The organism is Amycolatopsis silviterrae, assembly GCF_042684085.1.
Classification (GTDB): domain Bacteria; phylum Actinomycetota; class Actinomycetes; order Mycobacteriales; family Pseudonocardiaceae; genus Amycolatopsis; species Amycolatopsis silviterrae.
In genome coordinates this window covers 114,900-171,582 of record NZ_JBHUKS010000023.1, presented here as the reverse complement: position 1 = coordinate 171,582, position 56,683 = coordinate 114,900, and the positions used below count along the sequence as shown (strand labels likewise).

54 protein-coding genes and 2 tRNA genes (1 of these 56 running past the window's edge) are annotated in these 56,683 nt (G+C 68.5%); 26 read left to right on the top strand and 30 right to left on the bottom strand.

The annotated features are described in order from the left end of the window. Both ACFSVL_RS29135 and ACFSVL_RS29130 read right to left on the bottom strand, forming a co-directional pair. Positions 1–183 carry the start of a rhomboid family intramembrane serine protease gene (locus tag ACFSVL_RS29135; protein ID WP_378308752.1) on the bottom strand. It extends 780 nt beyond the left edge of the window, so only the first 183 of its 963 coding nucleotides appear in the window; the start codon lies at positions 181–183; the stop codon falls past the left edge of the window. Positions 184–226: 43 nt separating this feature from the next. Beyond that, a complete protein-coding gene (locus tag ACFSVL_RS29130) occupies positions 227–751 on the bottom strand; it encodes a peptidylprolyl isomerase (RefSeq protein ID WP_378308751.1) in 525 nt (174 codons plus the stop codon). 206 nt (positions 752–957) lie between these two features. On the opposite strand from ACFSVL_RS29130, the gene ACFSVL_RS29125 reads away from it, so the two are divergent. Next, on the top strand, positions 958–1,581 hold the full coding sequence (locus ACFSVL_RS29125; protein ID WP_378308750.1) for a hypothetical protein: 624 nt from the start codon (positions 958–960) through the stop codon (positions 1,579–1,581). Between the two features lie 64 nt (positions 1,582–1,645). Here ACFSVL_RS29125 and ACFSVL_RS29120 read toward each other — a convergent pair whose 3' ends face one another. After that, the gene (locus ACFSVL_RS29120; RefSeq protein WP_116206128.1) at positions 1,646–2,098 is read right to left on the bottom strand and encodes a DUF6918 family protein; all 453 of its coding nucleotides are present in this window, start codon (positions 2,096–2,098) and stop codon (positions 1,646–1,648) included. A 139-nt stretch (positions 2,099–2,237) separates the two neighbouring features. Further along, positions 2,238–2,765, bottom strand: coding sequence for a DUF2020 domain-containing protein (locus tag ACFSVL_RS29115; RefSeq protein WP_378308749.1), 528 nt, complete (start codon positions 2,763–2,765; stop codon positions 2,238–2,240). 96 nt (positions 2,766–2,861) lie between these two features. On the opposite strand from ACFSVL_RS29115, the gene ACFSVL_RS29110 reads away from it, so the two are divergent. Beyond that, positions 2,862–3,533: a hypothetical protein gene (locus ACFSVL_RS29110; protein ID WP_378308961.1), complete on the top strand. Its 672-nt coding sequence runs from the start codon at positions 2,862–2,864 to the stop codon at positions 3,531–3,533. Between the two features lies 1 nt (position 3,534). Beyond that, positions 3,535–4,173 carry a pyridoxine/pyridoxamine 5'-phosphate oxidase gene (locus ACFSVL_RS29105; protein WP_378308748.1) on the top strand — a complete coding sequence of 213 codons (639 nt, stop codon included), beginning with the start codon at positions 3,535–3,537 and terminating at the stop codon, positions 4,171–4,173. Here the strand turns inward: ACFSVL_RS29105 and ACFSVL_RS29100 are convergent. After that, positions 4,170–5,054, bottom strand: coding sequence for a hypothetical protein (locus ACFSVL_RS29100; protein WP_378308747.1), 885 nt, complete (start codon positions 5,052–5,054; stop codon positions 4,170–4,172). The genes ACFSVL_RS29105 and ACFSVL_RS29100 overlap by 4 nt on opposite strands. A 108-nt stretch (positions 5,055–5,162) precedes the next feature. Between ACFSVL_RS29100 and ACFSVL_RS29095 the strand changes: the two genes are divergently transcribed. From ACFSVL_RS29095 to ACFSVL_RS29080, 4 genes are all read left to right on the top strand, one after another. Further along, positions 5,163–5,606, top strand: coding sequence for a helix-turn-helix transcriptional regulator (locus ACFSVL_RS29095; RefSeq protein WP_378308746.1), 444 nt, complete (start codon positions 5,163–5,165; stop codon positions 5,604–5,606). 10 nt (positions 5,607–5,616) lie between these two features. Next, the gene (locus tag ACFSVL_RS29090) at positions 5,617–6,027 is read left to right on the top strand and encodes a VOC family protein (RefSeq protein ID WP_378308745.1); all 411 of its coding nucleotides are present in this window, start codon (positions 5,617–5,619) and stop codon (positions 6,025–6,027) included. Positions 6,028–6,071: 44 nt separating this feature from the next. Continuing rightward, complete coding sequence (locus ACFSVL_RS29085; protein ID WP_378308744.1) at positions 6,072–8,450, top strand: ATP-binding cassette domain-containing protein; 2,379 nt, start codon at positions 6,072–6,074, stop codon at positions 8,448–8,450. Positions 8,451–8,539: 89 nt separating this feature from the next. Beyond that, positions 8,540–9,739, top strand: a complete 1,200-nt coding sequence (locus ACFSVL_RS29080) for a glycosyltransferase 87 family protein (RefSeq protein ID WP_378308743.1) — start codon at positions 8,540–8,542, stop codon at positions 9,737–9,739. On the opposite strand, the gene ACFSVL_RS29075 is transcribed toward ACFSVL_RS29080, so the two are convergent. Continuing rightward, on the bottom strand, positions 9,721–11,781 hold the full coding sequence (locus ACFSVL_RS29075; protein WP_378308742.1) for a HelD family protein: 2,061 nt from the start codon (positions 11,779–11,781) through the stop codon (positions 9,721–9,723). The genes ACFSVL_RS29080 and ACFSVL_RS29075 overlap by 19 nt on opposite strands. Positions 11,782–11,866: 85 nt before the next feature. Here ACFSVL_RS29075 and ACFSVL_RS29070 point away from each other — a divergent pair, with 85 nt between their 5' ends. After that, the gene (locus ACFSVL_RS29070; protein WP_378308741.1) at positions 11,867–12,490 is read left to right on the top strand and encodes a TetR/AcrR family transcriptional regulator; all 624 of its coding nucleotides are present in this window, start codon (positions 11,867–11,869) and stop codon (positions 12,488–12,490) included. A 393-nt stretch (positions 12,491–12,883) separates the two neighbouring features. Here ACFSVL_RS29070 and ACFSVL_RS29065 read toward each other — a convergent pair whose 3' ends face one another. Together ACFSVL_RS29065 and ACFSVL_RS29060 are read right to left on the bottom strand one after the other, a co-directional pair. Further along, positions 12,884–14,125 carry an MFS transporter gene (locus ACFSVL_RS29065; RefSeq protein ID WP_378308740.1) on the bottom strand — a complete coding sequence of 414 codons (1,242 nt, stop codon included), beginning with the start codon at positions 14,123–14,125 and terminating at the stop codon, positions 12,884–12,886. A 25-nt stretch (positions 14,126–14,150) separates the two neighbouring features. Next, entirely contained in the window at positions 14,151–14,918 is a 768-nt protein-coding gene (locus ACFSVL_RS29060; RefSeq protein ID WP_378308739.1) for an SDR family NAD(P)-dependent oxidoreductase, read from the bottom strand. 137 nt (positions 14,919–15,055) lie between these two features. Between ACFSVL_RS29060 and ACFSVL_RS29055 the strand changes: the two genes are divergently transcribed. From ACFSVL_RS29055 to ACFSVL_RS29040, 4 genes are read left to right on the top strand one after another with little or no spacing between them, the layout of a single operon-like run. After that, positions 15,056–15,844, top strand: a complete 789-nt coding sequence (locus ACFSVL_RS29055; protein WP_378308738.1) for a DeoR/GlpR family DNA-binding transcription regulator — start codon at positions 15,056–15,058, stop codon at positions 15,842–15,844. Between the two features lie 56 nt (positions 15,845–15,900). Then, positions 15,901–16,716: a BtpA/SgcQ family protein gene (locus ACFSVL_RS29050; RefSeq protein ID WP_378308737.1), complete on the top strand. Its 816-nt coding sequence runs from the start codon at positions 15,901–15,903 to the stop codon at positions 16,714–16,716. Positions 16,717–16,735: 19 nt separating this feature from the next. Next, positions 16,736–18,235 carry an FGGY-family carbohydrate kinase gene (locus tag ACFSVL_RS29045; RefSeq protein ID WP_378308736.1) on the top strand — a complete coding sequence of 500 codons (1,500 nt, stop codon included), beginning with the start codon at positions 16,736–16,738 and terminating at the stop codon, positions 18,233–18,235. Further along, positions 18,232–19,335: an aminopeptidase gene (locus ACFSVL_RS29040; RefSeq protein ID WP_378308735.1), complete on the top strand. Its 1,104-nt coding sequence runs from the start codon at positions 18,232–18,234 to the stop codon at positions 19,333–19,335. Before ACFSVL_RS29045 ends, ACFSVL_RS29040 begins: the two co-directional genes overlap by 4 nt. Here the strand turns inward: ACFSVL_RS29040 and ACFSVL_RS29035 are convergent. The 3 genes from ACFSVL_RS29035 to ACFSVL_RS29025 form a co-directional block, all read right to left on the bottom strand. Further along, entirely contained in the window at positions 19,332–19,871 is a 540-nt protein-coding gene (locus ACFSVL_RS29035; RefSeq protein ID WP_378308734.1) for a hypothetical protein, read from the bottom strand. The genes ACFSVL_RS29040 and ACFSVL_RS29035 overlap by 4 nt on opposite strands. Positions 19,872–20,094: 223 nt before the next feature. Continuing rightward, entirely contained in the window at positions 20,095–21,189 is a 1,095-nt protein-coding gene (locus tag ACFSVL_RS29030; protein WP_378308733.1) for an alpha/beta hydrolase family protein, read from the bottom strand. A 63-nt stretch (positions 21,190–21,252) separates the two neighbouring features. Further along, positions 21,253–22,095, bottom strand: coding sequence for an LLM class flavin-dependent oxidoreductase (locus ACFSVL_RS29025; RefSeq protein ID WP_378308732.1), 843 nt, complete (start codon positions 22,093–22,095; stop codon positions 21,253–21,255). Positions 22,096–22,151: 56 nt separating this feature from the next. On the opposite strand from ACFSVL_RS29025, the gene ACFSVL_RS29020 reads away from it, so the two are divergent. Next, a complete protein-coding gene (locus tag ACFSVL_RS29020; protein WP_378308731.1) occupies positions 22,152–22,625 on the top strand; it encodes a MarR family winged helix-turn-helix transcriptional regulator in 474 nt (157 codons plus the stop codon). A 10-nt stretch (positions 22,626–22,635) separates the two neighbouring features. Then, a complete protein-coding gene (locus ACFSVL_RS29015) occupies positions 22,636–23,682 on the top strand; it encodes an ankyrin repeat domain-containing protein (protein ID WP_378308730.1) in 1,047 nt (348 codons plus the stop codon). Here the strand turns inward: ACFSVL_RS29015 and ACFSVL_RS29010 are convergent. Next, a complete protein-coding gene (locus tag ACFSVL_RS29010; protein ID WP_378308729.1) occupies positions 23,679–24,311 on the bottom strand; it encodes a TetR/AcrR family transcriptional regulator in 633 nt (210 codons plus the stop codon). The two genes, ACFSVL_RS29015 and ACFSVL_RS29010, sit on opposite strands and share 4 nt — an antisense overlap. A gap of 72 nt (positions 24,312–24,383) precedes the next feature. On the opposite strand from ACFSVL_RS29010, the gene ACFSVL_RS29005 reads away from it, so the two are divergent. Beyond that, entirely contained in the window at positions 24,384–24,824 is a 441-nt protein-coding gene (locus ACFSVL_RS29005; RefSeq protein WP_378308728.1) for an ester cyclase, read from the top strand. On the opposite strand, the gene ACFSVL_RS29000 is transcribed toward ACFSVL_RS29005, so the two are convergent. From ACFSVL_RS29000 to ACFSVL_RS28990, 3 genes are read right to left on the bottom strand one after another with little or no spacing between them, the layout of a single operon-like run. Next, complete coding sequence (locus ACFSVL_RS29000) at positions 24,821–25,450, bottom strand: hypothetical protein (RefSeq protein WP_378308727.1); 630 nt, start codon at positions 25,448–25,450, stop codon at positions 24,821–24,823. The genes ACFSVL_RS29005 and ACFSVL_RS29000 overlap by 4 nt on opposite strands. Before the next feature lie 38 nt (positions 25,451–25,488). Continuing rightward, complete coding sequence (locus tag ACFSVL_RS28995) at positions 25,489–27,639, bottom strand: putative bifunctional diguanylate cyclase/phosphodiesterase (RefSeq protein ID WP_378308726.1); 2,151 nt, start codon at positions 27,637–27,639, stop codon at positions 25,489–25,491. A 4-nt stretch (positions 27,640–27,643) separates the two neighbouring features. Next, the gene (locus ACFSVL_RS28990; protein ID WP_378308725.1) at positions 27,644–28,459 is read right to left on the bottom strand and encodes an SAM-dependent methyltransferase; all 816 of its coding nucleotides are present in this window, start codon (positions 28,457–28,459) and stop codon (positions 27,644–27,646) included. 167 nt (positions 28,460–28,626) lie between these two features. On the opposite strand from ACFSVL_RS28990, the gene ACFSVL_RS28985 reads away from it, so the two are divergent. Next, positions 28,627–29,934: a cytochrome P450 gene (locus tag ACFSVL_RS28985; protein ID WP_378308724.1), complete on the top strand. Its 1,308-nt coding sequence runs from the start codon at positions 28,627–28,629 to the stop codon at positions 29,932–29,934. A gap of 31 nt (positions 29,935–29,965) precedes the next feature. Then, positions 29,966–31,018, top strand: a complete 1,053-nt coding sequence (locus ACFSVL_RS28980) for an alpha/beta hydrolase (protein ID WP_378308723.1) — start codon at positions 29,966–29,968, stop codon at positions 31,016–31,018. A gap of 79 nt (positions 31,019–31,097) precedes the next feature. Here ACFSVL_RS28980 and ACFSVL_RS28975 read toward each other — a convergent pair. From ACFSVL_RS28975 to dnaA, 13 genes are all read right to left on the bottom strand, one after another. Continuing rightward, positions 31,098–31,170, bottom strand: a tRNA-Ala gene (locus ACFSVL_RS28975). 29 nt (positions 31,171–31,199) lie between these two features. After that, positions 31,200–31,370: a DLW-39 family protein gene (locus ACFSVL_RS28970; protein WP_020663676.1), complete on the bottom strand. Its 171-nt coding sequence runs from the start codon at positions 31,368–31,370 to the stop codon at positions 31,200–31,202. Between the two features lie 154 nt (positions 31,371–31,524). Next, positions 31,525–32,295, bottom strand: a complete 771-nt coding sequence (locus ACFSVL_RS28965) for a phosphotransferase (protein ID WP_378308722.1) — start codon at positions 32,293–32,295, stop codon at positions 31,525–31,527. Next, entirely contained in the window at positions 32,292–33,689 is a 1,398-nt protein-coding gene (locus ACFSVL_RS28960; RefSeq protein WP_378308721.1) for a hypothetical protein, read from the bottom strand. The genes ACFSVL_RS28965 and ACFSVL_RS28960 overlap by 4 nt, the downstream gene beginning before the upstream one ends. Before the next feature lie 91 nt (positions 33,690–33,780). Then, positions 33,781–33,854 (bottom strand) — tRNA-Ile (locus tag ACFSVL_RS28955). Between the two features lie 50 nt (positions 33,855–33,904). Beyond that, positions 33,905–34,552, bottom strand: a complete 648-nt coding sequence (locus tag ACFSVL_RS28950; RefSeq protein ID WP_378308720.1) for a DUF3566 domain-containing protein — start codon at positions 34,550–34,552, stop codon at positions 33,905–33,907. 35 nt (positions 34,553–34,587) lie between these two features. Beyond that, a complete protein-coding gene (gene gyrA / locus ACFSVL_RS28945; RefSeq protein ID WP_378308719.1) occupies positions 34,588–37,194 on the bottom strand; it encodes a DNA gyrase subunit A in 2,607 nt (868 codons plus the stop codon). A 50-nt stretch (positions 37,195–37,244) separates the two neighbouring features. Continuing rightward, positions 37,245–39,212 (bottom strand): DNA topoisomerase (ATP-hydrolyzing) subunit B, encoded by a 1,968-nt coding sequence (gene gyrB, locus ACFSVL_RS28940; protein WP_378308718.1) that lies wholly within the window; start codon positions 39,210–39,212, stop codon positions 37,245–37,247. A 197-nt stretch (positions 39,213–39,409) separates the two neighbouring features. Beyond that, positions 39,410–40,045, bottom strand: coding sequence for a DciA family protein (locus ACFSVL_RS28935; protein WP_378308960.1), 636 nt, complete (start codon positions 40,043–40,045; stop codon positions 39,410–39,412). Positions 40,046–40,154: 109 nt separating this feature from the next. Beyond that, positions 40,155–41,309 (bottom strand): DNA replication/repair protein RecF, encoded by a 1,155-nt coding sequence (recF, locus tag ACFSVL_RS28930; RefSeq protein WP_378308717.1) that lies wholly within the window; start codon positions 41,307–41,309, stop codon positions 40,155–40,157. Between the two features lie 19 nt (positions 41,310–41,328). Further along, positions 41,329–42,219: a phosphogluconate dehydrogenase (NAD(+)-dependent, decarboxylating) gene (gnd, locus tag ACFSVL_RS28925; RefSeq protein WP_378308716.1), complete on the bottom strand. Its 891-nt coding sequence runs from the start codon at positions 42,217–42,219 to the stop codon at positions 41,329–41,331. 49 nt (positions 42,220–42,268) lie between these two features. Beyond that, the gene (gene dnaN, locus ACFSVL_RS28920) at positions 42,269–43,402 is read right to left on the bottom strand and encodes a DNA polymerase III subunit beta (protein WP_037809143.1); all 1,134 of its coding nucleotides are present in this window, start codon (positions 43,400–43,402) and stop codon (positions 42,269–42,271) included. Between the two features lie 909 nt (positions 43,403–44,311). Beyond that, positions 44,312–45,991, bottom strand: coding sequence for a chromosomal replication initiator protein DnaA (dnaA, locus tag ACFSVL_RS28915; RefSeq protein ID WP_378308715.1), 1,680 nt, complete (start codon positions 45,989–45,991; stop codon positions 44,312–44,314). 600 nt (positions 45,992–46,591) lie between these two features. Here dnaA and rpmH point away from each other — a divergent pair. From rpmH to ACFSVL_RS28875, 8 genes are all read left to right on the top strand, one after another. After that, positions 46,592–46,735 (top strand): 50S ribosomal protein L34, encoded by a 144-nt coding sequence (gene rpmH / locus ACFSVL_RS28910; RefSeq protein ID WP_116205226.1) that lies wholly within the window; start codon positions 46,592–46,594, stop codon positions 46,733–46,735. A 22-nt stretch (positions 46,736–46,757) separates the two neighbouring features. After that, entirely contained in the window at positions 46,758–47,189 is a 432-nt protein-coding gene (gene rnpA, locus ACFSVL_RS28905; RefSeq protein ID WP_378308714.1) for a ribonuclease P protein component, read from the top strand. A 6-nt stretch (positions 47,190–47,195) separates the two neighbouring features. After that, positions 47,196–47,522 (top strand): membrane protein insertion efficiency factor YidD, encoded by a 327-nt coding sequence (gene yidD / locus ACFSVL_RS28900; protein WP_378308713.1) that lies wholly within the window; start codon positions 47,196–47,198, stop codon positions 47,520–47,522. Between the two features lie 4 nt (positions 47,523–47,526). Next, complete coding sequence (gene yidC / locus ACFSVL_RS28895) at positions 47,527–48,675, top strand: membrane protein insertase YidC (protein WP_378308712.1); 1,149 nt, start codon at positions 47,527–47,529, stop codon at positions 48,673–48,675. Positions 48,676–48,703: 28 nt separating this feature from the next. Continuing rightward, positions 48,704–49,243 carry a Jag family protein gene (locus tag ACFSVL_RS28890; RefSeq protein ID WP_067578310.1) on the top strand — a complete coding sequence of 180 codons (540 nt, stop codon included), beginning with the start codon at positions 48,704–48,706 and terminating at the stop codon, positions 49,241–49,243. Between the two features lie 495 nt (positions 49,244–49,738). Then, a complete protein-coding gene (rsmG, locus tag ACFSVL_RS28885; RefSeq protein ID WP_378308711.1) occupies positions 49,739–50,419 on the top strand; it encodes a 16S rRNA (guanine(527)-N(7))-methyltransferase RsmG in 681 nt (226 codons plus the stop codon). An 86-nt stretch (positions 50,420–50,505) separates the two neighbouring features. Then, positions 50,506–51,429, top strand: coding sequence for a ParA family protein (locus ACFSVL_RS28880; RefSeq protein WP_378308710.1), 924 nt, complete (start codon positions 50,506–50,508; stop codon positions 51,427–51,429). Then, positions 51,426–52,442 (top strand): ParB/RepB/Spo0J family partition protein, encoded by a 1,017-nt coding sequence (locus ACFSVL_RS28875; protein WP_378308709.1) that lies wholly within the window; start codon positions 51,426–51,428, stop codon positions 52,440–52,442. Before ACFSVL_RS28880 ends, ACFSVL_RS28875 begins: the two co-directional genes overlap by 4 nt. Before the next feature lie 130 nt (positions 52,443–52,572). Here ACFSVL_RS28875 and ACFSVL_RS28870 read toward each other — a convergent pair whose 3' ends face one another. Together ACFSVL_RS28870 and ACFSVL_RS28865 are read right to left on the bottom strand one after the other, a co-directional pair. Then, a complete protein-coding gene (locus ACFSVL_RS28870) occupies positions 52,573–53,523 on the bottom strand; it encodes a D-alanine--D-alanine ligase family protein (protein ID WP_378308708.1) in 951 nt (316 codons plus the stop codon). A gap of 30 nt (positions 53,524–53,553) precedes the next feature. Beyond that, positions 53,554–54,873, bottom strand: coding sequence for an aminotransferase-like domain-containing protein (locus ACFSVL_RS28865; RefSeq protein ID WP_378308707.1), 1,320 nt, complete (start codon positions 54,871–54,873; stop codon positions 53,554–53,556). A 182-nt stretch (positions 54,874–55,055) separates the two neighbouring features. On the opposite strand from ACFSVL_RS28865, the gene ACFSVL_RS28860 reads away from it, so the two are divergent. Further along, positions 55,056–55,700, top strand: coding sequence for a GNAT family N-acetyltransferase (locus ACFSVL_RS28860; RefSeq protein ID WP_378308706.1), 645 nt, complete (start codon positions 55,056–55,058; stop codon positions 55,698–55,700). The last annotated feature ends 983 nt before the right edge of the window (positions 55,701–56,683 follow it).

Below are 56,683 nucleotides of genomic sequence, written 5' to 3'. Positions count from 1 at the left end.
TTGTTTCTGCTGTTGCGCACCGGTCTGGACGCAGTCGGTGCACTGGAAGCCCACCGGGGCCTCGCGCAGGCAGTCCGGGCAGGCCGGACGTCCGCAGCGGGCGCAGCTGAGGCCGGTCGGGCGGTTCGGATGCCACCAGCAACCGGGAAGGGACGGCGCGGACGGGTTCGGTGGTTGGCTCACGATGCCTCCAACCTACCGAAACCCCATCCCTGCCTGCGGCGCGTCAGTCTTCGACGGTGATCTTCTCGATGACCACGTCGGACAGCGGGCGGTCCGCCGGGCCGGTCGCGGTGGTCGCGATGGCGTCGACGACGGTGCGGGACTCCTGGTCCGCGACCTCGCCGAAGATCGTGTGCCGGAAGTTCAGGTGCGAGGTCGGCGCGACGGTGATGAAGAACTGCGAGCCGTTGGTGCCCGGCCCGGCGTTCGCCATGGCCAGCAGGTACGGCTTGGAGAACTGCAGCTCGGGGTGGAACTCGTCGCCGAACTTGTAGCCGGGGCCGCCGCGGCCGGTGCCCGTCGGGTCACCGCCCTGGATCATGAAGCCGTCGATGACCCGGTGGAAGATCGAGCCGTCGTAGAACGGACCGGAGTCGCCGCCCTTCGCGTTCGGCTGGGTGTACTCCTTGGAGCCGGTGGCCAGCCCCACGAAGTTCGCCACGGTCTTCGGCGCGTGGTCGGGCAGCAGGTTCACGTGGATGTCACCCTGGTTGGTGTGCAGGGTGGCCTTGCGGGCGCTTTCAGTCACGCCGCCATCGTGCCACCCCTTCGCACAAATGGGGGGTTCAGGGGGCGTTCCCGGCCCGTCGCGCTGGACATCGGCCCAGGAAGAAGGCACTTTCCCGAGGTTTCCGGGACGGCGGGAGCGGGAAGCCGCAGCGGTGCGGGCGGAAAAAGGGCAGGATAGATGTCAAGCAACAGATCTGTTTCACAACGATTGATGAGGTGAAGACCATGACCCGGGCCGTGGAATCGGTCGGTGAGTCGGCCAAGTCCGGCTCGGCGGACCTGCGGAAGCTGGTCGTCGAGGCGGGCAAGGCGGGCGCGAAGGCCGCCGAGGCCGGCGCGGAGGAGCTGGGCAAGCAGAGCCGCCGGGCCCGGCGCAAGCTGGCGAAGAAGACGGAGCTGACCCGCAAGGAGCTGAAGAAGAGCTCCGCCGCGGCACGCAAGGAGGCGCTCGCCCGCATCGCCGAGCTGAAGAAGCCGGGCCGCAAGGCCAAGAAGGCCGCGATCAAGGCCGCCGCCTCGGCAGGCGAGTCGAAGCGCCGCGGCAAGAAGGACTTCAAGGCGGCGAAGAAGGACTTCCGCGTCGCGCTGGAGGAGGCGAAGAGCGCCGCCAAGGGCACCCGCAAGCGTCGCCGCTGGCCGTGGATCCTCGGTCTCGGCGCGGTCGCGGTCGGCACCGCCGTCGCGCTGAAGTCGCGGCAGCAGGAGCCGCCGGTCGCCCCGGCCCCGCCGAAGGCCACCCCGCCCGCTCCGCCCGCCAAGCCGGCTCCCGAGGCCAAGGACGCCAAGCCGGGCGAGCCGAAGACGAACGGCAAGGCGCCGAGCACGTCGGCCGCGGAGAAGAAGAACTGAACGCGCGAAAAGGGCCCCGGGAAGTGCGTCCCGGGGCCCTTTTTCGTGTCTCGCTTCAGTCGGTTCAGACCGCGGCGGCGTGCTTGTCGATCAGCTGGCCGAGCCGCGGCAGCGCCTCCTCGACGTTCTTCTTGCCGTTCGGGCGCAGCTTCGAGTAGACCTTCTTGATGCTGTCGCGGCTGCTGCGGTCCGCACGGCTGTCGGTAACCCCGAGCAGCGCGTCCGAAGCCTCGTCCGAGCGGCTGGTCAGGTAGGCACCGAAGTCGTTGCCGCCCTTGGCCCGGTAGTCGCCGTAGAACGGCTCGAGGGCGCCGGCGAAGTCGTCCAGCAGGCTGTCGACCGCGGACGGGATGATGCCCGGCTTGATCTTCTTGACGGCGGCGAAGCCGGTCTTCACGACCGCGCCCGAGACCCCGCCCTTGTCGGAGACCTCGGCGTCCACAAGCTCTCCGAGGTCGGTGACCACGCTGGGGCGACGGCTCGAGTCGAGCAGGATTTCCTTGAGGGTGTCAGCCACGAATCTGTCCTTGTCGTCAAAAGGGGTAACCAAGTATTCGGTGCCGGACGGGCACCCGCCGCGCGAGTGTTGGGGGGACTGCGCGTGCTGCTTAGAGTAATACAAGATCAACTTCACTCACCCGTGCGGAGCCCGTTACTCAGAGCTTCAGGGCAGCGATAGCCTTTTTCGCCACTGTGCGTGCTTTGATGCTCTGCTTCTGGTTGCTCGTCACGATGACGGCGGCCTCGCCCTTCGCGACGGCGTAAACCACCCCGTCGCCCGCGGGCTGGTAGCCGCCCTTCCACCCCGCCGGATCCGACGCCGGGTTCGACGTGTCGACCGGCGCGGCCTTGTTGACCAGCGCCGTCGCGACATCGCTCTTGCCCACGTACACGCGCACGCTCAGCTGAAGGCTGCCGTCCGGGCGGTAGAAGAAGCACGTCGGATGCGGCTCGTCGGCGGAGATGCTCACCTTCGTGACGTGCTGTCCGTTCGCGTCCTGCACCGTCTCGTTCGACAGGTACGGGCACTCCGCGGTGCGCGCGGGCTGCGGATCGGGCGGCAGCCCCTCCGAGGCCGACGCGGAACTCGCCGGCGCCGAAGACGGAGTCTCCTTCGCCGGGCTCGACGGATTGCAGCCGGCGAGCAGGACCAGGGCTGGGGCGAGAACGAGAAGTCGGCGCATGGCGGGCACAGTCAACCATGCCAGGTGAAGTCCGCGCGAAGGCGGCGCGTGCGACGATGGCAGCGGATTCCGCTCAGCCCCGGGGAGGTCGCGGACGTGCTCACGCCAGAGCAGTACCTGCAGGTGGTCGCCGAACGCGTGTCGCGCAGCGGCGGCAGGCTCAACACCGTCCAGATCGGACCGGTGACCGCCGCGGTCGGCCTGTTCACCGAGTCGATCATGCTGTCCACGATGAACTACTGCGTCGTCGCCGGGGCCTACCCGAACGTCGACGCGGCGACGCTGCAGCAGTTCACCGGCATGGCCACCCAGCACGCCCGCGCCAACGTGCAGGGCACGATCGGCTGGACCGCCGCGTCGGTGGTGATCTGCGGGCTGGTCGGGCGCGTGCACCCGGACGCGGCGCAGCTGGCGAGCGCGAAGACGAGCAACCAGTTCGGCGGCGAAACCCGGATGGTCGCGGTGGATCCGCACGCGGGCATGACCTACGCGTTCACCGGCGGGAAGCTCTGGGGCGCGGCCATGCACGGCGCGATCAACGCGAAGCTGCTGTTCTGTTTCCCGCAGCCGGGCGAGGCGTTCCAGCAGGTGCAGTGGCAGGCGCAGCAGCAGGCCTACCAGCAGCCGCCGCAGCCGGGTCCCGGCGGATTCCCCGGGCAGATCCCGTCCGGGCCGATGCCGCAGACCGCTCCCCCGCCCGCCGCGGGTCCGGCCGGGCCGCAGCCGCCGCACTACCCGCCGCCGGGGCAGCCGCCGTACGGTCGGTGACATGGTTTCGTTGCGCGGCTGGCCGTCGTTCCCTGAACAGCTCCCGGAATTCGACCCGGACCACACCCCGGAAACGCCCGAGGAACTGTTCCTCGCCTGGCTGACCGAAGCGGGCGAACACGTGCTTGCCCCGCACGCGGTCACCCTGTCCACAGTGGACGCGGACGGCGCGCCGGACGCTCGCGTGGTGATCCTGAAGAACGTCGACGAGGACGGCTGGGCGGTCGCGACCAGTGCGGAAAGCCCGAAGGGCCAGCAGCTGGCGGCGAACCCGCGCGCGGCGTTGACGTTCTTCTGGCCCGGTCGGGGACGACAGGTGCGCGTGCGCGGTCTGGTGGTCCCGGCCGCGCCCGAGGTGTCCGCCGCCGACTTTCTCGCTCGGCCGCCGGCGTCGCGCGCTGAGGCGTACGTCGGGCATCAGTCGGAGGTGCTGTCCGATCCGGCGAAGCTGACCGAAGCCGCGGCGGCGGCCGCCGGCTGGGTGGCGGAAAACCCGGACGTGGCACCGGAAACATGGACGCGCTACCTGATCCAGCCGGAGTCGGTGGAGTTCTGGCAGGCTTCGCACGACCGGCAGCACGTCCGGGTCCGCTATCGCCGAGAGGCCGCGGGCTGGGTCCGCGAACGTCTCTGGCCCTAGAGCCGGGAGTTGGCCCGTAGTACGGAGATCGCGCCGACGGTGGCGTAGCCGCGCCATTCCAGCGCGGCCGCCGGGGAGAAGCTGGCGAAGTCGACCGTCCAGCCGCCGTCGGGCTGCTGGCCCGCTTCCAGCCGGGTCAGGTCCGCTTCGATCGCGTCCGCGGTGAACAGCCGCCGGGACGGGCCGGGCAGCGGGCTGAAGGTCAGCGGACGCAGCACCTCGCCCTCGGAACCGCCCGGCACCGGGACGATCCCGTTGTCCGGCAGGAACTTCCCCAGCTTCGTCAGAAGGTCGGCAGCTTCCGGGTACCGGTCGTGCACGGCGTCGAGCAGGTGGATCGCGAAGCTCAGCTCGATGGCGTGCGGCATCTCGTCGAGATCCCGGATCGCGCGCAGGCACGTCTCGGTCGCCCGCGCGAGCCACGGATGCGCCGCGACGGCCGGGTCGTGTTCGGCGACCAGCCACGCCGCCGACGTGGTGAACGCGGTGCTCTGCAGCGAGAACACCGTCGGGTCCGCCCCGGTCCAGAAGGGAGCGCACGCGGTCGGATCGGCGACCGGGAACGCGAACGGCAGCCCGCCGTCCGGGAACGACACCGACTCCAGCCAGTCGCACAGCCGCACCGCGTCCGGGGTGGTCACCGGCGCGACGTCGGCGAACATCTCGAACGCGTGCAGCGCGCCGCCCGGCTGGCTTTCCGGCGCGCGCAGGTCCGGTTCCAGGCCCCAGCCGTAACCGCCGTCCGGATTCCGGTAGGCCGCGACCGCCGCGAGCACCTCCTCGGCCCGTCCGTTTCCTTCCAGCAGCTCGAACCGCCGCTGGTCCAGCAACCTGCCGTGCCCGGCGAGGAACGGGGCGACGGCATCCAATTTCACAGTCACCGCGCCACCGTCGCACGGGCGCGGCGGGCCGGTCTTGAACGAATCGGCCACCAGCCCGAAATGGGCGAATTACTGGGTTGGCGGCGATCGGCGTGGCACGATTTCGGAGTGACCAGCAAACCGGACGACGCACAGCGACTGGCCGATCTCGCCCGGTTACGCCGGGTGCGCGACCGGATCGACCGCGAGTACGCGCGTCCACTGGACGTCGAGGCGCTCGCGCGGAGCGTCAACGTCTCCGCCGGGCACCTCAGCCGGCAGTTCCGCGCTGCTTACGGAGAGTCGCCGTATTCGTATCTGATGACCCGTCGCATCGAGCGCGCGATGGCGTTGCTGCGGCGGGGCGATCTGAGCGTCACCGAGGTGTGTTTCGAGGTCGGGTTCTCGTCGCTGGGCACCTTCAGTACGCGCTTTACCGAGCTGGTCGGGAAGCCGCCGAGCGTGTACCGCCAGGAGGAGACCGGAGCGACCGAGGGCATGGCTCCCTGTGTAGCGAAACAGGTCACCCGACCGATCAGGAATCGAGAAGCACCCCGTTCCACGCGCACATAGTGTTACCGCCATGGAGATGACCATTCACGCGAGCTTCCTCCCGCACACCGACCCGGAAGCGACGCTGACCTTCTACCGCGACGTTCTCGGCTTCGAAGTGCGCAACAACGTCAAGTACGGGGAAATGGCCTGGATTACCGTCGGCCCGCCCGGACAGCCGGACACCTCCGTCGTGCTGCAGCCGGTCGCCGCGTTCCCCGGCCTCACCGACGACGAACGCCGGATGATCGCCGAAATGATGGCCAAGGGCACCTACGCCGCGCTGAACCTGTCCACCAAGGACGTCGACGCGACCTTCAACCAGCTGCAGGCCAGCGACGCCGAGGTCGTGCAGGAGCCGACCGACCAGCCCTACGGCGTCCGCGACTGCTCGTTCCGCGACCCGGCGGGCAACCTGATCCGCATCCAGCAAGCGAACTGAAGAGACCCGGACCGGACCCCCGGGGAAAGAAACAGGGAGAGACGATGACCAAGGCCAAGGGGAAACCCGCGCCGGAACACGCCGCTGACAGCCACGACCTGATCCGCGTGCAGGGCGCCCGGGTGAACAACCTCAAGGACGTGAGCGTCGAACTCCCGAAGCGCCGGCTGACGGTGTTCACCGGGGTGTCCGGTTCAGGCAAAAGCTCGCTGGTGTTCAGCACGATCGCGGCCGAATCGCAGCGGCTGATCAACGAGACCTACAGCAGTTTCGTGCAGGGCTTCATGCCGACGCTGGCCCGTCCCGAGGTCGATGTGCTCGACGGGCTGACCACCGCGATCATCGTCGACCAGCAGCGGATGGGGGCCGATCCGCGCTCGACGGTCGGCACCGCCACCGACGCCAACGCGATGCTGCGGATCCTGTTCAGCAGGCTCGCCGAGCCGCACATCGGGTCTTCGCAGGCGTTCTCGTTCAACGTCGCCTCGGTCAGCGGCGCGGGCGCGGTCACCGTGCAGCGCGCCGGGAAGCAGATCAAGGAGCGGCGCAGCTTCAGCATCACCGGCGGCATGTGCCCGCGCTGCGAGGGCCGCGGTTCGATCAACGACATCGACCTTTCCCAGCTGTACGACGATTCGAAGTCGCTCGCCGAGGGCGCGCTGACCATCCCCGGCTACACGCCGGGCGGCTGGAACTACCGGCTCTACACCGGGTCCGGCCTGGTCGACCCGGACAAGCCGATCCGCAAGTACACGAAGCGCCAGCTGCAGGACTTCCTGTACAAGGAACCGACGCGGATGAAGATCGAAGGCATCAACATGACCTACGAGGGTCTGGTGCCGAGGATCCAGAAGTCGTATCTGTCCAAGGACGTCGAGGCGATGCAGCCGCACATCCGCGCGTTCGTGGACCGGGCGGTCACCTTCGCGACGTGCCCGGAGTGCGACGGGACGCGGCTGAGCGAGCTGGCGCGGTCGGCCAAGATCGACGGCATGAGCATCGCCGACGTGTGCGCGATGCAGATCAGCGACCTCGCCGAATGGGTCGGGAAGCTGTCCGATCCGTCGGTCGCGCCGTTGCTGAAGTCGCTGCACGAGACGCTCGAATCGTTCGTGGAGATCGGGCTCGGCTACCTGTCGCTCGACCGGCCCGCGGGCACGCTGTCCGGCGGCGAGGCACAGCGGGTGAAGATGATCCGGCACCTCGGATCGTCGCTCACCGATGTCACGTATGTCTTCGACGAGCCCACCATCGGCCTGCACCCGCACGACATCCAGCGGATGAACGACCTGCTGCTCCGCTTGCGGGACAAGGGAAACACCGTCCTCGTGGTGGAGCACAAGCCGGAGGCGATCGCGATCGCCGACCACGTGGTCGACCTCGGGCCGGGCGCGGGCACGAACGGCGGCACGGTGTGTTTCGAGGGCACTGTGGACGGTCTGCGCGCGAGCAAAACGTTGACCGGCAAGCACTTGGACGACCGCGCCGCGCTCAAACCGTCGGTGCGGGAGCGCACGGGCGTGCTGGAAATCCGCGGCGCGAACACGCACAACCTGCAGGACGTGGACGTCGACATCCCGCTCGGCGTGCTGTGCGTGATCACCGGTGTCGCCGGATCGGGCAAAAGCTCGCTGATCCACGGGTCCATCCGGGAATCCGAGGATGTCGTGTCGGTGGACCAGACCCCGATCCGCGGGTCGCGGCGGAGCAACCCGGCGACCTACACCGGGCTGCTCGAACCGATCCGCAAGGCCTTCGCCAAGGCCAACAACGTCAAGCCCGCCCTGTTCAGCGCCAACTCCGAAGGCGCGTGCCCGAACTGCAACGGCAACGGCGTCATCTACACCGACCTCGGGATGATGGCCGGGGTGGCCACCACCTGCGAGGTCTGCGAGGGCAAGCGGTTCGACGCGTCGGTGCTGGAGTACCACTTCGGCGGACGGGACATCAGCGAGGTGCTCGCGATGTCAGTCGCCCAGGCCACCGCCTTCTTCGCCGAAGGCGACGCGAAAACCCCCGCCGCGCACCGGATTCTCGAGCGGATGGAGCAGGTCGGGCTCGGCTACCTGACCCTCGGCCAGCCGCTGACCACGCTGTCCGGCGGCGAGCGCCAGCGGCTGAAGCTGGCGACGCACATGGGGTCGAACGGCGGCGTGTACATCCTCGACGAGCCGACCACCGGCCTGCACCTCGCCGACGTGGAACAGCTGCTCGGGCTGCTGGACCACCTGGTCGAATCGGGCAAGTCGGTGATCGTCATCGAGCACCACCAGGCCGTGATGGCGCACGCCGACTGGATCATCGACCTCGGTCCCGGGGCCGGCCACGACGGTGGGCAGGTGGTCTTCGAGGGGACGCCCGCCGAACTGGTGAAGAAGAAGCGGACGCTGACCGGGAAGCACCTGGCCGCTTACGTCGGCTAGCGCCGTGCGGGAGATCTGCGACGGGCAGATCTCCCGCCTGGTCCCGCCCCCACTGCGCGAACGGGTGACTGCCCCGGCATGATCGCGGAGTGACTTCCATCCGGCCCCCCGCTGTCGTGCTGCGCCGGTGGCTAGACGACGCCGGCACCCGCCGGCGGACGGTGTTCGCGCTGGTCATCGCCGCGGTCGCGGTGGCGGCGGCCATTCTGTGGCTCGTCTGCACGATGTGGCCGCTCGACCTGGAGATCTACCGGTCCGGCGCGCGGGCGCTGGCACAGGGCGAGGACGTCTACGGCCCGCTCCCGCCGACCCGCGCCGGGCTGATCCTGCCGTTCATCTACCCGCCGTTCGCGGCCGTCGTCTTCCTGATCTTCGCCGCGCTGCCGCTGCCGCTTGGCGCGATGCTGATGCTCGCCGTCTCGCTGACCGCGCTCTGCGGAACGGTCTACGTCGTGGTCCGGCCGCGCGCTCAGCGCCGGACCGCCTTGCTGGCCGCGCTGCTGATCGGTGCCGGTTCGCTGGCCTTCGAACCGGTCCGCGAAACGTTGTGGTTCGGGCAGATCAACCTGCTGCTGATGGCGCTCGTGGTGCTCGACTGCCTCGGCCCCCGGACCCGCCTGCCCCGCGGCGTCCTGCTGGGCCTCGCCGCCGCCATGAAGATCACTCCAGCCGGTTTTCTGCTGTTCTTCCTGCTGAAAAAGGACTTCCGCGCGGCGGTGACCACGGTGGTCACCTTCGTGCTCGCCGGTGCGGCCGGGTTCGTGATCGCGCCGGAAGCGTCGACGAAGTACTGGTTCGGCGGCGGGCTGACCGGCGCGTCCGGGATGAGCGGGTCGATCTTCGCGACGAACCAGACCATCCAGGGCGCGCTGCACCGGTTCGGGCTTCCGGACACGCCGACGCTGATCCTGGTCGCCGTGCTGACCTTGGCCGCGCTGGCGCTGACCGTCCCCGCGATGCTGCGCGCCGACCCACCGATGGCGTTTCTGCTCAACACCGCGGCGATTCTGGTGTGTTCGCCGATTTCCTGGTCACACCACTGGGTGTGGATCGTGCCCGCGCTCGTGCTGTTCGCCGCCCGGGCGCACACTCGGATCGCGGTCGCCGGTTTGGCCGCCGTGGCCGCGATTTTCGTGATCGCACCCCACACGTGGCTGCCGAAGAACGGGTACCGGGAGCTGACCTGGGGACCCGTCGAGCACGTGATCGGCAACAGCTATTTGCTGCTGGCGCTGGGGTTTCTCGGCTGGCAGTACTACGCGACGCGCCGTCAGACCGCCGCGGTCTGAGGCAGCAACGGCTCCGGCAGCCGATCCGCGTGCAGGACGTGCAACGTGCTGACCGCGCGGGTGAGCGCGACGTACAACCGTTGCAGCCCACGCTCTTCCGCCGCCACGATCCGCGCCGGTTCGACCACCAGGACGGTGTCGTACTCCAGGCCCTTCGCCAAACTCACCGGTGCCAGCGTGATCCGGGCGGCTCCGTCGGTACCCAGCACCGCGTGGTCCAGCCCGCGTTCGGTGAGGGCCCGGTGCAGCTCCGGGATGTCGTCGTCCGCCGCCAGCAGCCCAATCGACCCCTCCTGCTTGAGGGCGGTCGCGCACGCCATGACCGCGGTAGCGACCGTCTCGCCGGGAGCGGTTTCGGTGAGGTGCAAGGCGTCCGCGGAATGCCGGAACGACGTCGGACTACGCAGGTCAGGCGCGATGTGCGGAAGCAGCCGAGCGGCGAAGTCGAGCACGTCCGCCGGAACGCGGTAGCCGTGCGTGAGTTCCTCGATCCGCCCGGTGGATCGTTCGAGATGGGTCAGCACCGTGGCCCAATCGCGGACCGCGGACGGACTGGTCGCCTGCGCGACATCTCCGAGCACCGTGCACGCACCGGCCAACCGGCGCGCGATCGCCCGCAGATGCATTGGGCTGAGGTCCTGCGCTTCGTCCACCACCACGTGCCCCAGCTTCGCCGGACGCTCGACCAGCGCCGCGACCTCGTCGAGCAACGCCAGATCGAGCGTTGACCAGGTCATCGCCTTCCGACTGCGCGGACGCGGACGCAGCAGCACCTCCTGCTCCTCCGCGGTCAGCACCCCGTCCGCCGCCTCCGCAAGACAGTCCTTGTCGGTGAGCAGGTCGTGAATCAGCCGCGCGGGCTCGACCGCCGGCCACATCTCGCGGACCAGCTTGGTGATCGCGCCGTTGCGGCGGAGCTGATGCAGGGTCGCGCTCGTCCCGCCGGCCCGCTCCATCTCCCGGAGAATCCGATGCGCGAGCCGCTGGGCCAGCAGTTCGCGACCAGCGCTGTAGTCCGCGCCGCGGCTGAGGATTTCCGCCAGTTCCTCGGCGATGTCCTCCGGATACAGCCGCCAGGTCCGGTGCTGGTACTTGACCTCGAGCGTCCGGTCGACCGGCCGGATCCGCGCCCACAGCTGCCGCCGGACGACCTCCGCCATCCGGACGTCCCCCTTGACGCGTGCGGTGCGCGGATCGTCGACGCGCTCGGCCGGAAGCCCCGCGCCGGTCAGTTCGTCAATCGTGGCCTGGGAAACCGCCACCTCGCCGAGTGCCGGCAGCACGCCCGCGATGTAGGAGAGAAACGACCGGTTCGGCCCGATCACCGCGACCCCGCCGGCTTTCTGCAGCCGGACCCGCTCGGTGTAAAGCAGGTACGCCAGCCGATGCAGCCCGACCGCGGTCTTCCCAGTCCCCGGCGCGCCCTGAATGCAGAGCGTCCGGTCGACCGGTGCCCGGACCAGCCGCATCTGGTCCGGTTGAATGGTGGCGACGATGTCCCGCATCGGCCCCTGCCGCGGCCGCTCGATCTCCGCCGTGAGCAGCCGATTCGCCGACGAACCGGGCCGGTCGAGCGGTTCGTCCTCGTACGCGCTGAGCAGTCCCGCCTGATCGAAGCCGTAGCGCCGCCGGACCCGCACCCCCATCGGATGGTCGTGATCAGCTTCGTAAAACGCCCTCGCGAGCGGTGCCCGCCAATCGATCACCAGAGGTTCGCCGTCGTCGTCCCGGATTCCTCGGCGCCCCAGGTAAACCAGGTCATGCTCCGGCGACCGGGTATGCGACCCGCGCGCGGCTTCGTAGACCTCGCCCGGCGGATAGTCGAGGTGGCCGAAGAAGAGCGGCGCGTCGTCGATATCCGCTAGCTCCTCGGCGATCTCGGTGCGAAACTGCCGGAGGACGTGATTGAAGTACTTGTCGTCGACCGCGTCGCCCTCGCCCATCCCTGTCTCGATCGCGGAGTTGATCTCCTTCCGCATGCGGTCCAGCTCCGCGCGACAGGCCTGGAGATACTCGCGCTCCGCCCGGATCTCTGGTTCCACTCCCGCCCCCTGTTTTTTGACTAGGTTAAATATACAACTCAGTCAAGTTTTTATCCGGGTTCGGGTTCCGGCTAGGCTGACGCCCGTGACAGGACTGCGCGAGCGCAAACGCCGCCGCACGAGGGAAGCGATCGCCTCGGCGGCGCTGCGCCTGTTCCGGGAGTCGGGCTTCGACGGGGTCTCGGTCGCCGACATCGCGGCCGAGGCGGAGGTCTCGAAGCCGACGCTGTTCGCGTACTTCCCGACCAAGGAAGACCTGGTCATCCACCAATTCGCCGACGACAACGGCCCGGCGGAAATCGTCCGCGCCCGGGCGGAGGGCGAGTCGGCGCTGTCCGCGCTGGAACGGTCCTTCCTGGCGCGGCTTGCCGACCACGACCCGCTGACCGGCCTGAACGACTCGCCGGACGCGATCACCTGCCACACCCTGCTGTACTCGACGCCGTCGCTGCTGGCCCGGCTGGCCACGTACCTGCTGGAGAAGGAGCAGGAACTGGTCGAGGAACTGCAGGCGTCGTGCGGGGTTTCGGACGAGTTCACCGCGCGACTGGTGGCGGCGCAGATTTTCGGCGCGCAGCGGATTTTGGGGTTCCACAACGCCCGGGAGATCCGGTCCGGGCGAAGCGCCGCCGAGACGTATCCGGCGGCGGTCGACCGGGCGGAAGCGGCTTACCGGGTGTTGACGGAGGGGCTGTCCTCAGTGCTGTGACGCGGGGCGCGTGCCGTGAGGGGTTGTCGTCCGCGAGGGACCCTTCACGACCCCAGATTCCCATGCCGGGGACTTGATGCGGCGTTATGGGCGTAGCCGAGGCGTGTCCGCCCAGGCCGAAAAGGCTGGTGGACCGGGTTGGCTTGCGCCGAGCCGACGCGGGGCAGCGGGAGCTGAGTGTGTCGTCTGTGAGGGGGCCCCTGAGGGAATCTGATTCCCCCAGGGACCCCCTCACAGACCTGGAGAAACGGGCATTCCGGCGTCAATCGGGTATTTCACCGACCTGTGCGTCCTTTATGGACGGTCAACAGGCTGGGGCCGCCCGGCTTAAGCCCCTCGCGTTGGGAACCTGATTCCCTCAAGGTGGCCCTCACGGACCCTGAACCGGAACGGTTACGCGGCCGACTTGCGAGGTGTCACGTACCAAACCGTGCACCCCACCGCCACATACAGCAGCCCCATAATCCAAGCCACCCCCACATACCCGATGAGATGCGCGAACAACGCCACCAGCAACGGACCGGCCAAAGTGGACAGTCCGGCCCCGAGATTGAGGATCGACAGCGCCGCCCCCTTGTTGGACTTCACGATGTTCGCGACGATCGCGTCCAGCGGCACATACCCGGCGATGCACATCCCGAGCAGCAATCCCACGATCAGCAGCGCCCAGTAATTATGCCCAAACACCTGCGGCGCATAGAAAAACGCCAGTACCGACACCGCCCCGCCGAAGCCGCCGAAGTACGCGATCGTCCGCTTCCAGCCCATCCGGTCGCCGAGGTGTCCCGACAGCAGGTTGAACACGATGTTGGACAGCCAGATCGTTCCCCAGATGCTCAGCCATTCCGACGTGCTGTACCCGAACTGCTGCAGGTAAAGCGGCACGAACACCGGCAACCCGAACTGCGGCAACGTGTTCACGACGCGAATCCCGAGCACCAGCAACAGCCGCGGTTCGGTGCGCACGATGGTGAACAGCGACGCCAGTTCCCGCCACCGATGGGCGGTGCGGTCCGGTTTGATGTCGTCGCGGTTCAGCACCACGATCGCGAACGTGCCGAGCGCGGCCCACGCGATGGTGCACCACAGCACCGGAATCTCGCCCATCGCTTTGATCAGCAGGTCCGAACCGTACGCGCCGACCACGCTCATCCCGCCGGAAAAGGCGAACCAGAACCAGCCGTACGCCGCGCTCATCCGGTCGCGTTCGGCACGGTAGGCGATCCAGACCAGGAACGAATACGAGAACAGCGGATAGCTGAACCCCTTGATCGCGTAGCCGGCGAACAGCGCCCACACCGCCTGCTGCTGCACGCCGACCAGGACGAACAGCGTGGTACCGGCGGTGAACAGCAGGAACGCGATCAGCATGGTGCGTTTCGCGCCGACGATCTCGAAGAACACCCCGGACAGCCAGGACGCGATCGAAACCGTGACCCCGTAGGTGGAGAACACGGCGGCGACGACGCTGACGTCGACACCCCGGTCCACGAGGTACGGGCTCAGCCAGCTCAGTTCGAGACCGATGCCGACCATGAACAGGAAAATGCCGGCGAAACCCCAGGAGATCTTTTTCGGGATCCCGATCCGGGACAGCAGGTCTCGCGGCGGCGCTTCGGGGACGGTGTTGACCATGGGAGACAGCCGTTCTGTGCGGGCGCTACTGCGCGGTCCAGCCACCGTCGGCCGGCAGGATGACGCCGGTCAGGTAGCTCGACTCGTCGGAGGCGAAGAACAGGGCGATGTTGGCGATCTCCTCGGAGGTGCCCATCCGGCCGAGCAGGTTGTTCGAGAAGTGCTCCTCGTCCTCGGCGCTCTTGATCGCGTCGGCCATCATCGGGGTGCGGATCGAACCAGGGCAGATGCAGTTGACGCGCACGCCTTTGCGGCCGTAATCCACCGCCCACACCCTGGTCAGCGCGACGAGCCCGCCCTTGGACGCGGTGTAGGCGTCCGCGCCGGGCATGCCGACGATGCCGTTGATCGACGCGTTGTTGATGATCGAACCGCCGCCGCCCTCGATCATGATCGGCAGGACGTGCCTGGTCACATTGGCCGCACCGTCGAGGTTGATCTCCAGGATCTTGCGCCAGTGCGACGGAGGCGTGTCCAGCACCGTGGTCATGTTGTAGGTGTCGTTGGACGAGTAGCCGATCCCGGCGTTATTGAATAACACGTCGATCGTGCCGAACTCGGCGCGCACCGCGGCAATCGTTTCCGCGACCGCGGGTTCGTCGGAGATGTCTAGCTGGTGGAAGACGGCCCGACGCCCGGCCTCGGTCAGTTCGGCGGCCACGGCTTTGCCCTGGTCAGCGCTCCAGTCCAGCAGCACGACCGCCGCGCCCTCCTCGGCGAACCGGCGCGCGGCCGCGGCGCCCTGCCCGCTCGCGGCGCCGGTGATCACGGCGACTTTGCCGTCCAGCCTCATGAGCAACTCCTCTGTCTGTGATGCGATCACAGTGGAGGCTACGCTTTTGCGAAACTATCACACAAGACCTGATGTTTTTGAGAATTTGTGTGATAAAGTCACAACATCATCCGGACAGCGGCGAGGAGAGAGGTCCCATGGCGGGCGATGTCAGCGAGCGGCAGCGACTGATCCGCGAGTGCGTAGTGGCTCACGGCGAGATCACGTTCGCCGATCTCGCCGACGAGTTCGACGTCTCCGAGATGACGATCCGCCGCGACATCGACGTGCTCGCCGCCGCGGGTTCGGTGCGCAAGGTGATCGGCGGCGCGATCGCGATCGGCAAGTTCGCCGAGCCGTCCTTCGAGTCCCGCGCGGACCTCGAAGCCGCAGGTAAACAGCATATCGCCGAGGCCGTCGTCAGTCGGCTGCGCTCGCGGGAAACGGTGATCCTCGACAGCGGCAGCACCGCGCTCGCGGTCGCCCGGGCACTCAAGGGCTCCGGTCTCGGGCTCACTGTGCTGACCCCGAGCGTCCTGGTCGCGGTCGAACTCGCCGGCGAACCGGACACCACGGTGCTGCTGGCCGGCGGCCTGGTCCGGCCCGGCGAACTGAGCCTCATCGGCACCGAAACCGTCGAATGGTTCGCCCGCTACAACTGCGACACGTTCGTCATGGGCGTCGCCGGCGTGGCCGTCACCCGCGGGTTCACCGACTACCACCGCGACGAAAGCGCGGTGAAGCGCGCCGCGATCGCCGCCGCCGACCGGCTGATCGTGGTCGCCGATCACACCAAGCTCGACCGCTCCCACCTGGTCAACATCGCCCCGCTCGACGCGGCGGAAATCCTGGTGACCGACGGGGAGCCCGACCATCCGGTGGTCGCCGCGGCCGCGCAGAGCGGCATCGAGGTGATCACCGTGGCCAGCCCGAAAGCCAAGTCCTGACCTCGGCGATCAGCGCGGATCGCCGCTGCAGTACCGACAAGAAAGAGCACTCTCGCATGACCACCTGGCTTGACGACGTCTTCGCCGCGCCCAAACCGATTATCGCGATGCTGCACCTGTCCGCGCTGCCCGGCGATCCCGGGTACGACAGCGCGGCGGGCATCTCCGCGATCGTGGACCGGGCGAAGGCCGAACTGGACGCACTGCAGACCGGCGGCGTCGACGGCGTGATGATCTCCAACGAGTTCAGCCTGCCGTACCTCACCCAGACCGAGCCGATCACCGCGATCTCGATGGCTCGCGTCATCACCGAGCTGCTGCCCGAGATTTCCGTGCCCTACGGGGTAAACGTGCTGTGGGACGGCCGCGCCTCGATCGATCTCGCGGTCGCCACCGGCGCGCAGTGGGTGAGAGAAATTTTCACCGGCGTCTACGCCAGCGACTTCGGACTGTGGAACACCAACATCGGCGAGGTCGCCCGGCACCGGCACCGGATCGGCGCGGACGGCGTGAAGCTGCTGTTCAACATCGTGCCGGAATCGGCGGCGTACCTCGCCGAGCGGAGCCTCGCGTCCATCACCGCGAGCACGGTGTTCGCGACGCTGCCGGACGGGATCTGCGTTTCCGGCCTCACCGCGGGCGCGCCGACCGACACCCAGTCGCTGAAGATCGTCAAGGACGCGGCCGGTTCGGTGCCGGTTTTCGTGAACACCGGCGTGAAGGCGCACAACGCCGCGGACCAGCTGGCCATCGCCGACGGCGCGGTCGTGGGCACCTACTTCAAGGAGGACGGCGTCTTCGAGAACCGCGCGAGCGTCGACCGTGTGCGCGAACTCGTCGGTGCGGTGCGCGACTTCCGCAAGACCCTGTAAGGCTCGGTAAGGAAAAACCATGACTGTCGTGCTCGGGGTGGACATCGGCACCTATGAGGCGAAAGGCGTGCTGGTGCGCGCGGACGGGCACATCGTCGCGCAGCACCGGCGGCCGCACCGGGTCACCGTACCCGCGCCGGGCTTCCTGGAGCACGACCCGGAAACCGTGTGGTGGCAAGGCTTCATCACGGTCGCCACCGCCCTGCTCGCCGAAAGCGGACTGTCCGCAATGGACATCGCCGCGGTGGCGGTGAGCGGGATCGGCCCGTGCGTCCTTCCGATCGACGCCGGCGGAAATCCGTTGCGCGGCGCGATCTTGTACGGCGTGGACGCGCGGGCCGAGGAGCAGATCGCCCAGCTCAACGACGCGCTGGGCCCGGTCGAGGTGCTGCGCAGCGGTACCTCGCTCACGTCGCAGTCGGCGGGTCCGAAGGTCAACTGGATCGAACAGCACGAGCCAGAAGTCTTCGCCCGCACCGCGAAATTCGTGACCTGCCAGACGTTCGTCACCGGACGGCTCACCGGCCGCTGGATCATCGACTACGCCACCGGCGCGTATTACCACCCGTTCTACGACCAGCGCACCCACACGTGGAACCTCGACGGAAACCCGGGCACGCTGCGGATCGAGCAACTGCCCGAACTGGGCTGGTCATCCGACATCGCCGGTGAGATCACCGCGTGGGCCGCGGCCGAAACCGGGCTTCGCGCGGGCACTCCGGTGCTGGTCGGCGCACCCGACGCGGCCGCCGAAGCACTCAGCGCGGGCGTGACCTCGCACCGCGACATGATGCTGATGTACGGCTCGTCGCACTTCCTCATCGAAGTGCTGGACACGCCGCACAACTCGCCCAACCTGTGGCCCGCCCCGTTTCTGTTCCGCGACACCTACCTGCTCGCCGCCGGAACCGCGACCGCGGGCAGCTTCACCCGCTGGTACGCCGACCTGCTGGCCCCCGACGCGGGCGGCAGCGACGAGGTGTTCGGCGAACTCGCCGACCTGGCCGCGAAATCCCCGCCCGGCGCACGCGGCCTGCTGGCCCTGCCGTACCTGAGCGGCGAACGAACCCCGCTGTACGACGCGGGCGCGCGCGGCGCTTTTCTCGGTCTGTCCCTGGACCACAACCGCGGCGACCTGGCCCGGGCGGTAGTGGAGTCGATCGCCCACAGCGCCGCCGCCGCGCTGCGCTCGTTCGACGCGGAAGGCCTTCCACCCCAACGCATCCGGGCGGTCGGCGGCGGTACGAAGAACCGCGTCTGGGCCCAAGCGGTCACCGACATCAGCGGCTATCCACAGGAAATCGTGTCCGGCCCCGGCGCGGCCTACGGAGACGCCATGCTCGCCGCCCGCGCGGTACTGCATCCGCGCGACCTCGACCAATGGGTCACCCCGACCGCGACCCTCGTGCCCCGCCCCGAGCACACCGCGTTGTATGCCCGGCAACGCGAACTGTTCGACGAGTTCTACCGCGCCACCCGGCCGATCCTGGCCGGCCTGACCGAACTGAGGGAGTCATGACCGACCAGCGCTGGGCGCAGCTAGCCGACCACATCGCGACCCGGCTGGAGGTGACGGCCGACTCGCGAGTGAGCATTTTCGTCAACGACGCGGCCGCGCTGCCCGGTGCGCACGCGCTGATCCAAGCGGTCACCCGGCGCGGCGCGGCCGTGCAAACCGTCTACACCAGCGAATTCGCCGAAGCCGACGCACTGGCCGCGTACGACCTGGACCAGCTCGCCGCCCCCGCGCCGGTCGAACGCGCCGCGATGGAATGGTCCACCGTGCACGTTTCACTGCGTGCCATGCTGTGGCCGGAAGCCGACACTTCGTCCATTGTGGACCTGCCACAACGCCTGGCCGCCTTGCGTACCGCCAAGGGCGTCGTCTCCACCCTGCGCTGGCAAGGCACCCGCTGGGCAGTGGTGCGCGTCCCGACCCCGGACTGGGCCGCCCGGATCAACGTCCCGGCGGAAACCCTGCTCAACGAGTTCTTCGCCGGTGCCCTGGACGACTGGGACGCGAACCGCGAGCGCTGGCAACCCGTCGCCGACGCCCTCACCAACGGCGCGGAAGTCACCATCACCTCCGCCGACACCGACCTGACCCTCGGCATCGCCGGCCGCCGCGGCGTCCTCTTCGCCGGAGACGCGAACCTCCCCGACGGCGAAGTGGCCACCGCCCCGATAGACAACCAGGTCGATGGCCACATCACCTTTGCCGGCACCGCGATTTTCGCCGGTCAGGTCTTCGAGGATCTCCGGCTGGACTTCGCCGCCGGCCAGGTCGTGGACGTCCGGGCCACTCGCGGCGCGGAGGTCGCCCGCGCCCTCATCGACACCGACGAAGGCTCGCATCGGGTCGGTGAACTGGGCATCGGCGTGAGTTCCGCGGTCCGGCAATGGACCGGCGACCTGTTCATCGACGAGAAGATCCTCGGCACCGTGCATCTCGCGCTGGGCCGGGCGTACCCGGAATGCGGCGGGGTGAACCAGTCCTCGCTGCATTGGGACATCGTCAAGGATCTCCGGTCGGGTGCCCCCGGTGGCGGCGGCACCCTGGCGATCGACGGAACCCCCGTCGTCGACCGCGGCCACGTGGTGTGGCCTGGGCTGAGCTAGTTCTGGTCCGGGTTGTCGATCGGCGCGCCGTGGTATCCGGTGCCCTGGTCCTGCGCGGCCGGCGGGTCGACCGGAACCCCGTGGTAGCCGGTCCCCTGCTCCTGGCGGTTCGGAGCGTCCGGGTTGTCGATCGGGGCGCCGTTGTAGCCCGTGCCCTGCTCCTGCGGGTCCGGAGTGTTCTCGTCCTTGGGCGGGGTGGTGTGCATCTTGAGGCCGTCCTTCTCGCACCGGACCTCGTGCGAGCCCTCCGCACCGGTGTCGGTCAGGCACTGCCAGCCCTGGACGGTCATCATGTAGTTGACCCCGACGGCCTTGTCGATATTGTCGAAGTATTCGGTCATCACGTTGAACGCTTCGGTGCAGCCAACCGTACCGGCTTCAGTCGCATCAGCAATCAAAGAAACCTTGCGCGGCCCGACGGTTCCACCGTGCGCACTGCAATTAACGTCCTCCGAATTACCCCCGCCACCGCCGCTGCCGCCCTTTTTTACCGGCGCGTCCGGCTGCTGGACCTGGCTCTTCGCCGCGACGTTCACCGGGGCGGACTGGTTGCTCGCCGGTGCGGCTGAATTCTGTCCAGAGCACGCGGAAAGCAGCGCGACCGCACCCAGCGCCGCTCCGACGGTGGCCAATTTGACAGTCTTCCTGAGCATTTCAATTCTCCCCTGACCAGCTCTTGGCTTTCCCTTTGCCTATAGAGACGCACGGTGCCGGAGGGGGTTGCGAAGAAATTCCCGCGGACTTCTCGACTGGCGGGCATCAGTCCCAAAACCGCACTTCGGGGTACCGCTGCGACGGCCCGTCCAGCAGCCGCTGATGCGCCCCGCGCAGGTGCTCGTCCAGGAACGCGGTCAAGTACGCCTCGCTGACCCGGATCCCGCGCGACGGATCGATCCCCAGCCCCGGCAACGGCACCCCGGCCTGCTGGCACAGCAGCAGCTGATCGGTGAACATGCTGTGTTCGCCGCCGTCGACGGTGAGCCACCGCTTCCACCCGGTCATCCCGCGCCACGCCTCGTCCCACGAGGGGTCCAGCGTCCCGCCCGGCGCGTGCTCGGCCACCCCGAACTGCAGAAACGGCCGGTCCAGCCCGGTCACCGGCAGGTAGTACTTGCCGTCCAGCGCCGCCCCGGCGCGGATCCGCCGGTCGGCCAGCATCGCCGGGGGCGTGGCGGCCCCGCCGATCGATTGCCCGATCATCGCGATCCGCCGGTCGTCGATCAGCCGTCCGCCGCCCCACACCGGATGCCGCCCGACGAGCCGATCGAGTACGAATGACACATCCGCTGCCCGGGCCTTGACGAGCTTTTCCCAGTCCTGGATCTGGCAGGCCACGCATTGCGTCGTGTGCCCGTCCGGGAAGGTCGTCGCGGTCGATTCGTAGTTGTGCCCGATCCCCGCCACGACGTACCCGCGGCTGGCCAGCTCCTCGGCCAACGACGACAACGTCGCGCGCGGCAACGTGAACCCCGGCGAGAGCACGACCAACGGCATCCGCCGGTACTGCGGCGGAGCGTCCACAGTGGAATGAAGCCGGACCTTGGTCAGCAGGTCCCTTGCCATCGCCGGGTCTTCCAGCTCCGCCACCATCAGCTCGGATTCCCGCTGCGTGACGTACTGCGTGGCCCGGCGTCCCGGAAACTGCGCCGGGTACCACAGCGTGACCATCATTTCCCGCCGCTGCGAAGGAACCCACGGATCCGCACGGGAGGTGTCGGTGAAGTGAAAGGTGGAGGTCCCGACCGGACTGAACCCAGTGGGTTCCGGCAACGCCAATCGCGGTGCCGCCTGCGCTGTCCCCGCCCCCACCACTACCAGCATCGCCGCGACGATCGCTATCACGCGCAGTCTCATGCTCTCAGCATGGAGCCGCTCGCCCCTAAGCGGCATCAGTGATGTCCCGGATAAAACCCCGGCTCAGCCGACCACCTCCGCCAGCCGGGCAACGTCGTCCACCTCATCAGTCACCGGCACGAAAACCAGCTCATCCACGCCCAGCTCCGCGAAGTCCGCAATAGACTTCCGCACCATCTCCGCGGACACACACGGCACCACACTGTCCGCGACTTCCTTCGGTGCCAACCGATAGAAGTCCCGCACATTCGCCAACCCGGCATCGACGTCGCCCAACCCGAAGTAAGCCAGCGAAACCAGCCGCGGCTCTCCAGACCGGCCACTCTCGCGCCAAGCCCGTTTCGCCGCTTCAAACCGAGGAGCACTCGCCGCCACCGACCCCGACCCGGCGATGTAGCCCGTCCCCCACCGCACCATCCGATGCAAGGCCTGGTCGGTGTATCCGCCGAACAACATCGGCACCTGCCGGGCCCCAGCCGGCACCGCCGGATTCTCCCCGACCGGCTTGCCGCTCCACACGTTGCGGTAAATCTCCAGGTCAGCGTCGAACCGCGCACCACGCCCGCGGGCCCCAAGCCCAGGCACGGTGAACTCCTCCTCCCGCAGCCCCACCCCGACCCCGAACGTCAGCCGGTGCCCGGAAACCCCGTCGATGCTCGCGATTTCCTTGGCCAGCAACGCAGCCGGCCACGTCGGTGCGAGCAATACGCCGCTGAGCAGCCCGATCCGAGACGTCGCCCCCGCCGCGGCGGCCAGCGAAACCGTGTCGCTCACCCCCGGGTACGCGTACCGGCCGATCGTCGCCAGCGTGGAAAACCCCGCCTCCTCCGCCCGCGCCGCCCACCGCGGCACGACCGAGGGATCGACGTCGCGCACTTGATTCGGAAGTCCAATACCGATCCGCACCAGATTGTCCTCTCGATGCTGTTGCCCTACCCGGCAGCGAATGACAGCATGCTGTCATGTCCGACAAGCTAGCGATACGACAGCATGCTGTCAAGAAGGCCTGCGACGCCTACAACGACCTCATGGACGAGGTCATCCGGCTCTCCGACGTCCTGGAGGCAGTCGGCAACGGCATCGCCCGCCCCACCGGGCTGAGCGTCGCGCGGTACCAGGTGCTGGCCGCGGTCGAAGCGGAACCCGCGCCGGTCGCGACCATCGCCGCCCAGCTGGGTCACACGAGGCAGAGTGTCCAACGCGTCGCCGACCTGCTCGTCGACGACGACCTGGCCCGCTACCGCCCGAACCCCGCGCACCAGCGCGCCAAACTGCTCGAAGCCACCCCGACCGGGCTAGCCGCCTTGCACCGAATGCAAGCGGCGTACGACGACCTGGCTCTGCGCACGACCGACGGCCTAGACCTGGAACGCCTGGACTTGGCCCGGCAGACACTCATCGAACTGCAGCACCGGTTGCGCTCCGAACTGCCCTAAGCTGAACGCGATGCGCAAGCGAAAGACGCTGCCGAAGAACTTCGGCGAGATGCTGACGTCCGCCTCGCTGGCCGAACTCCAAGCCGTCTTCAACCGCACCGAACTCGACGCGCGCGGTGGCTACAGCAAGCACACGGCGATCGGTTACCTCGACTGCCCGGACGACCTCATCGTCTGGCTAGTCGGCCAGGGCCTCGACGTGGACGCCACCGACGAGTACGGCGAGACTCCACTGTGGACAAGAGCCGCGCGAGGCGACGCCGCGCAAATCCCGCTGCTGCTTTCCCTCGGCGCTGACCTCGAACGACCACGCCGCTTCGGCGGCACCCCATTGCACGGCGCAGCCAGCAACCAGCAGCCGACAACGGTGCGCGTCCTGATCGAAAACGGCGCGAACGTCCACGCCACGAACGGCGGCGACACTCCGTTGCTGTCCGGGCTACAGCAGACCGCGAACATCGGGATCGCCGGCATGGCCGAAACTGCCGCCCTCCTCCTCGACGCCGGCGCGACCGTGCCCGACAAGGCGCGAGAGCAGGTACGCCGGATCGGCACCAGCTTCGAGTTCCACCGCACAAACTTCAATCCCGGCTACCGCGACGAGGCCGACGCCGGGCTGAGCGAGCTGTACCGCCTGTTCGACGTCGAGCCGATCCCACGGCGGCAGATGCACGACGGCACCTCCCTGATCACCGTCCCCGACGGCCCCTGGCAGAAGCAGCACGAACAGCTGTGGGACCTGCTCGTACCGTCCTCCGGCGCGGCGGAAACCGTGCAGGGAGAAGTGCTCCGACTGTCCGGAAAGATCGCTCGCGAGATTCTCGACAACGGCAGCGTGAACTGGGATCGCAGCTTCCGCACGATGACCGACGCGCTCCCCGGCTACTTCGCGTCCGGCACTCCGCTGCCCGAACTTCCGGAAGCACAGCTCCTCGCCAAGCGCATTCGCTCCGGCAACGGCGACGACGAGCTGGAGCGGCTCTCCGAACTCGCCGTCACCTGGGTCCGCCTCAACCCGACCCCTCTTCCGTTGGCTCCGCCCAAATACGACCGCTAGCCAGACAGCACCGCGGCTAACTGCTTGGCCAGCCACCGTTCATACGCCGCCGGTTTCCACCCGCACCGCTGGACAAGCCGGTCGTACACTTCGGGCGCGGTCAGGGTCCACACCGCATCAACCGCCTCGTCGAAATCGCGCGACGCCAGTTGCCCGCGTTCGGCGATCCCGCGCAGGCTGTGCGTATTGCCCCTCCGGCGTTCGGTGTCGATGGTCGCCACGAAGGCCTCCAGCACCGGATCGCCGCCGGGTCCGTGCGCGACCAGCACCCCGAGCAGCGGACCGACCCGGTCGTAGATCGTCCGGCTCCACGCGGCGTACGCGGCCGCATAGGACGGCACATCGACCGCGTCGGCCACCCGGCGGAACTCGGGACGCTCGCTCATCGGCGTCTGTTCCTCGTCGCCGGCGAGCAGGACGTCGTACACCGCCTTGATGACCTCGGCCTTTCCGCCGACGGAGTTGTACACCGTCTGCGGGCTAACCCCGGCCGTCTTGGCGAGCCCGGTGATCGTCATGCCCGCATAGCCGCCGCCGTCCAGCAGCAGGGCACGCGCCGTCCGCACGATGTGCGCGCGCGTGGCCTGCGCCTTCTCCTCCCGCTGCGGGGCGCTGTACTGCCTTGCCACGACGCTCCCAATCCGTTAGATTCAAATTCCACTGGATTCGACTTCCAGCCAACCTCCGAGAGGAGCGTAGCCGTGAACAACCCCGCACGCACCGCCGCCCTTGCCGTCTTCGACGCGATCAACACGGGAGAGCTGGCCGTCTTGGACGCGCTGGTCACCCAGGACTTCGTCGACCACGGATCGCCGTTCCCGCTGCCGCCCGGGCCGGCGGGCTACCGGCAGATCCTCACCTTCGTGCACCACGTGCTGAACATCAGATACACCCTCGAAGACGTCTTCGACACGGACGACCGCGTCGTCATCCGCGCGACCGCGGCCGGAATCGGAGTCGACGCGATCCACGGCCAGGGTGCCGACGGCAAGCCGTACCGGATGACCACGGTGCACATCTTCCGTACCGAAGGCCCCCTGCTCGCCGAGCACTGGGGCGTCCGAGACGAACTCGGCACGCGCATCCAGCTCGGCACCCTTCCCGCACCCGACCCCGCCGCCTTCGCCCCGCAAGGCGGCTAAGCAGTCCGGGACAGGCTGCGCACCATCCGGTACCGCCGGAACCCGCTGTCCCGCACTCCCGGAAACTCCTGCACCTTCTGCCATTCATCGGACACCCCGACCGTCCCCCGGCCAGACGCCGCCAACGCGTCACGATGCGACTGCTCGTCCGCCCACTCCGCGTAGTTGAGCACCCGCGTCCCGTCGGTGCTGACATGGAAGTGCCCGGAAATCCCGCCAGGAACCGGCTTGTCCTCACTGGCCATCGCCCCGAACACGGTGTCGACCCACCGCCGCTGCCGCTGCGCGTCGGCGCCGTCGAACTCGACGCTCACCACCACGACACACCCCGGAATCGCCGCATTCCCCCGTTTTCCGCTGCGGTACAACCGATACTCGACCGGCTCACCCCCAGCCACCCGGCGAACCAGCTCGGCGTCGGCCGCTCCCGCCGCCCACTGGGTGTAGACCAGCGACGCCTCGCCATCGGTACTGGCCAGCACAGAGAACGAGACCAGCCCCACGGGCCATGGCTCGTTTTCCAGCCGCACAAGCACTTCCGCCGAACCAAGGCCGGTCTCCGCGACCAGCACCGCATCGACGTCCGTACGTGCGAAATCCGGCCGCACAACCTGGTTAACAGTCATGAATCCAGGGTGAAACTTCAAGGGAGGATGAAGTCAAGTCAGGGCGTCCGCCGGCCGGGAGCACCGAAAGCGGCGGCCAGCTTGTCCGGACGGCTGGGCGCCCCGCAATGGTCGCCCAGCGCCAGCTCAGCCCCGGCGGCCCGCCAGAACTGGGCGTGCCCGGCGTTGGCCAGGCTGTCCACGACCACCTCCGCGCCGGCCCGGCGAGCCAAGCCGGGCAGCTCCCGCAGCAGGTCGACCACCGGCGAGTCCGGCGCGACCTCGTCGAGCAGCCCGCAGTCCAGCCGCACGCCGTACACCGGCAGTTCGGCCACCGCGGACAGCACGCCGTCGCCAATCCCGCGGGCGCTGATCACCGTCCGCACACCGAGGCCGGCCAGCGCCCGCAGGTTGCCCCTCGCCTCCCCGAGGTCGGCGGCCAGCGCCAGCATCGGCAGCTCGACCAGCAGCCGCTCGGCCGGGAACCGCGTCTCCTCCAGCACTCCAGCCACCCGGGCAAGCAGGTCCGTGTCGGCCGCCTGGTGCGGGCTCAGGCTGACCAGCAGTCGCAGGTCACGGTCCATCCGTTGCCGCCACCAGCTCACCTGCTGGCAGCCGGTCCGCAGCAGCCATTCGCCCAGCGGCAGCATCAGCCCGGTGGTCTCGGCCAGCCGGCGGCAGCGCTGGTCGGACAGCACGCCCGCACCGGGCGCGTCCCAGCTGAGCAGCACCTCCACCCCGTGCACCGCGCTGTCGGCCAGCCGCACCAGCGGCCGGTACCACGCCTGCACGTCCCCGCGCTCGAAAGCGCCGGGCATGACCGCGGCCAGCGCGTCAGTTTCGCGGTGCTGCCGGGTCTGCTCGGGACGGGACAGCTCCCACTGCCCGTGCCCGTTGGCCTTGGCCCGGCTCAATGCCTGGTGGGACTCGCGCAGCAGGTCGGCGGCCTCGCTGCCCTTGGCGACCCGGTTGACCACGCCGATGCTGACCGACAGAGCCAGCCCGTGTCCGTCCACATAGGTCGGTTCGGCCAGTTCCTCGCGCAGCGCGTGCACCAAGTGCTCCGGGTCCGGGGTGTCCGGCGTGTTCTCCACCAGCACCGCGAACTCCGCGTCGCCGAACCGGGAGAGGATGGCCTTTTCCGTGGCCAGCACGGACTTCAGCCGTTGCGCCACGGTGATCAGCAGCTGTTCGGCAGCGCGCTCGCCGAGACCGTTGCGCACCACCGCGAAGGCGTCCAGCTCCAGCCGCAGGAGCGTCACGCCCAGCTCCGGATCGGCCCTGCCCAGCGCGGCTTCCATCCGCGTGCTGAAGCATTGCCGGTTGGGCAAGCCGGTGAGCACGTCGTGCAGCGCCTGCCGGCTCAGCTCGTTCTGCAGCAGGAACAGTTCGGTGCCGTCCTCGACCACGGTGACGAAGTGGCTGGGCCCATCGCCGGCCCCGCGCAGCAGCGAGGCGGTCAACGACACTGACACCGGCTCGCCGTCGCGGTCCAGCAACCGCTGGGACTGCTTGAGCCGCTCGGCCTTGCCGGCCAGCAGCGAGCGGTAGTCCTCCCGCAGCACCGGTGCGTAGTCGGGATGTACCAGTTCGAACAGGTCGCGCCCGGTCAGCTCGTCCGGGGCGTGCCCGAGCATGACGCCCGCCGCGGCGTTCACGGTCACCAGCTTGCCGTCCAGGTCAGTGACCAGGATGCCGCTGGCCGAGGACGTGGCGACTTCGTCGAACCGCGCCTGTGCGGTCCGCAGCTCGTACTTGGCGTCCCGCACGGCTTTGAGCAAGGACAGTTTCAGGCTCTCCTGTTGGGCGAGGGTGGCTCCCTGCGCGGCCGCCACCACGCTCGCAGCCAGTGCGCCGAGCACTCCCACCACTCGTTCGGCGAACTCTTCGGCGGGCTGGAACTCGGGCAGCGTGAGCAAACCCTTGCCAAGCACGTCCATGGTGACGGTGAGCGCCTGCCCGCCCGTGCAGTTCAGCTCGACCAGCCGGGCACCCGCGGCCTTCAGCGAACCGGTGCGGCCTTGGCTCTCGTGCACCTCGGCGCACAGGTCGTCCACCAGTGCGGCCAGCTCGGCCTCGAAGGTGGCGTGCGCCAGCGGCACGTAGCCGATCCCGCCCAGCAAGTAGGCCCACTTGCGCGCGAGCAGGCCGCGTGCGCGGTGCCCGTCTTCGGACGGTTCCGGGATCGGGTGTCTGCCAGGGTCGGTCATGGGTTCAGGACTTCCGCGCCACACCTGCGTAGATCAGCTCGTTCCACGACGGGTCCTCGGCGATGTCGGTGGGCCCGGCCGGCCGCCAGCTGCCACAGCCCACGAGGCCCGGCTCGTCCAGTGCCAGGTTCCCGAGCAGGCCGAGGACCTGGTCGTGGGAACGGGGGTAAGGCACGTCGCCGCGCCGCCGCGCCATCTGGTCGCTGGCCACGGCGAACGACTCCTGGTGCGCGTCGGAGTTGATGTGGGTGAAGGCCATCAGGCTGCCTGGGGCAAGGGGTTCCTGGTAGGCGCGCACCAGACCGGCCGGGTCGTCGCCGTCCGGGATCCAGTGCAGCAGCAGCATGCACAGCAGGCCGACCGGCTCGGAGAAGTCGATCAGCCGCCGGACCTCCGAGCTGTTCAGCACCCCGGCCACGTCCCGCACGTCCGTGTGCAGCACCGCGGTGCGGTCGTTGCCCGCCAGCAGCAGCTCGCTGTGCGCGATCGCCACCGCGTCCTTGTCGACGTAAACCACCCGGGCCTCGGGCACCTCCCGCTGGGCGATCTCGTGCACGTTGCCCACGGTGGGGATGCCCGCGCCCAAATCGAGGAACTGGCGGATGCCTTGCGCGAGCATGTACCGCACCGCGCGGCCGAGGAAGGCGCGGTTGAGCCGGACCGACTGCCGGATCCAGGGCAGGGTCTGCTCAAGGCGGTCCGCGGTGGAACGATCCGTCTCGAAATTGTGGTTGCCACCGAGCCAATAGTCGTAAATCCGGGCGACATTCGGTGAACTCGTGTCTACTCCGGCCGGGACCCAGTCCCGTGTAGCCGCCATCGCGCACCTCGTCGGTTGGGGAGCCCGAACAGCATACCCACCTCGGATGGCGATAACTTAATACATCAATCGGGGGCAGGTTCGACCCATTCGGGCGCTACCGATCCGGCTGAATGGCCCGTAAGGTAGCTGCCTTCCGAAATTCCCTTCCATGCCAAGGAGTTCTCGTGACCGTCCGGGTGGCCCCCGGGCGGTGGCCGTTGCTGGGACACACACTCGCGCTGGTCCGCCGTCCCGCCCCGTTCACCGCCGGATTGCGGGAGCACGGCGATGTGGTCAAGGTGCTTTTAGGCCCGCTCCACACCTATTTCCTCACGAATCCGGAAATTATTCACCGCGTGCTGGTGACGAATGGATCGAGCTTCGGCAGCGGAATCATGTTCCGCAAATTCCGCCCGTACGCGGGCAACGGCCTCGCCCTGTCCGACGGGCCCTTCCATCGCAGGCAGCGCAAGCTGATGCTGCCCGCCTTCGACCAACGGCATCTGCGCCGCTACGCCGAGGGCTGGGTCCGGGCGACCACCGCGCTGGCCGAGTCCTGGCAGCCGGGCGAGGTGCGGCAGATCGACGCGGACATGCAGGCGCTGGCGATGACCAACGTGGGCGAGGCACTGTTCGGCAGCGAACTGGGCGAAGAGGCGATCCGCGAGGCCCGGCGCTCGATCCCGCTGATCATTCAGCTGGGCATGTACCGAGTGCTCTCCCCGGGCTTCGCGGAGAAGCTGCCGTTCAACCGGCGCTTCGACCAGGCCATCGTGCGGATGAAGGCCGTGGTGCGGGACCTGATGGCGAGCCGCGACGCCGACACCGACTGCGGTGACCTGCTGTCCACGCTGCTGTTGGCCAGAGACGCCGAGACCGGGGAGCGGATGACCCGGGAGCAGGTGCACGACGAGGTGATGACGCTGCTCACCGCCGGCACCGAGACCACCGCGCTGATGCTGGCCTGGGCCTGTCACGAACTGGGCCGCAACCCCGCCATGGCCGAACGGGTTCAGGCCGAGCTGGACCAGGTGCTGGGCGGACGCCCGGTGAGCTTCGACGACCTGCCCGCATTGGTCTACACCAGGCAGGTGGTCAGCGAGGTGCTCCGGAAGTACGCGCTGTGGATCCTGATGCGCCGGGCCGAGCAGGAGATCGACCTCGGCCCGGTAGCGCTGCGGCCCGGCGACGAGGTGATGTTCAGCCCGCTCGCGATGCACACCGACCCCCGCTACTGGGATCACCCGGACGTCTTCGACCCGGACCGCTGGGCCACCGCCCGGGTGCGGTCGCTGCCGCCGGGCGTGTTCATCCCGTTCGGCAACGGGATCCGGCAATGCGTCGGCCACCTGTTCGCCCGAGCCGAGGTGGCCATCGGACTGGCCACGATCTTCGCGCGATGGCGCCTCGAACCCGCCGGCCCGGTCCGGGTGCGGTACACCACGATCGCCTACCCGCGGGGCATGCCGATGACGGTGCGCCCGCGGGATTAGTCGTTCTCTCACAACGGAATACGGAGTCTTCGTGCGTCAACTTCTGCGCCGCGCCACCGCCGCCGCGGCCGCTCTGCTGTGCGCCGGTACGGTGCTTGCCCCAGCACCGGCATCCGCCGCCGAAGCGGTCTGCCAGGACCTGAACATCCCCGTGTCGCTGGTGGACGTGCCGCTGCTCGGGCTCAACGACCAGACCATGTACGGCAGGCTGTGCGTCCCGCCGGGCGGCAGCCGCACCCTGCAGGTGCTGGTGCCCGGCGGCACCTACAACTCGACCTACTACGACCCGCCCGGCCTGCCGGACACCCAATCGTTCCGCAAGGCGGTGAACAACGCCGGATACGCCACCCTGGCGATCGACCGGGTCGGTTCGGGACGCAGTTCCAAGCCGCCGAGCCAGCTGATGACCTCGAGCACCCAGGCCAACGCGGTGCACCACGCCATCCAGGCGATGCGAAAGGGCTTGCTGGGCCCCAAATTCGACAAGATCGTCCTCGTCGGGCACTCGCTCGGATCGGCCACCACGATCATCGAGGCAGCCACCTTCCGCGACGTGGACGGCGTGGTGGTCACCGGCTTCACCCACCGAGTCGCCGCGCTGACGGTGCTGCCCACGGTGGCCGCGCTGAGCCCGGCGGTGCTGGACGGGCAGGCAGCCAAGCTCGCCGGACTGGACGCGGGATACCTGACCACGCTGAAAGGCATGCGGTACTCCGCCTTCCACAACCCGGGGCCCTTCGACCAGCAGGTCATCGACGTCGACGAGGCGAACAAAGACCTGATCGCGCCCGGGGAGATCGTGGACGCCGTCCTGATCGGTTTGGTGCTGCCCTACAGCAGGCGGATCAACGCGCCGGTGCTGGTGGCCATGGGCGAGAAGGACAACGTGTTCTGCGGCCCGCTGGCCAGCGACTGCTCCAGCGCGGAAAACCTGCGCCAAGGTGAGGCGGCCTACTACTCGCCCGAGGCGAGGCTGCGCACATTCGTGGTGCCCGGCTACGGACACTCGATCAACTACGCGCCCAACGCTCCGCTGCTGCACAACGCCGTGACCAGTTGGACGAACGAAATGGTCGGCCAGTAGCGCAGGAAGGATCTGAGACGACGAAGGCCAGGTCCGGCGATATGCCGCTGACCTGGCCTTTGTCACGTCCCCAAGCAGGTGGACCTGAGGGGAATCGAACCCCTGACCCCCGCCTTGCAAAGGCGGTGCTCTACCAATTGAGCTACAGGCCCGGTGCGGACCGAGGTCCGCCAAGTGTGCGTCAGTTGCGCGACGCGTCCGCGGCCTTGGCCGGCGCGCTGCCGTTCGCCGACGGGGCGGCAGGCGTGGTGGCTTCCCGCCACAGGTCAGCCTCGGCCTTGGCCGCCTTGTTCCGCTTGACGACGAACAGGACGCCGCCCGCGACGACCGCGAGTGCCAACAGCTTCTTCACCTGAAGCCCCCTTCTGAGTGCTTGCGCTACCCCACGATGCTACCGGACCCGCCGCACGGCCGGTCCGGCGGTTCTCGTTCCACGTGGAACACCGCACGGAATATCCGGAGTGCTCGGTCCGTTGAAACCGACGGCCTCCGCGGCCACGCAACGCTCAGCCCTGCCGGTCCTTCTCTTCCCGGCAGGGCTGACTTGTCTCCGCCAGCCGCGCACGGGTGCCGGCGAGACCGGATTCGACCAGGTCAGGCCTGCCGTTCTCCAACCCGTACGTCACCTCGTACCACGGGCCCAGCTGATTCCACGCCCACGCCCGACGGCGCAGGTCCGCCGTCACCTCGTACTCCGCCGAGAACGCCGCGACACACTCCGCCGAGGTCCCGAACAGCAGCCAAGCCAGGTCCCGCGCCGGATCGCCGATCGACACGTCGGACCAGTCGATCACCCCGCTCACCTGGCCGTCCTCCTTAAGGAGATGCTCCGGCCCAAGATCGGCATGGATGACGGTGTCCGCTGGATAATCCCGGACTTCCGCCAGCAGCGCCCGGCCCCGCTCGGCAAGCGGGCCGAGCAACGGCAGGACCGCATCCAGCGCCAGCACTTCGGGCTCGGCACCGAGTTCACGCGCCTTGGCCACATCAGCACTGTGCAACGCGCGGAGGAACCGACCGAGCATTCGACCGTCCACAGCGGTCAGTTCGCCCGGCTCCCCCGGCACGAGTTCATGCCGCACCACCAACGGATTTTCCCGCCATACCAACGGAATCGGAACCGTCAACGGCAGCTGCGGGGCCAGCCACGGCAACACCCGCGTCTCCCGCAGCAACCACGCACCCACCTCGTCCCGTTTAGGCCGCCGCTCGACCCACCGCCCGTCGACCAGCGTCGCGACGCTGTCCCAACCCTCGCCCAGCTCGACGACGCTCATACCGAACGCCCAGCAGCGAACTCGATCTCCGAAACCTGTTTACTGCCAAGGGAAAGCGCGCCAAGCAGGTCCGAGATCCGTTGCCACTGCGCGTCCGTCGGCAGGACGTACATCGGCAGCACCAGCTGATCCCAAGCCTCCGGCAACTCCAGGTCAGCAATGACCGCCTCCCATCCGCCAAGACTGCGGTGCAGCCACCACCCCCGACGCCGGAGCACGGAATCCGCGGAACCCTTCAGCGCAGCCAAATCCGCCGCCGACCACAGCTGCGGACTGCTGGTGAGCACTTCCCCCGCCAACCGGGCTACCCGCGGCTCATCGCTGGTCATTTCCCGCAGCAGCCACGACGTCTCGGCAGCGACCGCCTTCCCGCGAAGCAACGACAACCCGGTCTTCTTCAACGGCAAGTCCGCGCTCTGGGCAAGCTCGATAATCTCCGCACGGTCAAGCTCGGTCCCGCTCTCCACGAGCCCGGCGTACGCGCGAGCCCGCACCACCGACCCGGCAGCAGAACGCGCGACCGCGGCATAAACCGCAACCGCATCCCGACCCATCTCCTGCCAGCGCCGCCGAGCCCACGCGCGCACCAGCACCGACCGATCGACCAAAAGCCGTTCCACGTCAACCGGATCCAGCTGCGCCGCGGTCAGCTTCACCAACCCCAGCACCCGGCTCTCCGCGGACCGCCCGCGAAGCAACGACTCGGCGATCACGTCCGGCGTCGCCCCCTCGGCGATCACCCGGATCAACTGCCGCCGGACAAGCTGGTCCCGTTCCCGAAACAGCAGCCGGACCGCATCCGACACCCTGAGCAAGCCAGACTCTAAGCTGCGCCGGAACGCGGACCGCCGCACGTCCAGGTCGCCGGAGTCACGCAAGCACGCCCACACCGACGCCTCGTCGTGCGCCGCAACCAGCGCACCCAGATACCGCCCGAGCACCTTCGAACCCCAGCCGCGCCCCACGATCCGTTGCAGCACCGGCACAATCTGCTCAGCCTGCGCCAACGCCGTACGCCGCAGCACCTCTCGCTCAGCCAGCTCGCGGACGACCTCGACGCGGTCGCTGACCCGAACCGCCAACGCCCGATCGCTCACCGCGCCCGTCGAGCCGCACAGCTCACGAACCGCCCGCTCCCGCAGGTAGCCGTCCTGGTGCATCGAAGCCAACGCCGCCACGAACGGCACCGCGTCCTTCAGCCACCAGTCCTTCGCCGACCCCAACGCCGGCTCCTCATAGCGGAACTGGCGGGCGTAGTAGTCGATCCGCAGCAGCTCGCGAGCGGTCGCCGAGGCAAGCCAGTCCGCCGTCTCGGCCAGGACAGCTTGGTCATCCCGCCGCGCCGCGACCGCGCCGCGCTTCAGGTGATGACGGATCTCCGCCGCAGTCTGCATGCGGTTGATTCTGGCGACCGCACCACCGGTCAGTCACCTGAAATACCGGAAGGCCGGTCCGCAGAGTCTGCGAACCGGCCTTCCGGAAATGTGGGCCCACCAGGACTTGAACCTGGGACCTCTTCGTTATCAGCGAAGCGCTCTAACCGCCTGAGCTATGGGCCCGTCGAACGAGGAGTACTTTACCGGACCCCTCATCCGCCCGTGCAACCGGGTTACTCCCGTTCGGACAGCGTGACTTCCAGCCCGCCCGCGAGGTCCGCCGACACGTTGTAAATGAACGCGCTCACCGTGGCCAGCGCGGACACCAGCACGATGTTGATCGCGCCGAGGATGGCCGCGATGCCGAACACGCGCCCGGCGCTGATCAGCGGTTCCGGGGACGCGTTCGCGCCCTCGCCGCCGACCAGGGACGAGTACGTGCCGTTCAGCTTGTCCCACACACCCATGCCGTCGAGCACGGTGTACAGCACGCCGACCGCGACCAGCCACACGAAGAACATCGCGACGCCGAGCACCAGTGCCAGCTTCAGCACCGACCACGGGTCGAACCGCTTGATCTGCAGGCTGGCCCGCCGCGGGCCGCGGCCGGGACGGCGCAGCGCGCTCGGCGTCGGCCGGGTGCGGCCTGCCGGCGGCACGTCGGCCGCCGGCGGTGCCTCGCCTCCGAAGAGACGGGGCGCCGCCGAGCCGGTCACCGGGTAGTCGTTCTCGGCGGGCGCCGGTTCCGGAGCCGCGGTGGGCACGTCCTCAGTCGCGATCCGCGCCGTAGCCATGGCATCGGAGTCGCCGCCGCCGTCCTTGGCGGTGCGCTGCCAGGGCGGGTTGGCCGACGCGTCGTCGGCCTTGTCGGATGGTGCCACGTTGAGTCAGTCCTTACCCGTGCGTGGGGCGCCGATCACTGCTCCGGCGCCGTGCCGTCTTCTGCTGTGGGCTCCTCTGGCGAAGCACCGGTCTCTTCCTCGGTGACCGTCTCCGCGACCTCGGTGACCTCGGAAACGTCCGAGGCGTCGTCGGCGGAGTCCTCGCCACCATTGGCGACGTCCGAACCCTCGTCCGCGTTGCGTGCGACCGCGAGAAGAGTGGTTCCGTCACCCAGGTTCATCAGCCGAACGCCCTTGGTCTGCCTGCCCGCCTTGCGCACGTCCCGCGCCGGCGTGCGGATGACCCCGCCGCTGGACGTGATGGCGAACAGCTCGTCGTCCTCGTCGACGATGAGTGCCCCCACCAGCCTGCCACGTTTGCTGTCGTGCTGAATGGTGAGCACGCCCTTGCCGCCGCGGCCCTGTACCGGATAGTCCTCGATCGGCGTCCGCTTCGCATACGCGCCGTCCGTGGCGACCAGCAGGAACTTGTCCGGTTTGACCACGCTGATGCCGAGCAGCTCGTCCCCGTCGTTGAACCGCATGCCCAGCACGCCCGAGGTCGGGCGGCCCATCGGGCGCAGCGCCTCGTCGGTGGCGTGGAAGCGGATCGACTGGCCGCCCGCGGACACCAGCAGCAGGTCGTCGTCGGCCGCGGCCAGCACCGCGCCGACCAGCTCGTCGCCCTCGCGCAGGTTGATCGCGATGAGCCCGCCCGCGCGGTTGGAGTCGAAGTCGGTGAGCTTCGTCTTCTTCACCAGGCCGCGCTGCGTGGCGAGCACCAGATACGGCGCGACCTCGTAGTTCGGGATCTCGATGACCTGGGCGATCTGCTCGTCCGGCTGGAACGCGAGCAGGTTCGCCACGTGCTGGCCGCGCGCGTTGCGGTTGGCCTCGGGCAGGTCGTAGGCCTTCGCCCGGTACACCCGGCCCTTGTTCGTGAAGAACAGGATCCAGTCGTGCGTGGAGCACACGAAGAAGTGCTGGACGATGTCGTCCTGCTTCAGCGTCGCGCCCTGCACGCCCTTGCCGCCGCGCTTCTGCGACCGGTACAGATCGGTTTTCGTCCGCTTGGCGTAGCCCGTGCGGGTGATGGTGACGACGACGTCTTCCTGCGCGATCAGGTCCTCGACCGACACGTCGCCGTCGAACGGGATGATCTGCGTGCGCCGGTCGTCGCCGTACTTGTCGACGATCTCCATCAGCTCGTCGCGGATGATCGACCGCTGCCGCTCGGGCTTCGCGAGGATGTCCTTGAGGTCGGCGATCTCCAGCTCGATCTCGGCGAGGGTGTCGATGATCCGCTGCCGCTCCAGAGCGGCCAGCCGGCGCAGCTGCATGTCCAGGATCGCGGTGGCCTGGATCTCGTCGATCTCGAGCAGCTCCATCAGGCCCGGCCGGGCCTCGTCGGCCGAGGGCGACCGCCGGATCAGGGCGATCACCTCGTCCAGCATGTCGAGCGCCTTGACCAGGCCGCGCAGGATGTGGGCCCGTTCCTCGGCCTTGCGCAGCCGGTACCGGGTCCGCCGCACGATCACGTCGACCTGGTGCTTCACGTAGTGCCGGATGATCTGGTCGATCCGCAGCGTGCGCGGCACGCCGTCGACCAGCGCCAGCATGTTGACGCCGAAGTTCTGCTGCAGCTGGGTGTGCTTGAACAGGTTGTTCAGCACCACCTTCGCCACCGCGTCGCGTTTGATCGTGACGACGATCCGCATGCCGGAGCGGCTGTTGGACTCGTCGGCGATGTCGGAGATCCCGGTGATCTTGCCGTCGCGGACCAGGTGCGCGATGTTCTCCACCAGGTTGTCGGGGTTGACCTGGTACGGCAGCTCGGACACGACCAGGATGGTGCGGCCCTTCGCGTCCTCCTCGACCTCGACCACCGCGCGCATCCGGATCGACCCGCGACCGGTGCGGTAGGCGTCCTCGATGCCGGAGGTGCCGAGGATCATCGCCTTGGTCGGGAAGTCCGGCCCCTTGATCCGCACCAGCAGCGCGGCGAGCAGCTCGTCGTCGGTCGCCTCGGGGTTCTCCAGCGCCCACACGACGCCGTCGGACACCTCGCGCAGGTTGTGCGGCGGGATGTTCGTCGCCATCCCGACCGCGATCCCGGAACCGCCGTTGACCAGCAGGTTCGGGAACCGCGACGGCAGCACGTCCGGTTCCTGCGTGCGGCCGTCGTAGTTGTCGGAAAAGTCGACGGTTTCTTCTTCGATGTCCGCCAGCATCTGCATCGCCAGCGGCGCGAGGCGCGACTCGGTGTACCGCATGGCGGCGGCGGGGTCGTTGCCCGCCGAGCCGAAGTTGCCCTGTCCGTCGATCAGCGGGTAGCGCAGCGACCACGGCTGGGCGAGCCGCACGAGCGCGTCGTAGATCGCCGAGTCGCCGTGCGGGTGGTAGTTGCCCATGACGTCGCCGACGACGCGGGAGCATTTGTTGTACCCGCGATCCGGGCGGAACCCGGAGTCGAACATCGAGTACAGGATCCGGCGGGCCACCGGCTTGAGGCCGTCGCGCACGTCCGGCAGCGCGCGCGACACGATGACGCTCATCGCGTAGTCGATGTAGGAACGCTGCATCTCGTGCTGGATGTCGACCGGTTCGATCCGGTCGTGTTCCGGCGGCAAGGTTTCCGTCATGAGGTCCTTCTCGGTGAGCAGTCCTGGGGAAGCGGATTAGCAGGGGACGCCTACACGTCCAGGAAGCGCACGTCCTTGGCGTTGCGCGTGATGAACGAGCGGCGGGCTTCCACGTCCTCGCCCATCAGCACGGAGAACAGTTCGTCGGCCTGGGCGGCGTCGTCGAGAGTGACCTGCCCGAGCAGCCGGTTCGCCGGGTCCATCGTGGTCTCCCACAGCTCCTCGGCGTTCATCTCGCCGAGACCCTTGTACCGCTGGATCGCGTCGTCCTTCGGAAGACGGCGGCCCGACTCGACGCCGGCCTGGATGACCGCGTCGCGTTCCTTGTCCGAGTACGCGTATTCGGGCTCCTGCCGCGGCCACTTGATCTTGTACAGCGGCGGCCGCGAGAGGAACACGTGGCCGTGCTCGATCAGCGGCGTCATGAACCGGAACAGCAGGGTGAGCAGCAGCGTGGTGATGTGCTGGCCGTCGACGTCGGCGTCGGCCATCAGCACGATCTTGTGATACCGCAGCTTCGAGATGTCGAAATCGTCGTGGATGCCGGTGCCGAGCGCGGTGATCAGCGACTGGACCTCGGTGTTCTTGAGGACACGGTCGATACGGGCCTTCTCGACGTTGATGATCTTGCCGCGGATCGGCAGGATCGCCTGGTACATCGAGTCGCGGCCTTCCTTGGCCGAACCGCCCGCCGAGTCGCCCTCCACGATGTACAGCTCGCACTCGCCGGGGTCGTTCGAACGGCAGTCCTTGAGCTTGCCGGGAAGCCCGCCGATCTCCAGCGCGCCCTTGCGCCGCACCAGGTCGCGCGCCTTGCGGGCGGCGAGCCGGGCCTGCGCCGACGAGATCGACTTGTTGATGATCGTCTTGGCTTCGCTCGGGTTGCGCTCGAACCAGTCGCCGAGCCATTCGTTCGACTGCTGCTGCACGAACGTCTTGGCCTCGCTGTTGCCAAGCTTGGTCTTCGTCTGGCCCTCGAACTGCGGTTCGGACAGCTTGATCGACACGATCGCGGCGAGACCCTCGCGCACGTCGTCGCCGGTCAGGTTCGCGTCCTTCTCCTTGAGCAGTTTCTTGTCGCGCGCGTACGCGTTGACCACGCGGGTGAGCGCGGCGCGGAAGCCCTCTTCGTGCGTGCCGCCCTCGTGCGTGTTGATCGTGTTGGCGAAGGTGTACACCGACGGCGTGAACCCGGTGTTCCACTGCATCGCGACCTCGACCTCGAGGCCGGAGCCCTTGGCGTCGAAGGAGATGACGCTCTCGTGGATCGGGTCCTTGCTGCCGTTGATGTGCTTGACGAAGTCCTCGAGCCCGCCCGGGTAGCAGTAGACGACTTCCTTGACCCTGGCCTGCTTGCCCGCGGCGTCCTCTTCGGTCTCCTCGTCGGCGACGCGCTCGTCGCGCAGCGACAGGGTGAGGCCCTTGTTCAGGAACGCCATCTCCTGCAGCCGGCGCGAGATGGTCTCGAAGTTGTAGGTGGTGGTCTCGAAGATGCCGCCGTCGGCCCAGAACGTGATGGTGGTGCCGGTGTCGGTGGCCGGGCCGAGGTCCTCCAGCGGACCGGGGACCTGGTTCGTGTACTCCTGGCGCCAGCTGCGGCCGCCGACCTTGATCTCGGCGAGCAGCTTCGTGGACAGCGCGTTCACCACCGAGACGCCGACGCCGTGCAGGCCGCCGGACACCGCGTAGGAGTCGCTGTCGAACTTGCCGCCCGCGTGCAGGATGGTGAGGACGACCTCGAGGGTCGGCTTCTGTTCCTTGGGGTGCATGTCGACCGGGATGCCGCGGCCGTCGTCGACTACCCGTACCCCGCCGTCGGCGAGGAGAGTAACCTCGACCCTGGTGGCGTAACCCGCCATCGCCTCGTCCACGGAGTTGTCCACCACCTCCTGGACCAGGTGGTGGAGACCGCGCTCACCGGTGGAACCGATGTACATGCCGGGGCGCTTGCGAACCGCTTCGAGGCCTTCGAGCACGGTGATGGACGACGCGTTGTACTCGCTCTTGTTCTCGGTCACCGGCGTTGTTTCTCCTCGTCTCGCCCGAGCGGACGCCCGCTACTACAACAGTGTACTTGCCCGCGCGCGCTCACATGCGGCAAGGACACCTCTCAGTCTGTCGGAGAGGCACGAAATCACCCTCAGGCGAGTCAGGTCGTATCCGAACCGGCGTGACCCGGTTCTCGGGGCAATGACCCGCCCGACCGCAACCCCCGTCAGCCGTACGTGTCACGCGGTCCGCGGCCGGGGACGTGCCGGGGTCCTTTCCGCCAGCTCGGAGCGGTCGGACCCTGGATCCGCATCCGCTTCACGACGCCGTTGCCGACGCCCGCGGCGATCTTCGCGAGCAATTTCCCCTGCAGCAACCGCAGCTGCGTAGCCCACGCGGTGGAACTCGCGCGGACGGTCAGTTCGCCGTCTTTCAGCGCCACCGGCTGGGCGTGTTCGGCGACGTCCTCGCCCACGAGCCGGGCCCACTGCCCGAACACGCGCGCGTTGGTCATCGTGTCCTGCCAGCCGCTGTCGGAGATCAGCCGCGACACGAGCCTGCCGAGCGGCTGCGGGTCGCGCGGGTCGGAACCCGGCCCTGACCAGCGGCGACGTGCCCGATTCTGCCCGCCGCCCCCGGTGATCCGGCCGCGGCGGAGGTTCGGCGGGGCACCGCGTTCACGGGCTTTCGCCTTCGCCGCTTCGAGCGCGGCGTGCGCGAGGTCGCGGCCGCTCGGAGTGTCCCCAGCGCCCGTCTCGTTCGGCCCAGTGGAACTGTCACGCTCCGTCGCGCCACGCGCGGGATTCCCGGAAGCGTCTCCCGCTTTCGAGGTGTCAAGACCGCCATCCGGCCGGTTCGTCACGCGCGGCGATAACGCGGCTCCGGGTTTATCCACACTGTCCACAGGTTTGTCCCCAGATCGGTGGGCAAACTGCGTGACCCCGGTCACCCCGCGTGGTCGTTGTGGCTGTTCAGGCACGGTTCACCTCCCCGTCGGCCACCGTGAACCTGGCACCGGCCAGCTCCGCGGGGACGTCCTCGGCCACCGCCGCGGTGATGAGCACCTGCTCGGCGCTCGCGGAGACCTCGGCTAGCCGGGCCCGGCGCTTGCGGTCGAGTTCGGCGAACACATCGTCCAACAGAAGTACCGGTTCGCCCGCTTCGGCACGCAGAAGTTCGTAACTTCCGAGCCGAAGAGCCAGCGCGAACGACCACGACTCGCCGTGGCTCGCGTACCCCTTCGCCGGCGCTTCGCCGAGGATCAGCTCCAGCTCGTCCCGATGCGGGCCGACGAGACTGATGCCTCGCTCCAGTTCCTGCCGCCGTGTATCAGCCAACGCCTTCAGCAACAGTTCGCGCAGTACCTCTGTCTCCGCACGCTCTCCGCCAGGCACGCCATACGACGGCGGAAGCGCTTCGCCGAGCGAAGACTTGTACGCGATCTTCGCCGGCCGGGAGTCCGGCGCGACTCCCATATAAGCGTCGGCCGTGTACGGCGCGAGGTCCGCGATGAGGTTCAACCGTGCCGCCAGCAACTGCGCGCCAGCCACTGAGAGATGGTCGTCCCACACGTCGAGCGTCGACAGTGCGTACGGGTCTTCGCGACCCGTACGGCGTTTGCCCGCTGTCTTAAGAAGTGCGTTGCGCTGCTTCAGCACCTTCTCGTAGTCCGAGCGCACGCCAGCGAACCGAGGTGCGCGAAGCACCAGCAGCTCGTCCATGAACCGACGGCGCTCACTCGGGTCCCCGCGCACGAGCGCGAGGTCCTCCGGAGAGAACAGCACCGTACGCAGAATGCCCAGCACGTCACGCGGCTTGCCGACCGCACCACGGTTTACCCGGGCACGGTTGGCCCGGCCGGGCGTGATTTCGAGTTCGACCGTCAGCTCGCGATCGTCGTTGACGACCGCGACCCGCACGAGCGCGCGCTCGCAGCCGTGCCGGATGAGCGGCAGGTCCGTGGCGACCCGGTGCGAACCGAGGGTCGCCACGTAGCCGACCGCTTCGAGCAGGTTCGTCTTCCCCCGGCCGTTCTGGCCGACCAGCACGACCGGCCCCGGTTCGAGGGCGAGGTCGGCTTGCGGCCAGGACCGGAAGTCGGTGACCTGGAGATGTCGCAGATACACGGGCGGGGACCGCGGGAGACTAGCTCCCGGCCTTCTTCACCGCGTGGCCGCCGAACTGGTTGCGCAGCGCGGCGACCGCGCGCATCGCGGCGGAATCCTTCTGCCGGGAGGAGAACCGGGCGAACAGCGCGGCCGACAGCACCGGTGCCGGAACCGCGTTGTTGACCGCTTCCTCCAGCGTCCAGCGGCCCTCGCCGGAGTCCTCGACGTAGCCTTCGAGGTCGTCCAGCTCCGGGTCCTCGTCCAGCGCGCGCACCAGCAGGTCCAGCAGCCAGGACCGGACCACGGTGCCGCGCTGCCAGCCCTTGATCACGGCGGGCACGTCGTCGACGACCTTCGCCGCTTCGAGCAGTTCGAAGCCCTCGGCGTAGGCCTGCATGATGCCGTACTCGATGCCGTTGTGGATCATCTTCGCGTAGTGCCCGGCACCGACCGAGCCCGCGTGCGAGAAGCCTTCCTCGCGCGGACCCTCCGGACGCAGCGCGTCGAAGATCGGCATCGCGCGCTGGACGTCCGACGCCGCGCCGCCGACCATCAGGCCGTAGCCGTTGTCCTTGCCCCACACGCCGCCGGAGACGCCGCAGTCGAGGTAGCCGACGCCGTGCGAGGCGAGCAGCTCAGCGTTCAGCTTGTCGTCGGTGAACTTCGAGTTCCCGCCGTCGATCACCAGGTCGCCCTCGGACAGCAGCTGCCCGAGTTCGGTGACGGTCTGCCGGGTCGGCTCCCCGGCCGGGACCATGATCCACACGATCCGGGGGCCGTTCAGCTTGGCGACCAGGTCCTCCAGCGACGCGGAGTCGCTGACGTCCTGGTTGCGGTCGTAGCCGACCACCTCGTGCCCGGCGGCGCGCAGCCGCTCGCGCATGTTGAAGCCCATCTTGCCCAGGCCGACGAGACCCAGCTGAACCATGAGATCCCCTTTGGATTGGATCGGTTTTCCTCGGTTGGACGCGCGGCGCTCAGCCCGGCAGCCGGACCGGCATGAGCAGGTAGAGATATCCGGGGACGACATTGCCCTCGGCGTCGGCGGGCTTGATCAGCGCCGGCCGGTTGGGCGTGGTGAAGGTCAGCTCGGCCCGGTCGCTGTGCAGCGCGCCGAGCCCGTCGACGAGGTAGCCGGGGTTGAACGCGATGGTGACCGGTTCGCCCTCGTAATCGACCTGCAGTTCCTCTTCGGCGCTGCCCTCGTCGTCGCCGCCCGCGGACAGCCGCAGGGAGCCGTCGCCGAACTCGAGCCGTACCTGGGTGCCGCGCTCGGCGACCAGCGACACGCGCTTGATCGACTCGGTGAGCGCGCTGACCTCGATGACCGCGCGCGAGGTGTGGTTCGCGGGCAGCAGCTGGCGGTACGGCGGGAACTCGGCGTCGAGCAGCCGGGTGGTCGTGTAGCGGCCCGCGCCGGACAGGCCGAGCAGGCCGTCGCCGGAAGCGAGCGCGAGCTGCACTGTGGTGCCCGCGCCGCCGAGCGTCTTGGCGGCCTCGGCGAGCGTGCGCGCCGGGACGAGGACCGCGGCGTCGGACAGCCCCTCGGCAGGCTTCCAGGTGAACTCGCGCATGGCGAGCCGGAACCGGTCGGTGGCGACGAGGGTGAGCGTCTCGCCGGAGATCTCCAGCCGCATGCCGGTGAGCATGGGGAGCGTGTCGTCCTTGCCCGCCGCGGTGGCGACCTGGGTGACCGCCTGGCCGAAGACGTCGCCGGTGAGCTCGCCCGCGTGCGCGGGCTGGGACGGCAGCTGCGGATAGTCCTCGACCGGCATCGTCGGGAGGCTGAACCGGGCGCTGCCGCACGTGATGGTGGCGCGGGCGCCGTCGACGGAGATCTCCACCGGCTGCGCGGGCAGCGCCTTGGTGATGTCGGCCAGCAGCCTGCCGGAGACCAGCAGCCGCCCGCCGTCGGCGATGGTCGCGGGCACGCCGACCGTGGCCGAGACCTCGTAGTCGAAGCCGGAGACCGTGAGCGCGTCGGACTCCCCGTCCGCGCCCGCGTCGAGGAGGACCCCGCCCAGTACCGGCACCGGAGGCCGGGAGGGGAGGCTTCTGGCCACCCACGCGACGGCGTCGGCGAGCCCGTCGCGCTCGACGCGGATCTTCATGCGCGCTTCCTTTCGACAGCCGAGCCCCTCGGCTCGTGAAGGGGTCGCCGGGCACCAGTCGTGAGCACCGCGCGCGACCGGGTCCCCGCCGGTCCGGTCCGCCCCGCCTGGGAACGGACCAGCTGCAGACATCCACGTTAGGCCGTCGCCGGGGGTGCCGTCACCTCGGCCTCCCCTTCACTTTGTCGACAAGACGACACGAATCTCGGGTTGTCCCCAGTTTCGTCCTCCGCCTGTTTTTGTTCTGTTCTTTCTTAGAAGAGATGAAAAACCAGTAGCAGTAATAGGGGCTGTGGATTGTGTGGACAGCGCTCGTTGCCGCTGGTCGTAGCGTGCGGCGGCCTGTGGGCAGCCCTGGTGGCGGATCGGTGGATGGTTTGGCCGATCCGTGGATGGTTTCGGCCCGTCCCGGATTCATCCACAGTTGGCCCTAGTTGTCCCCAGGGTTGTCCCCAGGTTCGGGCCGAGTTGTACCCAGGCTCTGGGGGTAGCCGGAGCGGCCGGGATCGCCCTCCTGAGTGACGAACCACAGCTGTGGATGACCTGTGGGCAACCTGGGGAATCCGCGTGGACAACCCTGGGGACAACCTGTGGATTCGGTGTGGGCGGGATGTGGATCAAATCCGGGTCGCCGCAGCTCTGAGATCTGTTGGCACTGTGGGCAAACTGCCCACACCCTGGGGAAAACCCCTTGTGTATCAATGAGTTTGAGAAATTCTGTGTACACAGGCTGTGGACGTCTGTGGATGCGTACGCGTGCTTCGCCCGTACGCCGCTTCGTACGCACGCTTCAGCTGCGTACGCGGGAGAAGCCAGTCATGGCACCAAAAAGGGCACCACGGGAGTCCGTGGTGCCCTTCGCGTCGAAAGAGGACTGTCTACAAGCGAGTGTCCAAAAGCAGCAGTCAGCTACTGACGCGCGCGCTGCTTGATCCGCGACGTCAGCTCCTGCACCTGGTCGTAAATCCGCCGGCGCTCGGCCATCTCCTTGCGGATCTTCTTGTCCGCGTGCATGACCGTCGTGTGGTCGCGGCCGCCGAACGTCTGCCCGATCTTCGGCAGCGACATCTCGGTCAGCTCGCGGCAGAGGTACATGGCGATCTGGCGGGCCGTGGCGAGCGCCTTCGTCTTGCCGGGGCCGCACAGCTCGTCGAGCGTCACGTCGAAGAACTCGGCCGTGACGCCCATGATGGTCGGCGCGGTGATCTCCGGCGTGTGCGAATCCGGGATCAGGTCGCGCAGCACGATCTCGGCGAGCCCGACTTCCACCGGCTGCTGGTTCAGCGACGCGAACGCGGTGACGCGGATCAGCGCGCCCTCCAGCTCGCGGATGTTCGCCTCGACCCGCGACGCGATGAACTCCAGCACCTCGCCGGGCACCGCCAGCCGGTCCTGCGCCGCCTTCTTCCGGAGGATCGCGATCCGGGTCTCCAGCTCCGGCGGCTGGATGTCGGTGATCAGGCCCCATTCGAACCGCGTCCGCAGCCGGTCCTCCAGCGTCTCCAGCCGCTTGGGCGGCCGGTCGGAGCTGACCACGATCTGCTTGTTCGCGTTGTGCAGCGTGTTGAAGGTGTGGAAGAACTCCTCCTGGGTGCCTTCCTTGCCCTCCAGGAACTGGATGTCGTCCACGAGCAGGATGTCGATGTCGCGGTAGCGCCGCTGGAAGGCGACCTTGCGGTCGTCGCGCAGCGAGTTGATGAAGTCGTTCGTGAACTCTTCGGTCGAGACGTACCGCACGCGCATGCCGGGGAACAGCCGTTGCGCGTAGTGCCCGACCGCGTGCAGCAGGTGCGTCTTGCCGAGCCCGGACTCGCCCCAGATGAACAGCGGGTTGTACGCGCGGGCGGGCGCCTCGGCCACGGCGACCGCGGCGGCGTGCGCGAAGCGGTTGGACGCGCCGATGACGAAGGTGTCGAAGTTGTACTTCTCGTTCAGCTTCGTCTTCGACGTCTGCGGCTGCGCGGGCGCGGTGTACGGCTGCCCCGCGATCGGCTGTCCGGCGAACCGGGGCCAGATCTCATTGGCGGTGGCCAACGCTTCGCCCTCTTCGTCGACTTCTTCGTCCGGGTCTTCCGCCTCGTCCAGAACTGGCGGCAGCGGCTGCTGCTGCGGAGGGGGCGGCGGCGGGTCGACGCGCGCTGGCGGCAGCCCGGCCGCTTCGACCTGCGGCCGTCGCGGCGGCGGCATCGGCTTGGGCTTCGGCCGCGCGTGGTCGGACTGGCCGTTCTCGGTGTGCGGGCTCGCGGGCGCGACCGGCTCCGGGCGCGGGACATCGTTTTCCACCCGGGCGGGTGACGCCGCATAGCGGGGGGCCGGCGCGACCGGTTCGGTGCTGTCGACCTTCACCGCGAGCGACACCGGACGGCCGAGCCGCCGGGACAGCGCTTCGGTGATCGAGGTGCGCAGCGCGCGTTCGATGGCTTCCTTCGCGAAGTCGCTCGGCGCGGCGAGCAGCGCGGTGCCGTCGAGGAGGCCGATCGGCCGGGTCACCCGCATCCAGGCTCGTTGCTGCGGGGAGAGGGTGCCGTCGGACAGCTCCCGCACCACCTGCTCCCAGATGACGCCCAGATTGTGCTGGTGCTCCGACACCGGTCTGACTCCCCTCCCCTCGTCGGCGCGCACGCCTCGGACCACCCCGAGCACGTCCTGGAAAGCTCGCCTCGAGCACGCGGTCCGGACTCACCCGCGCGACGGCACAGCGATATCCACAAAGTTGTCCACAGCTGTGCACTAATGTACGGCCGTCCGCAGCCACGCCACCTGCGGGCTCGGCGTACTCCCCGGGCGCCTCCACACCCCCCGGCGCCGGCGAGGCCGCATCGGTCCTGCCCAGCGGCCGAGAGAGGCACGCTAACAAGCCCTGCTCGTTGCCACAAGGCGTGGTGCTGCGCAAGCATTTCACGGTGTACGGCGTGTTGCCATTCGGTGCCGCGCCGTGCCGGGAGGCAGTCTCGCCGGTCGGTCGCCGAGGGTGGCGGAGGGGCGCCTGCGGCGTTCACGACCGGGGTGCGTACCCTCGTAAGGTCTCCCGTATGCGACGGGTGCGTTTCGCGTGCCTACGTATGTCGTCGCTCGTCGTGACGAGGCCACCCGGTGGTAGGAGACAGCACGAACTTCCGTGCGACCCGCACGACACGCCGGGCGCCGGGGAATCCGCCGTCGCCCGACGGCCGAGACACAGGAGAAGCAGTGAGCAAGGGCAAGCGCACCTTCCAGCCGAACAACCGTCGTCGCGCGAAGACCCACGGTTTCCGCCTCCGCATGCGGACCCGTGCGGGTCGCGGCATCCTCGCGGCGCGCCGTCGCAAGGGCCGCGCCGAGCTGTCCGCCTGATCCGGCTCCGCGCAACCGCGTCGTGCTGCCCGCTGGCGCACGTCTGCGGCGGAGCGAGGACTTCCGGGTCGTCCTCCGCCGGGGGTCCCGAGCCGGCAGGCGCCGCCTCGTCGTCCATGCGTTGACCACGGACCCGTCCGTGGCCGCCTCGTTCGCGGCCAGGGCGGGTTTTGTGGTGAGCAAGGCCGTCGGGAACTCGGTGGTGCGCCACCGGGTGACCCGGCGGTTGCGGCATCTCGTTTCCGCGCGTCTCGGAACACTGCCCGCGGGCACTTCGTTGGTGGTACGGGCATTGCCTCCGGCGGCTTCCGCGTCGAGCGCGGAGCTAGGCGCCGATCTCGACGCCGCACTGCGCCGGCTCGGTCTCGCGCCGTCCGGCCGCCCGGCCGGGGTCGATGCTCTCCGGCAGCCGCGTCAGCAGGACTCGGCACCCGACCACGGATCAGCGGTGTAAACGGCCATGGACGCCACCTCCGAGCACAGCACCACCGAAGCACCCGAGGATGAGTTGCCGCCCCGGCCAGGACCGGTCGCGTGGGTGCTGCTCCTCCCCGTGCGGTTCTACCGCAAGGCGATCTCGCCCTTTCTTCCTCCGGCCTGCCGGTTCTACCCGAGCTGCAGCGCGTACGCAGTCGAAGCCCTGACCCGCCACGGCGCGGCCAAGGGCTCCTACCTCGCGCTGCGCCGGCTGCTTCGCTGCGGCCCGTGGACCCCGCCCGGCCGCGACCCGGTGCCCGAGAAGTTCTCGTGGCGGCACCGCACGCCTGAAACACCGATCGAGGAGTAGCTCAGTGCTCGATTTCATCTACTACCCCGTGTCCTTCATCTTGTGGTGTTGGCACAAGGTCTTCGGGTTCGTGTTCGGGGAAGCGACCGCGATCTCGTGGATCCTCGGCATCATCTTCCTGACGTTCACCGTCCGCGGCATCATGTTCAAGCCGTTCGTGAACCAGGTCCGGTCGATGAAGAAGATGCAAGACTTCGCGCCGGAAATGAAGAAGATTCAGAAGAAGTACGCGAACGACCGGCAGCGCCAGGCGCAGGAGATGCAGAAGCTCCAGCGCGAGCACGGCGTCAACCCGCTCGGCAGCTGCCTTCCGATGATCCTTCAGATCCCGGTCTTCATCGGCCTGAACCACGTGCTCCGCGCGTTCACCATGCCGCCGCCCGGAGGCGGGGACAAGACCGAGAACTACTTCTTCAACGCGCAGGACGTGCACTCCTACGTCAGCGCGAAGCTCTTCGGCGTCAACATGGGCGAGGCGGTCAACAACGGCGTCGGCGCCGTCGCCGGCAACGTCGCGAACGGCGGCTGGCACTGGGAGGTCCTCCCCGTCGCGCTGCCGCTGATGATCATCGCCTCGATCGCCACGCACCTCACCGCGCGGCACTCGGTCTCCCGGCAGAACGCGTCGGCCGCGGGCACCGCGCAGACCGCGATCATGAACAAGCTCACCATGTACATCTTCCCGCTCGGTGTGCTCGTGTTCGGTGCCTTCTTCCCGCTCGGCCTGCTCTTCTACTGGCTGGCGAACAACGGCTGGACGCTCATGCAGCAGCGCCTCGTCTACACGAAGATCGACAAGGAAGAGGCGGCCCGCAAGGAGGAGGCAGCCGAGAAGCGCGCGTCGCTCGGCCCGAAGCCGGGCCAGAAGCCGACCGCGCCGAAGGTCGGGCAGAAGCCGGTGCAGCAGAAGAAGAACCAGCAGCAGGGTCAGCAGGGCAAGGTGACCAAGGCGGGTTCGGCGCACGGCTTCGCGCAGACCTCGTCGTCCGGCGGCAAGTCCGGCGGCGTCTCTTCCTCGGAGAAGAAGGCGGCCGAACCGGCGAAGAGCGCGCCCGAGGAGACGTCGAACCAGAACGGATCGAAGGAGAACGGCACCGGGGTGCCCGGGCTCCTCAAGGACTCGAACAGGAAGTCGGGCCGGAAGCGTCGCTGACGCTTCGGGTTCGGAGAGGAGACTGAAGATGTCGGAGACGGTCGACACGATCGACGCCGATCAGGAAGAGACGAGCGCACCGGCCGAGCCGAAGGCGGGCGGTGACGACGCTCTCGTGCAAGAGGGCGACATCGCCGGCGACTACCTCGAGCGCCTGCTGGACCTGCTCGACTACGACGGCGACATCGATCTGGACGTCGAAGCGGGCCGCGCCATCGTCAGCATCGACGGCGGCGACGACTTGGAGAAGCTGGTCGGCCCCCGCGGCACGGTGCTCGAAGCACTGCAGGAGCTGACCCGCCTCGCGGTCCAGCAGGAGACCGGCTCGCGCAGCCGGCTGATGCTGGACATCGCCGGCTGGCGCGCGGACCGCCGGGAGGAGCTCCGCGAACTCGGCCGGTCCACCGCGGAGTCGGTGCTGTCGAGCGGCGAGCGGGTCCGCCTGCAGCCGATGAGCCCGTTCGAGCGCAAGGTCGTCCACGACGCGGTCGCGACGGTCAAGGGCGTCACGAGCGAGAGCGAGGGCGAAGACCCGAAGCGCCGTGTGGTGATCTTCCCCGAGGACTGAGCCCTCGGACGCGGAGAGCACTGAGCCGAAGCGGCCCACCGGAGTGATTCCGGTGGGCCGCTTCTTTTATGCCTGCCGGACGACTCGGTCCAGCGCGACCGGTGCCAACTCGACGCCGCCCGGAAGAGTTGATCGAAGCCGCTCTCGTTCGGTCCGGCGAGGCAGCCGTCGAGTGACACGGTGACCTTCGTGCCTCCTCCGCCGTCGGCATGGTCATCGCTGCGTCGTACGGTGAGTGCGGCTTCCGACATCCGCCGCCCTCGTGCGCGCTCGTTGAACCGGAGCGAATTACAAGCGTGGCGTTTCACGTGAAACCCGCCGCTGGCCGGTCGCCCGCTCGCGGATCGAGTTTCACGTGAAACGACCTGTGGATCGCTCGACGACTCGAGTGGAGTTGTCCACAGTTGCGGTCTGTCGACTCGATTTGGCGTCGGCATCAGGGACAATCAATCGAGCGCGTTTCACGTGAAACGCGCGGAGCGAGGAGTGGGAGTAGTGAGCTTGGACGGCGCCACCGGGACGGTCCGGACCGCGGCGGTGGAGGTGTTCGGGGACCGCGTCGAGCAAGCCGCTGGGTACGTGGAGCTGCTGGCGACTCACGGGGTCGAGCGAGGGCTGATCGGGCCGCGCGAGGTGGACCGGCTGTGGGAGCGGCACGTGCTGAACTCCGCGGTGATCGGCGAGCAGATCCCATCTGGGGTGCGCGTGGTCGACGTCGGGTCGGGGGCCGGGCTTCCGGGTGTACCGCTGGCGATCGCTCGACCGGACCTCGATATCGTTCTGTTGGAACCCATGGCTCGCCGGGTTGACTGGTTGGCCGAGGTTGCCGAGAAGCTGGAACTCCCGATCACCATCGTCCGTGGACGCGCCGAGGAGCGGTCCGTACGCGAGCAGCTGGGTGACGCAGACGTCGTCACCGCTCGCGCGGTCGCTCCCCTCGCTCGGCTCGCGGGCTGGTGCCTTCCCCTGGTTCGTCCCGAAGGTCGACTGGTTGCCCTCAAAGGCGCCAGCGCCGCCGAAGAGATTTCCCGTGACCGCGACGCGGTGCGCAAGGCCGGCGGTGCCGAACCGCAGATCGCGGAGTGCGGGAAGGCAGTACTCGAAGTCCCCAGCACGGTGATCCTGATCCGTCGCCTGCCGCCGAAGCCGACCCGGCCACGTGGCAGACGGAGCTAGCGAACGACCACAGCCGCGCCGTTCCACGTGAAACATCGCGGTGTGAACGCCCCCGAATCGTCTACCAGGAGGAGGTGTCGAGACCGGTGAATCCCCCACCGTCCGACTCCGCGGAGGCCAGCCAGGAGATGGGCTGGACGCCGATCGCTGAAGAAGCCGTTCGCGCCGCGAGCGTGCTCCACCCCAAGGAAGGGGAGCTTCCCCGACCGTTCCGTCGCCGGGTGCTCACCGTCGCCAACCAGAAGGGCGGGGTCGGCAAGACGACGAGCACTGTCAACCTGGCCGCGGCGCTCGCCGTGCACGGGTTGAAGACGCTCGTGATCGACCTCGACCCGCAGGGAAACGCCAGCACCGCGCTCGACATCGACCACCGCTCCGGGACGCCGTCGATCTACGAGGTGCTCATCGGCGAGGTGTCGATCGCCGAGGCCGCGCAGCAGAGCGAGCAGTCCCCCAACCTCTTCTGCGTGCCCGCGACGATCGACCTCGCCGGTGCCGAGATCGAACTCGTCTCCATGGCGAACCGCGAGACGCGGCTCAAGGAAGCGCTGTCGTCTGGGGCGCTTGACGAGATCGGCGTCGACTACGTCTTCATCGACTGCCCGCCGTCGCTCGGTCTCCTCACCGTCAACGCGATGGTCGCGGCGCAGGAAGTGCTCATCCCGATCCAGTGCGAGTACTACGCGCTGGAGGGTCTCGGGCAGCTCCTCAGCAACATCGAACTCGTGCAGCAGCACCTCAACCGCGAACTCAGCGTGTCGACGATTCTGCTCACCATGTACGACGGCCGCACCAAGCTGGCCGACCAGGTGACCAACGAGGTCCGGAACCACTTCGGTGACACGGTGCTGAAGACGGTCATCCCGCGCAGCGTGAAGGTGTCCGAGGCACCCGGCTACGGCCAGACCGTCCTCGCTTACGACCCCGGTTCACGTGGTGCCATGAGCTATCTCGACGCGGCGAAGGAGATCGCCGAGCGGGGCGTGAACGAGAGGAGCAGCACCACATGACTGAGCGCAGAGGAGGGCTCGGCCGAGGGCTCGCGGCCCTGATTCCGACCGGCCCGGCAACGCCTCCTGCGGCCGCGAGCGACACCAGCGCGCCCGCGGAAAAGGCGGCTCGCGAGGACAAGGGCTGGTTCGCCGCGAACGGTGCGGCGGGCCAGCCGATCGCGGGCGGCGAGGTCGCCGGCGCGGTGTACCGCGAGATCCCGGTCAGCTCGGTCAAGCCGAATCCGAAGCAGCCTCGCCAGGTTTTCGACGAGGAAGCGCTCGCCGAACTCGAGCATTCGATCCGCGAGTTCGGGCTCATGCAGCCGATCGTCGTCCGCGAACTCGGGGACGACGAATACGAACTCGTCATGGGCGAGCGTCGGCTGCGGGCGTCGCAGCAGGCGGAACTCGAGGCGATCCCCGCGATCGTGCGGCAGACCGCCGACGAGTCGATGCTGCGGGACGCGTTGCTGGAGAACATCCACCGCGTGCAGCTGAACCCGCTCGAAGAGGCGGCGGCTTATCAGCAGCTGCTCGACGAGTTCGCGGTGACGCACGAGGAACTGGCCGGGCGCATCGGCCGCAGCCGCCCGGTCATCACGAACACCATCCGGCTGCTCAAACTGCCCCTCCCCGTGCAGCGGCGGGTGGCCGCCGGCGTCCTGTCCGCCGGGCACGCGCGGGCGCTGCTGTCGCTGGAGGATCCGGAAAGCCAGGAAGAACTGGCGGCGCGGATCGTCGCGGAGGGCATGTCGGTGCGTGCCACCGAAGAAGCCGTCACGCTGAAGAAGAACGAAAAACCGGCCAAGCCGAAAGCCGCTCCCCGCAAGCCGATCCAGGCACCCGGGTTGCAGGAACTCGCGAACCGGCTGTCCGATCGGTTCGACACCCGGGTGAAGGTCGACCTCGGCCGGCGCAAGGGACGCATCGTTCTCGAGTTCGGATCGGTGGACGATCTTGAGCGGATCGTCGGGATCATTGACGCGAACTCAGGGGAAAAATCGGCGAATCAGACCGACGAAACCGATTAGGGATCACCCAGGGGCGTTTCGTCACGGTGATGATTGCGGATGGGGGCCATCGTGGTCACCCGGAGTGGCCGCCGGAATCGACCGGCGCGGGGAAGGGCGGCGGACCGCCGCCCGCCCCGTCCGCCTGGTCTTAGTTCGCGCGGGCGACCGCGCGCGCGACGAGATCCGCGAAAACTGAACCGAGGGTCGTGCCGGCGGCTTCGACGGCCATCGGCACCGTCGAGGTTTCGGTGAGGCCGGGCGAGAGGTTCACTTCGAGGAAGTGGACTCCCCCGTCCGGCGTGATCACCGCGTCGGTACGCGAGATGTCGCGCAGCCCGAGCCACCGGTGCGCACCGACCGCGAGTTCGCTGACCGCCTTCGCGGCTTCGTCGGAAATCCGGGCCGGGGTGAAGAAGTCGGTGAGACCCGCGGTGTAGCGCGCCGTGTAGTCGTAGACGCCGCTCTCCGGGACGATCTCCACCGCGGGCAGGGCCTCGGCCCCGTTCTCCCCTTCGATGACCGTGACGGCCACTTCAACGCCATCTACGAACCGTTCGGCGAGGACGGTGTCGCCGTAGGCGAAGCAGCCGACCATCGCCGCGGGCAGCTCCGCCGCTTCCCGGACCACCTGGGTGCCGAGCGCCGACCCGCCCTGATCCGGCTTGAGGATCAGCGGCAGCCCGAGCCGCTCGACCATCGCGTCGAGCACCGACTGTGCGCCCAGCTCACGGAAAGTGCTGTGCGGCAACACAATCCAGTCCGGCGTGGAGAACCCGGCCTGCTGCACGAACGCCTTGGCGGTCGGCTTGTCCCAGGCGCGACGGCAACCCTGCGAGTGGGTGCCGACGAACGGCACGTCGAGCATTTCCAGCACGGTCTGCACCGAGCCGTTCTCGCCCTCGCCGCCGTGCAGGGCGACGACAACCGCGTCCGGACGCTGCGTGCGCAGCCGCTCCAGCAGCCCGGCGTCGGTGTCCCACTCCTCCACCGTGAGGCCCTCGGACCGCAGCGCGGCGGACAGCCTGCGCCCGGAGCGGAGCGAAACGTCGCGTTCGTGGGAAAGCCCGCCGGCGAGCACGGCAACGGTACGGTCGACCACCGTGGGAACTCCTTAGTGTTGCAGGGCCGGTCAGACCGTGTCCGGAGACGGGGTCTCGGGCCCCGGGATGGTGCGCGCCTTCACGCTACCGAAGGTGCGGCTGAGGTCCATTTCGGACTCGAGCACCGCGGCGAGCCGACGCACGCCTTCGCGGATGCGTTCCGGCGTCGGATAGCAGTACGACAACCGCATCTGGCGCGAGCCGAAACCGTCGGCATAGAAACCGGTGCCGGACGCGTACGCCACCCGCGCCGTGACCGCGCGCGGCAACATCGCTTTGGTGTCAACACCTTCCGGCACGGTGACCCACACGTAGAAGCCGCCGTCGGGATGGGTCCAGGAGCAGCCGGGCGGCAGATACTGTTGCAGCGCCGACAACATCGCGTCGCGGCGTTCGCGGTAGTTCTCCCGGAACTTCTTGATCTGGCCCTTCCAGTCGTGCGTCGCGAGGTAGCGCGAGACGATCATCTGGTTGAAGGTCGGCGGGCACAGCGTCGCGGATTCCGCTGCCAGCACGAGCTTTTCGCGCACCGCGTGCGGCGCGAGCACCCAGCCGACGCGCAGACCGGAGGCGAACGTCTTCGAGAACGAGCCGAGGTACACGACGTTGTCCGGGTCGAGCGAGCGCAGCGCCGGATAGGTCTGGCCGTCGAAACCGAGCAGGCCGTACGGGTTGTCCTCGATGATCAGCACGCCGTGCTCGCGGCAGATCTCGACGATCTCCGGACGCCGTTCGACCGACAGCGTCACGCCAGCCGGGTTGTGAAAATTCGGGATAGTGTAAAGGAATTTGACCCGCTGCCCGGCCTTCTCGGCCTGGCGCAAGGCTTCCCGCAACCCCTCGGGCACGAGACCGTGCTCGTCCATCGCGACGTGCACGACATTCGCCTGGTACGCGGAGAACGACCCGAGCGCGCCGACGTACGACGGGCCTTCGGCGATCACGACGTCGCCGGGGTCGCAGAAGAGCCGGGTCACCATGTCGAGGCCCATCTGGGAACCGACGGTGACCACGACGTCGTCGGGGTGCGCCTTGATCCCCTCGAGAGCCATGATCTCGCAGATCTGGTCACGCAGCCCGGGAATCCCGTGCGCGGAGCCGTACTGCAGGGCGACGAGCCCCTCCTCGGCGATGATCTCGCCGACCTGAGCCGAAAGCGTGTCGAGCGGCAACGCGGCGAGGTTCGGCATGCCACCGGCGAGCGAGACGACCTCCGGCCGGCTTGCCACTGCGAAAAGCGCGCGGATCTCGGATGCGGTCATCCCCGCGGTACGTGCTGCGTACCGGTCGAGATGCGGGTCGAGATTGTGGCGGCCGGTCTGCGGCTTGGCGGGGCGGTTCTCGGTCATCGGACACCTGAGGGCTCGGTGGTACCTGCTGGTAGATCCATCGAGTGTAACCGCGGCCTCTTCCGGCTCCCCGCTCTTCCGGCGCTTGTCACATCGGCCTATCCTCGGGGAGGTTCTTCCGGTGCCGCCTGCGCTTTTCGCGGGCGCCGAGGCCGGAGTTGCGGGGTCCAGGGAGGTTTCAGGTGTCACGTCGCGTGGTGGGCGTCACCCTGGACAACCTTGAGCACCTGCCCAAGAGCTGTCGGCAGTGCGTGTACTGGGAGCTGGCCCCGCACCTGAAGGCGCAGGCCGAGGAGTACGGCTCCACCGAGGTCGAGAAAGAAGCCTGGGTGTCCAGCGTGCTGCTGGAATGGGGCTCGTGCGGCCGCATCGTCTACAGCGACACGCTGCCGGTCGGCTTCGTGCTGTACGCCCCGCCGAACGCGGTGCCCCGGTCGCTCGCCTTCCCGACGTCGCCGCCCAGCGCGGACGCCGTCCTGCTCACCGCGGCCCAGGTCCTGCCCGAATTCCGCGGCGGCGGCCTCGGCCGGATGCTCGTCCAGGCCGTAGCGAAGGACCTCACCAAACGCGGCGTCCGAGCCATCGAATCCTTCGGCGACGCCACCCCGGACGAGCAGGACCCGCTGGGCCAGCACTCGTGCGTGCTGCCCGCCGCGTTCCTGCAGAGCGTGGGCTTCAAGACGGTGCGCCCGCACCCGAAGTACCCGCGGCTGCGCCTGGAACTGCGCTCGGCGATCACGTGGAAGGAAGACGTCGAGGCGGCCCTCGAACGCCTCCTGGGCCAAGTGACGATCACGACCGCCGAACCGAGCCTCGGCCGCGCCTGACCCTCTCTCTCCTCCCCTTGCGCGGCTGAGATCAGCCTGAATGACCGCGCGAACACCCACCCTGAACGCACGTCTCTGCCACGGGCTCCCCGGTCACTCTCCGTACCTGTCGATCGCCCGCCCCCGCTTCCCTGAACGCCCCACCGCCCCCGCCGAGCGCCACATCCCCACCCCGCCAAACCCCCTCCCCACCCGCATCAACCGAGGTCAGCCCGGGCGCGCTCAACCACCGATCCCCGCGGACTCCCCTCGAACGCGGACACCCCAAACCCACCCCATACCACCTCCGCCCGCGCCGAAAAACACCCACTCCCGGTACCTGTGCACAACTGTGGAAGAACCCCCGAGTTATCCACAGATTGCAGATAGAGGCCGTGGAAAAGCTGTGGATGGATAGAATGGATCTGGGGACGCCCCCCGTGGAGGGTGGGGGCTGCCCCCAGGTGTGGTGGGTGCTGGAGCAGTGGGGCGCAAGTTCTTGTGGCGCCGGTTAAGTGGTGTGGGGGCTCCGGTTGCTTGTGGGTGAAGGCTGGGTTGGCGCTTGGGGGCGGTGGCCGGGGGGCGGCTTGGCCGGGCTGGGGTTCTTAGGTGAAGGCCGTGCGGCCGAGTGTAACTGTGGGTAACAGGTGGCTGAGGTGAGTGGTGGGTCAGCACGGGTGATGCTCGGGCTTTGGGGTGCGGGGCAGGGTTTGCCGTCCGCGAGGTCCGTTGAGGGAATCCGGAGTCCAATGCCAGGGGGCTTAAGCCGGGTGGCCTCGGCCTGCTGACCATCCATAAAGGACGCCTGGGTTAGCGAAATGTCCGACTAATACCAGTAGGACCGTTTCTTCAGGTCTGTGAGGGGCTCCCTGAGGGAATCTGATTCCCTCAGGGAGCCCCTCACAGACGACACGCCCAGCTTCCGCCGCCTGTGCTGGCCTTGAAGCAAGCCAACCCGGTCCGCCAGCCGCTTCGGCCTTGGGCAGACACGCCTAAGCCGCACC

What these genes read in the sequence shown, in the direction of transcription:
- ACFSVL_RS29115 (WP_378308749.1), bottom strand. Translation starts at nt 2,765, where the DNA reads ATGCGCCGACTTCTCGTTCTCGCCCCAGCCCTGGTCCTGCTCGCCGGC.
- ACFSVL_RS29020 (WP_378308731.1), top strand. Translation starts at nt 22,152, where the DNA reads ATGTCCGACAAGCTAGCGATACGACAGCATGCTGTCAAGAAGGCCTGC.
- ACFSVL_RS29060 (WP_378308739.1), bottom strand. Translation starts at nt 14,918, where the DNA reads ATGAGGCTGGACGGCAAAGTCGCCGTGATCACCGGCGCCGCGAGCGGG.
- ACFSVL_RS29040 (WP_378308735.1), top strand. Translation starts at nt 18,232, where the DNA reads ATGACCGACCAGCGCTGGGCGCAGCTAGCCGACCACATCGCGACCCGG.
- ACFSVL_RS28960 (WP_378308721.1), bottom strand. Translation starts at nt 33,689, where the DNA reads ATGCAGACTGCGGCGGAGATCCGTCATCACCTGAAGCGCGGCGCGGTC.
- ACFSVL_RS29105 (WP_378308748.1), top strand. Translation starts at nt 3,535, where the DNA reads ATGGTTTCGTTGCGCGGCTGGCCGTCGTTCCCTGAACAGCTCCCGGAA.
- dnaN (WP_037809143.1), bottom strand. Translation starts at nt 43,402, where the DNA reads ATGAAGATCCGCGTCGAGCGCGACGGGCTCGCCGACGCCGTCGCGTGG.
- ACFSVL_RS28990 (WP_378308725.1), bottom strand. Translation starts at nt 28,459, where the DNA reads ATGGCGGCTACACGGGACTGGGTCCCGGCCGGAGTAGACACGAGTTCA.
- ACFSVL_RS29030 (WP_378308733.1), bottom strand. Translation starts at nt 21,189, where the DNA reads ATGAGACTGCGCGTGATAGCGATCGTCGCGGCGATGCTGGTAGTGGTG.
- ACFSVL_RS29065 (WP_378308740.1), bottom strand. Translation starts at nt 14,125, where the DNA reads ATGGTCAACACCGTCCCCGAAGCGCCGCCGCGAGACCTGCTGTCCCGG.
- ACFSVL_RS29055 (WP_378308738.1), top strand. Translation starts at nt 15,056, where the DNA reads ATGGCGGGCGATGTCAGCGAGCGGCAGCGACTGATCCGCGAGTGCGTA.
- ACFSVL_RS29125 (WP_378308750.1), top strand. Translation starts at nt 958, where the DNA reads ATGACCCGGGCCGTGGAATCGGTCGGTGAGTCGGCCAAGTCCGGCTCG.
- ACFSVL_RS28865 (WP_378308707.1), bottom strand. Translation starts at nt 54,873, where the DNA reads ATGACCGAGAACCGCCCCGCCAAGCCGCAGACCGGCCGCCACAATCTC.
- ACFSVL_RS29045 (WP_378308736.1), top strand. Translation starts at nt 16,736, where the DNA reads ATGACTGTCGTGCTCGGGGTGGACATCGGCACCTATGAGGCGAAAGGC.
- ACFSVL_RS28875 (WP_378308709.1), top strand. Translation starts at nt 51,426, where the DNA reads ATGACTGAGCGCAGAGGAGGGCTCGGCCGAGGGCTCGCGGCCCTGATT.
- ACFSVL_RS29000 (WP_378308727.1), bottom strand. Translation starts at nt 25,450, where the DNA reads ATGACTGTTAACCAGGTTGTGCGGCCGGATTTCGCACGTACGGACGTC.
- ACFSVL_RS29085 (WP_378308744.1), top strand. Translation starts at nt 6,072, where the DNA reads ATGACCAAGGCCAAGGGGAAACCCGCGCCGGAACACGCCGCTGACAGC.
- gyrA (WP_378308719.1), bottom strand. Translation starts at nt 37,194, where the DNA reads ATGACGGAAACCTTGCCGCCGGAACACGACCGGATCGAACCGGTCGAC.
- ACFSVL_RS28965 (WP_378308722.1), bottom strand. Translation starts at nt 32,295, where the DNA reads ATGAGCGTCGTCGAGCTGGGCGAGGGTTGGGACAGCGTCGCGACGCTG.
- ACFSVL_RS28890 (WP_067578310.1), top strand. Translation starts at nt 48,704, where the DNA reads ATGTCGGAGACGGTCGACACGATCGACGCCGATCAGGAAGAGACGAGC.
- yidD (WP_378308713.1), top strand. Translation starts at nt 47,196, where the DNA reads ATGGACGCCACCTCCGAGCACAGCACCACCGAAGCACCCGAGGATGAG.
- gnd (WP_378308716.1), bottom strand. Translation starts at nt 42,219, where the DNA reads ATGGTTCAGCTGGGTCTCGTCGGCCTGGGCAAGATGGGCTTCAACATG.
- ACFSVL_RS29015 (WP_378308730.1), top strand. Translation starts at nt 22,636, where the DNA reads ATGCGCAAGCGAAAGACGCTGCCGAAGAACTTCGGCGAGATGCTGACG.
- ACFSVL_RS29050 (WP_378308737.1), top strand. Translation starts at nt 15,901, where the DNA reads ATGACCACCTGGCTTGACGACGTCTTCGCCGCGCCCAAACCGATTATC.
- ACFSVL_RS28995 (WP_378308726.1), bottom strand. Translation starts at nt 27,639, where the DNA reads ATGACCGACCCTGGCAGACACCCGATCCCGGAACCGTCCGAAGACGGG.
- ACFSVL_RS29090 (WP_378308745.1), top strand. Translation starts at nt 5,617, where the DNA reads ATGGAGATGACCATTCACGCGAGCTTCCTCCCGCACACCGACCCGGAA.